Source organism: Mucilaginibacter phyllosphaerae, from assembly GCF_004378255.1.
In the GTDB taxonomy this organism is placed as follows: domain Bacteria; phylum Bacteroidota; class Bacteroidia; order Sphingobacteriales; family Sphingobacteriaceae; genus Mucilaginibacter; species Mucilaginibacter phyllosphaerae.
This window is the reverse complement of the sequence record NZ_SNQG01000006.1, coordinates 57,672-115,342: the sequence shown is the minus strand read 5'-3', so window position 1 is coordinate 115,342 and position 57,671 is coordinate 57,672. Positions and strand designations below refer to the sequence as shown.

At 44.3% G+C, this 57,671-nt stretch carries 48 protein-coding genes (2 of these 48 cut by a window edge); 20 read left to right on the top strand and 28 right to left on the bottom strand.

Translation table 11 applies throughout. The features are described 5' to 3' along the window. Positions 1 to 913 carry the 3' portion of a mandelate racemase/muconate lactonizing enzyme family protein gene (locus E2R65_RS16335; RefSeq protein WP_134337560.1) on the top strand. It extends 191 nt beyond the left edge of the window, so the window shows 913 of its 1,104 coding nt (coding positions 192-1,104); its start codon lies beyond the left edge, outside the window; it ends in the stop codon at positions 911 to 913. A gap of 97 nt (positions 914 to 1,010) precedes the next feature. Here E2R65_RS16335 and E2R65_RS16330 read toward each other — a convergent pair whose 3' ends face one another. Further along, positions 1,011 to 2,381 (bottom strand): dipeptidase, encoded by a 1,371-nt coding sequence (locus E2R65_RS16330; RefSeq protein ID WP_134337559.1) that lies wholly within the window; start codon positions 2,379 to 2,381, stop codon positions 1,011 to 1,013. Positions 2,382 to 2,499: 118 nt separating this feature from the next. Next, positions 2,500 to 2,835, bottom strand: a complete 336-nt coding sequence (locus tag E2R65_RS16325) for a YbjQ family protein (RefSeq protein WP_134337558.1) — start codon at positions 2,833 to 2,835, stop codon at positions 2,500 to 2,502. Between the two features lie 155 nt (positions 2,836 to 2,990). Here E2R65_RS16325 and E2R65_RS16320 point away from each other — a divergent pair, with 155 nt between their 5' ends. The 5 genes from E2R65_RS16320 (at position 2,991) to E2R65_RS16300 (ending at position 5,742) form a co-directional block, all read left to right on the top strand. Beyond that, positions 2,991 to 3,773, top strand: coding sequence for a Rossmann-like and DUF2520 domain-containing protein (locus E2R65_RS16320; RefSeq protein WP_134337557.1), 783 nt, complete (start codon positions 2,991 to 2,993; stop codon positions 3,771 to 3,773). A gap of 19 nt (positions 3,774 to 3,792) precedes the next feature. Continuing rightward, the gene (locus E2R65_RS16315) at positions 3,793 to 4,125 is read left to right on the top strand and encodes a 2Fe-2S iron-sulfur cluster-binding protein (RefSeq protein WP_134337556.1); all 333 of its coding nucleotides are present in this window, start codon (positions 3,793 to 3,795) and stop codon (positions 4,123 to 4,125) included. Positions 4,126 to 4,258: 133 nt separating this feature from the next. Further along, positions 4,259 to 4,501: a Fe-S cluster assembly protein IscX gene (gene iscX, locus E2R65_RS16310; RefSeq protein ID WP_134337555.1), complete on the top strand. Its 243-nt coding sequence runs from the start codon at positions 4,259 to 4,261 to the stop codon at positions 4,499 to 4,501. Positions 4,502 to 4,581: 80 nt separating this feature from the next. Further along, entirely contained in the window at positions 4,582 to 5,103 is a 522-nt protein-coding gene (locus tag E2R65_RS16305; protein WP_183500402.1) for a KdsC family phosphatase, read from the top strand. 51 nt (positions 5,104 to 5,154) lie between these two features. Then, the gene (locus E2R65_RS16300; RefSeq protein WP_229704683.1) at positions 5,155 to 5,742 is read left to right on the top strand and encodes a Maf family protein; all 588 of its coding nucleotides are present in this window, start codon (positions 5,155 to 5,157) and stop codon (positions 5,740 to 5,742) included. 238 nt (positions 5,743 to 5,980) lie between these two features. Here E2R65_RS16300 and E2R65_RS16295 read toward each other — a convergent pair whose 3' ends face one another. The 4 genes from E2R65_RS16295 to E2R65_RS16280 all read right to left on the bottom strand — a co-directional run bounded on the left by E2R65_RS16295 (position 5,981) and on the right by E2R65_RS16280 (position 11,284). Continuing rightward, a complete protein-coding gene (locus E2R65_RS16295) occupies positions 5,981 to 7,948 on the bottom strand; it encodes a M1 family metallopeptidase (RefSeq protein ID WP_134337553.1) in 1,968 nt (655 codons plus the stop codon). Between the two features lie 94 nt (positions 7,949 to 8,042). Further along, on the bottom strand, positions 8,043 to 8,972 hold the full coding sequence (locus E2R65_RS16290; RefSeq protein WP_134337552.1) for a Ppx/GppA phosphatase family protein: 930 nt from the start codon (positions 8,970 to 8,972) through the stop codon (positions 8,043 to 8,045). Between the two features lie 155 nt (positions 8,973 to 9,127). Next, entirely contained in the window at positions 9,128 to 10,372 is a 1,245-nt protein-coding gene (locus E2R65_RS16285) for an ABC transporter permease (RefSeq protein WP_134337551.1), read from the bottom strand. Positions 10,373 to 10,375: 3 nt separating this feature from the next. Beyond that, positions 10,376 to 11,284 (bottom strand): ABC transporter ATP-binding protein, encoded by a 909-nt coding sequence (locus E2R65_RS16280; RefSeq protein WP_134337550.1) that lies wholly within the window; start codon positions 11,282 to 11,284, stop codon positions 10,376 to 10,378. Positions 11,285 to 11,401: 117 nt separating this feature from the next. On the opposite strand from E2R65_RS16280, the gene E2R65_RS16275 reads away from it, so the two are divergent. After that, positions 11,402 to 12,763 carry a Fic family protein gene (locus E2R65_RS16275; RefSeq protein WP_134337549.1) on the top strand — a complete coding sequence of 454 codons (1,362 nt, stop codon included), beginning with the start codon at positions 11,402 to 11,404 and terminating at the stop codon, positions 12,761 to 12,763. Between the two features lie 77 nt (positions 12,764 to 12,840). Here the strand turns inward: E2R65_RS16275 and dnaJ are convergent, their stop codons facing one another. The 5 genes from dnaJ to E2R65_RS16250 form a co-directional block, all read right to left on the bottom strand. Beyond that, positions 12,841 to 14,007, bottom strand: coding sequence for a molecular chaperone DnaJ (dnaJ, locus tag E2R65_RS16270; protein ID WP_134337548.1), 1,167 nt, complete (start codon positions 14,005 to 14,007; stop codon positions 12,841 to 12,843). Positions 14,008 to 14,141: 134 nt separating this feature from the next. Beyond that, the gene (locus tag E2R65_RS16265; RefSeq protein ID WP_134337547.1) at positions 14,142 to 14,717 is read right to left on the bottom strand and encodes a nucleotide exchange factor GrpE; all 576 of its coding nucleotides are present in this window, start codon (positions 14,715 to 14,717) and stop codon (positions 14,142 to 14,144) included. Positions 14,718 to 14,883: 166 nt separating this feature from the next. Continuing rightward, positions 14,884 to 15,567, bottom strand: a complete 684-nt coding sequence (locus E2R65_RS16260; protein ID WP_134337546.1) for a cell division ATP-binding protein FtsE — start codon at positions 15,565 to 15,567, stop codon at positions 14,884 to 14,886. 5 nt (positions 15,568 to 15,572) lie between these two features. After that, complete coding sequence (locus E2R65_RS16255) at positions 15,573 to 15,776, bottom strand: fructose-6-phosphate aldolase (protein ID WP_134337545.1); 204 nt, start codon at positions 15,774 to 15,776, stop codon at positions 15,573 to 15,575. Positions 15,777 to 15,863: 87 nt separating this feature from the next. Next, positions 15,864 to 16,886: an acyl-CoA reductase gene (locus E2R65_RS16250; protein ID WP_134337544.1), complete on the bottom strand. Its 1,023-nt coding sequence runs from the start codon at positions 16,884 to 16,886 to the stop codon at positions 15,864 to 15,866. A gap of 100 nt (positions 16,887 to 16,986) precedes the next feature. Between E2R65_RS16250 and E2R65_RS16245 the strand changes: the two genes are divergently transcribed. Both E2R65_RS16245 and E2R65_RS16240 read left to right on the top strand, forming a co-directional pair. Next, positions 16,987 to 17,340, top strand: coding sequence for a 4Fe-4S dicluster domain-containing protein (locus tag E2R65_RS16245; RefSeq protein WP_134337543.1), 354 nt, complete (start codon positions 16,987 to 16,989; stop codon positions 17,338 to 17,340). A 103-nt stretch (positions 17,341 to 17,443) separates the two neighbouring features. Next, positions 17,444 to 18,205 carry a C40 family peptidase gene (locus tag E2R65_RS16240; RefSeq protein WP_134337542.1) on the top strand — a complete coding sequence of 254 codons (762 nt, stop codon included), beginning with the start codon at positions 17,444 to 17,446 and terminating at the stop codon, positions 18,203 to 18,205. 19 nt (positions 18,206 to 18,224) lie between these two features. On the opposite strand, the gene E2R65_RS16235 is transcribed toward E2R65_RS16240, so the two are convergent. The 13 genes from E2R65_RS16235 to E2R65_RS16175 form a co-directional block, all read right to left on the bottom strand. Next, positions 18,225 to 18,446 (bottom strand): hypothetical protein, encoded by a 222-nt coding sequence (locus E2R65_RS16235; RefSeq protein ID WP_134337541.1) that lies wholly within the window; start codon positions 18,444 to 18,446, stop codon positions 18,225 to 18,227. A 41-nt stretch (positions 18,447 to 18,487) separates the two neighbouring features. Beyond that, complete coding sequence (locus E2R65_RS16230) at positions 18,488 to 21,580, bottom strand: T9SS type A sorting domain-containing protein (protein WP_134337540.1); 3,093 nt, start codon at positions 21,578 to 21,580, stop codon at positions 18,488 to 18,490. A gap of 157 nt (positions 21,581 to 21,737) precedes the next feature. After that, complete coding sequence (locus tag E2R65_RS16225; protein WP_134337539.1) at positions 21,738 to 22,643, bottom strand: WD40 repeat domain-containing protein; 906 nt, start codon at positions 22,641 to 22,643, stop codon at positions 21,738 to 21,740. 75 nt (positions 22,644 to 22,718) lie between these two features. After that, positions 22,719 to 23,306 carry a bifunctional phosphoribosyl-AMP cyclohydrolase/phosphoribosyl-ATP diphosphatase HisIE gene (hisIE, locus tag E2R65_RS16220; RefSeq protein ID WP_134337538.1) on the bottom strand — a complete coding sequence of 196 codons (588 nt, stop codon included), beginning with the start codon at positions 23,304 to 23,306 and terminating at the stop codon, positions 22,719 to 22,721. Between the two features lie 101 nt (positions 23,307 to 23,407). Next, entirely contained in the window at positions 23,408 to 24,538 is a 1,131-nt protein-coding gene (hisF, locus tag E2R65_RS16215) for an imidazole glycerol phosphate synthase subunit HisF (RefSeq protein WP_134337711.1), read from the bottom strand. Between the two features lie 50 nt (positions 24,539 to 24,588). Further along, the gene (locus tag E2R65_RS16210; protein WP_134337537.1) at positions 24,589 to 25,338 is read right to left on the bottom strand and encodes a 1-(5-phosphoribosyl)-5-[(5-phosphoribosylamino)methylideneamino]imidazole-4-carboxamide isomerase; all 750 of its coding nucleotides are present in this window, start codon (positions 25,336 to 25,338) and stop codon (positions 24,589 to 24,591) included. A 3-nt stretch (positions 25,339 to 25,341) separates the two neighbouring features. Then, positions 25,342 to 25,986 (bottom strand): imidazole glycerol phosphate synthase subunit HisH, encoded by a 645-nt coding sequence (gene hisH, locus E2R65_RS16205; protein WP_134337536.1) that lies wholly within the window; start codon positions 25,984 to 25,986, stop codon positions 25,342 to 25,344. A 36-nt stretch (positions 25,987 to 26,022) separates the two neighbouring features. After that, positions 26,023 to 27,165, bottom strand: coding sequence for a bifunctional histidinol-phosphatase/imidazoleglycerol-phosphate dehydratase HisB (gene hisB, locus E2R65_RS16200; RefSeq protein ID WP_204986324.1), 1,143 nt, complete (start codon positions 27,163 to 27,165; stop codon positions 26,023 to 26,025). Positions 27,166 to 27,167: 2 nt separating this feature from the next. Further along, on the bottom strand, positions 27,168 to 28,214 hold the full coding sequence (gene hisC / locus E2R65_RS16195) for a histidinol-phosphate transaminase (protein ID WP_134337535.1): 1,047 nt from the start codon (positions 28,212 to 28,214) through the stop codon (positions 27,168 to 27,170). Positions 28,215 to 28,324: 110 nt separating this feature from the next. Then, positions 28,325 to 29,611: a histidinol dehydrogenase gene (hisD, locus tag E2R65_RS16190; protein ID WP_134337534.1), complete on the bottom strand. Its 1,287-nt coding sequence runs from the start codon at positions 29,609 to 29,611 to the stop codon at positions 28,325 to 28,327. 94 nt (positions 29,612 to 29,705) lie between these two features. Beyond that, positions 29,706 to 30,557 (bottom strand): ATP phosphoribosyltransferase, encoded by an 852-nt coding sequence (hisG, locus tag E2R65_RS16185; protein ID WP_134337533.1) that lies wholly within the window; start codon positions 30,555 to 30,557, stop codon positions 29,706 to 29,708. A 353-nt stretch (positions 30,558 to 30,910) separates the two neighbouring features. Next, the gene (locus E2R65_RS16180; protein WP_134337532.1) at positions 30,911 to 32,437 is read right to left on the bottom strand and encodes a hypothetical protein; all 1,527 of its coding nucleotides are present in this window, start codon (positions 32,435 to 32,437) and stop codon (positions 30,911 to 30,913) included. 58 nt (positions 32,438 to 32,495) lie between these two features. Beyond that, positions 32,496 to 32,987 (bottom strand): D-glycero-alpha-D-manno-heptose-1,7-bisphosphate 7-phosphatase, encoded by a 492-nt coding sequence (locus tag E2R65_RS16175; protein ID WP_134337531.1) that lies wholly within the window; start codon positions 32,985 to 32,987, stop codon positions 32,496 to 32,498. A gap of 259 nt (positions 32,988 to 33,246) precedes the next feature. Here E2R65_RS16175 and gltB point away from each other — a divergent pair, with 259 nt between their 5' ends. Together gltB and E2R65_RS16165 are read left to right on the top strand one after the other, a co-directional pair. Next, positions 33,247 to 37,770, top strand: coding sequence for a glutamate synthase large subunit (gene gltB / locus E2R65_RS16170; protein ID WP_134337530.1), 4,524 nt, complete (start codon positions 33,247 to 33,249; stop codon positions 37,768 to 37,770). 9 nt (positions 37,771 to 37,779) lie between these two features. Further along, a complete protein-coding gene (locus tag E2R65_RS16165; RefSeq protein ID WP_134337529.1) occupies positions 37,780 to 39,261 on the top strand; it encodes a glutamate synthase subunit beta in 1,482 nt (493 codons plus the stop codon). 82 nt (positions 39,262 to 39,343) lie between these two features. Here E2R65_RS16165 and E2R65_RS16160 read toward each other — a convergent pair whose 3' ends face one another. The 3 genes from E2R65_RS16160 to tyrS are packed head-to-tail and all read right to left on the bottom strand — an operon-like array spanning position 39,344 to position 41,614. Next, complete coding sequence (locus E2R65_RS16160; RefSeq protein ID WP_134337528.1) at positions 39,344 to 39,799, bottom strand: RES family NAD+ phosphorylase; 456 nt, start codon at positions 39,797 to 39,799, stop codon at positions 39,344 to 39,346. Further along, entirely contained in the window at positions 39,799 to 40,293 is a 495-nt protein-coding gene (gene parS / locus E2R65_RS16155) for a type II RES/Xre toxin-antitoxin system antitoxin (RefSeq protein WP_229704682.1), read from the bottom strand. Before parS ends, E2R65_RS16160 begins: the two co-directional genes overlap by 1 nt. Positions 40,294 to 40,330: 37 nt before the next feature. Beyond that, positions 40,331 to 41,614 (bottom strand): tyrosine--tRNA ligase, encoded by a 1,284-nt coding sequence (gene tyrS, locus E2R65_RS16150; protein WP_134337527.1) that lies wholly within the window; start codon positions 41,612 to 41,614, stop codon positions 40,331 to 40,333. A gap of 187 nt (positions 41,615 to 41,801) precedes the next feature. On the opposite strand from tyrS, the gene E2R65_RS16145 reads away from it, so the two are divergent. From E2R65_RS16145 to E2R65_RS16125, 5 genes are all read left to right on the top strand, one after another. Next, a complete protein-coding gene (locus E2R65_RS16145) occupies positions 41,802 to 42,479 on the top strand; it encodes a hypothetical protein (RefSeq protein WP_134337526.1) in 678 nt (225 codons plus the stop codon). A 201-nt stretch (positions 42,480 to 42,680) separates the two neighbouring features. Then, positions 42,681 to 44,690, top strand: a complete 2,010-nt coding sequence (gene rpsA / locus E2R65_RS16140; protein ID WP_134337525.1) for a 30S ribosomal protein S1 — start codon at positions 42,681 to 42,683, stop codon at positions 44,688 to 44,690. Between the two features lie 115 nt (positions 44,691 to 44,805). After that, positions 44,806 to 45,327 (top strand): transposase, encoded by a 522-nt coding sequence (locus E2R65_RS16135; protein WP_134337524.1) that lies wholly within the window; start codon positions 44,806 to 44,808, stop codon positions 45,325 to 45,327. 569 nt (positions 45,328 to 45,896) lie between these two features. Then, positions 45,897 to 46,445 (top strand): bifunctional pyr operon transcriptional regulator/uracil phosphoribosyltransferase PyrR, encoded by a 549-nt coding sequence (pyrR, locus tag E2R65_RS16130; protein WP_134337523.1) that lies wholly within the window; start codon positions 45,897 to 45,899, stop codon positions 46,443 to 46,445. 135 nt (positions 46,446 to 46,580) lie between these two features. After that, the gene (locus E2R65_RS16125) at positions 46,581 to 47,504 is read left to right on the top strand and encodes an aspartate carbamoyltransferase catalytic subunit (protein ID WP_134337522.1); all 924 of its coding nucleotides are present in this window, start codon (positions 46,581 to 46,583) and stop codon (positions 47,502 to 47,504) included. Positions 47,505 to 47,760: 256 nt separating this feature from the next. Here the strand turns inward: E2R65_RS16125 and E2R65_RS16120 are convergent, their stop codons facing one another. Continuing rightward, positions 47,761 to 49,062, bottom strand: coding sequence for a flavin monoamine oxidase family protein (locus E2R65_RS16120; RefSeq protein WP_134337521.1), 1,302 nt, complete (start codon positions 49,060 to 49,062; stop codon positions 47,761 to 47,763). A 200-nt stretch (positions 49,063 to 49,262) separates the two neighbouring features. Between E2R65_RS16120 and E2R65_RS16115 the strand changes: the two genes are divergently transcribed. From E2R65_RS16115 to glgB, 4 genes are all read left to right on the top strand, one after another. After that, positions 49,263 to 51,590 (top strand): glycoside hydrolase family 65 protein, encoded by a 2,328-nt coding sequence (locus tag E2R65_RS16115; RefSeq protein ID WP_134337520.1) that lies wholly within the window; start codon positions 49,263 to 49,265, stop codon positions 51,588 to 51,590. 113 nt (positions 51,591 to 51,703) lie between these two features. Then, positions 51,704 to 53,413: an alpha-amylase family protein gene (locus tag E2R65_RS16110; RefSeq protein WP_134337519.1), complete on the top strand. Its 1,710-nt coding sequence runs from the start codon at positions 51,704 to 51,706 to the stop codon at positions 53,411 to 53,413. Between the two features lie 220 nt (positions 53,414 to 53,633). Further along, positions 53,634 to 56,048, top strand: coding sequence for a glycoside hydrolase family 31 protein (locus tag E2R65_RS16105; RefSeq protein WP_134337708.1), 2,415 nt, complete (start codon positions 53,634 to 53,636; stop codon positions 56,046 to 56,048). Positions 56,049 to 56,191: 143 nt separating this feature from the next. Next, positions 56,192 to 57,671, top strand: the 5' portion of a protein-coding gene (glgB, locus tag E2R65_RS16100; RefSeq protein ID WP_134337518.1) for a 1,4-alpha-glucan branching protein GlgB. It continues 683 nt past the right edge of the window; the window shows 1,480 of its 2,163 coding nt (coding positions 1-1,480); it begins with the start codon at positions 56,192 to 56,194; the stop codon falls past the right edge of the window.

Below are 57,671 nucleotides of genomic sequence, written 5' to 3'. Positions count from 1 at the left end.
GGTGATGGCCAAATATTTTGGAGGATTATGGATAGGGCAGGATGCGTTGGATATCCCTTCGCGGATGCAGCAGCTGCATGATGCCGCGGCAGGTAACACCACTATTAAAAGTGCCTTTGATATAGCCTTGTATGATATTGCAGCCAAGAACGCTGGCCTGCCGCTTTATCAATTTTTAGGCGGAGAAAAGCGTGTGGTAGAAAGCGATATTACCATCGGTATCAGCTCGCCCGAAGCTATGGCACAAAAGGGGGTAGCGTTTAAAGCATCTGGTGCCAATATCCTGAAGGTAAAGCTGGGCAAGGGTGCCGAAACAGATGCTGAACGCATCAGGCAGATCCGCGAGGCAGTAGGTCCGGAAATGAAGATAAGGGTAGATGCCAACCAGGGATGGAACTTTGAAGAAGCAGCTTTTGCACTGCAGGCCATTGGCCCATATGATATTGAATTTTGTGAGCAACCCATGCGCACTTGGTATAACGATAAGCTACCCGAACTGATGAAGGTATCACCCGTAAAGATTATGGCTGATGAAAGCGTTTACAATCATCATGATGCACGGATACAAATAGAGAGCGGCTCCTGCCATTCGATGAATATTAAAATGGCCAAATCCGGTGGGATCCTGGAGGCCAAGAAGATCCATGATGTTGGTGCCGAGCGGGGCATACCCTGCATGATGGGCGGTATGCTGGAAAGCCGCATAGCCCTAAGCGCCAAACTACATTTTGTGTACGCCAGCCCCAACATTCATTTTTATGATATGGATACCTGCATGCTGGGCCACCTGGCCGACCCATGCGTGGGCGGTGTAACTTATGACGGCTATAAGCTTAATATCAGCGATGCTACAGGCATAGGGGCAGATGCTGATGAGGGGTTTTTGAGTGGGTGTGAGAAGTGGAGTATTTAATATTGTAGAGACGCAATACTTTGCGTCTCCATTACGCAAATGCCGAAAACAAAAGAGGCGCGAAGTATCGCGCCTCTACGGTAAATATTCTTTGATCCTACTTACTCAATTCCGCAAAATATTTGTGGAACAATGGGATGGTTTCTATCCCTTTGTAATAATTAAAAATGTCGTATTTCTCGTTTGGTGAGTGCAGGGCATCACTATCTAAACCAAAGCCCATTAAAACCGTTTTAAGGCCTAATTCTGCCTCAAAAAGGGCTACAATAGGTATGCTGCCGCCGCCACGTGTCGGGATAGGCTGTTTACCAAACGATTCGGCAATGGCCTTTTGGGCTGCCTGGTAAGCAATGCTATCGGTAGGGGTAACCACCGGTTCGCCGCCGTGGTGCGGGGTAACTTGTACCTTTACGTATTTAGGTGCTATCTTCAGCAAATGATCTGTAAACAGTTTGGTTATTTGCGCTGATGTTTGGTTAGGTACTAATCGCATCGAAATTTTAGCGTGTGCCTTAGATGGTAACACAGTTTTAGCACCTTCGCCAATGTAACCACCCCAAATGCCGTTCACTTCTAAAGTAGGGCGGGTGCCGGTACGCTCAAAGGTGCTGTAACCTTTTTCGCCCCAAAGCTCTTCTACATCCAGGTCTTGTTTATATTCGGCCTCATCATAAGGTGCTGAATTTAAGGTATCTTTTTCGGCCTGGGTAAGTTCGGTAACATCATCATAAAAACCGGGGATAGTGATATGGTTGTCCTCGTCATGCAGGGATGCGATCATTTTTGCCAGGATGGTAGCCGGGTTGGCCACCGCACCACCATAAACACCCGAATGCAGATCGCGGTTGGGGCCGGTAACCTCTACCTCCAAGTATGACAGGCCACGCAAACCTGTTTCCAGCGAAGGGTGTTCCATACTGATCATCGAGGTATCAGATATCAATACTACATCAGCCTTTAAGCGCTCTTTATTTGCTTTAACGAATATACTTAGGTTATTAGAGCCTACTTCTTCCTCGCCCTCTATCATAAATTTGATATTGCAGGGCAGGCCATCGGTTTGCATCATCAGCTCAAAAGCTTTTATATGCATGTAAAACTGGCCTTTATCGTCGCAGGCGCCGCGGGCGTAAATTTTGCCTTCGCGAATGGTAGGTTCAAAAGGCGGAGTTTTCCAAAGCTCCAGAGGGTCGGCCGGCTGCACATCGTAATGGCCGTAAACCAATACGGTTGGCAGCGAGGCATCAATTATTTTTTCGCCGTAAACAATAGGGTAGCCTGCTGTTTGGCAAACCTCTACCTTATCGGCACCGGCATCCGTCAGTTTTTTAGCTACGTAATCAGCAGCGTTTAATACATCAGGTGCATATTTAGGGTCGGCACTAACGGATGGGAAGCGCAGCAGCTCAAATAGTTCGTCGAGCAGGCGCTGCTTGTTTTCTTCTATATATTGCTTTATTACTTGCATAGGAAGCTATAATTTAAAGCAAAGATAGAAGATTATTATGTTTTGTCCATCTGGGCCTGTCGAAGACTTAGCAAAAGCAGCTAATGATTCGACAGGCTCACCAGGACAATAAAAAATATTATTCTGCCACCTTCTCCACCACTACAGCAGTACCGTAGGCCAATACCTCGGTAATGCCCTGCATCACTTCGTTGGCATCATAGCGCATACCGATGATGGCGTTGGCGCCTATGGCTTGTGCATGCTGTATCAATAAGTGGAAAGCCTCTTCACGGGCATTCTCGCAAAGTTCTACATAAACAGATAGCCTGCCGCCAAACAATGATTGTATCCCGCCGGCAAAGTTGCCTACCACACTACGGCTGCGCACGGTAATACCGCGTACCACGCCTAAGTGTTTAACAATTTTATAGCCATCTAAACCGGTACCTGTAGTTATTAATGAAGTATCCATTTTGTTTTTGTGATTAGTGTTTGTTTAGAATAAGACATTATTTGTTTAAAAATGTTACCAATGGGCGTTAGTTATTCTATGGATTTGATAAGATAGTTTTAAACAGCTGCATAGTTACCTTCTAAATCCTAAATTTGCGTAATAAGTTTAAGCATATGCGCATATCTATTATCGGCTCGGGCAATGTAGCCACACATCTGTCGGCGGCATTTAAAAATGCAGGCCACCGTATTGTACAGGTTTACAGCCGTAATATGCAAAGCGCCGCCTTGTTAGCCTACCATGTTGGTGCCGAAGCGGTTGATGATCCGGCTGTGATAAGCCCCGGTACCGATTTATTTATACTGGCTATAAAAGATGATGCCATTGCCAAATTTATACCGCATTTATGCGCCTTTAATATCCCTGTGGCCCACACATCCGGCGCTGTAAGCCTGCAGCAGCTATCAGATGCAATCCCGAATGCCGGCGTGTTTTATCCACTGCAAACCTTCAGCAAAACAAAAGAAGTTAATTTTAGAGATGTGCCTATGTGCATTGAAGGTGCAAATGAGGCTATTACCCAAGTTTTAGAAAACCTTGCACGAGATATCAGTAATCATGTTTACCAGGTAAGCTCCGCACAGCGTAAAGTATTGCATTTGGCTGCTGTATTTGCCTGTAACTTCACTAACCACTTATACAGCATTGGCGAACAGCTTTTGGCCGATAGCGACATGAGTTTTGAAATGCTGCGCCCGCTGATCGCCGAAACGGCTGATAAAATAAAAGGACACTCGCCGGCCACCGTACAAACCGGCCCTGCCGTACGTAACGATGAGCGAACTATGCAGGCTCATTTGCAAATGCTTCAACAACAGCCCCATTTACAAGATATTTATACGTTATTAAGTCAGGATATTATCAAAAACCACATCAAGCATAACGGGGATAAGTAATTTTGTTACTTTTGCCAAAATGAATATTTTTAAAGTAAAGATCAACTTTGAGGAAAAGGACCATGAAAGCGTGGAACTTGCTATTGCCGAAGGAGAATCTGTATTAGACGTTTGCCTGGAAAACGGCATTGACCTACAGCATAACTGTGGTGGTGTATGCGGTTGCAGTACCTGCCATATTTATGTTAACAAGGGTATGGATAACATCCAGGAAATATCTGACAAGGAAGAAGACTTTATTGACAGGGCTGTTAACCCACGCATTACATCGCGCCTGGGTTGCCAGTGTGTTATTATTGATGGCGATATAGAAGTTACCCTGCCAGACCAATCGGGCTTTATGGGCCACTAACATATAAGAGTCAAGATTTTTAGAATCAAGATCCGGAAATAAAACAATTAAGAATGAAGCTGATGAAAGTCTTGTTTCTTTAATTCCTGAATCGCGACGAAATTGATAATTATACATCACTCACAACCAAAAAATGAACGACGATAAATTCGCCCTACCCATACACTGGAACGATTACGAAGATATAGCCATGAGCCTTTACGAAAAGTTTGGCGATGATTTTGGCGAGCAAAAAATATACCGCATCCGCTTTACCGAACTGCTGGACTGGGTACTGAGCCTGCCCAACTTTAAAGGTACGCGCGAGGAATCTAACGAAGGGCACTTGGAGCAAATACAAACTGCCTGGGTGTACGAGTGGAGAGATAATCAGTAGATGTGCAGATGTGCAAATTTTAGGTGTGCAGATGCTTTGCGATCAGTGTAATCATAAATTAATCGGTGTAATCCCTAATCATGGAATCCTTTTTAACCAAGCTTAAAGATATTACCACGTTTATTTTTGATGTGGATGGTGTGTTGACCGATGGGTCGATATTTGTGACCGAAACCGGTGTGCAAAGCCGCGCATTTAATATTAAAGATGGTTATGCCCTGCAACTGGCTGTTAAATGTGGTTACAATGTGGCGGCCATATCCGGCAGCCGGTCTAAAAGTGCATTATTCCGTTTAAATAGCCTGGGTATTAATGATGTGTACCTGGGTGCGCATACCAAATCTGAAAGATTTAAGATCTATATTGAGGAGAAAAGCATCAACCCGTCTAATATCCTTTACATGGCTGATGATATCCCCGATCTGGCCGTGATGAAATTGGTTGGTTTGCCAGTTTGCCCTGCAGATGCCGCTGAAGAAATTAAAACCATCAGCGCTTATGTATCGCCTTATGCAGGCGGTAAAGGCTGTGCCCGCGACATCATAGAAAAGGTTATGAAGGTGCAGGGCAAATGGATGAGCGCCGAGGCATATAGCTGGTAGGTTGTTAGACCATGGTCGATAGTTAATAGACCATAGCAAATATTTATTACCATGGACTATGGACAAAATATGAGTAATTTCCCGCAAATCATTCTGGCATCAAAATCGCCGCGCAGACAGGAACTTTTAAAACTGATGGATATTGATTTCCGTGTGGTGTTAAAAGAGGTGGACGAATCTTATCCGGATGGGTTAACACCTGCCGAAATTGCCCTTTATATCGCTGCAAAAAAAGCGGAAGCATTTGATGAGGATATTACCGATGAAGTTGTGCTAACCGCTGATACTATTGTAGCTATTGACGGATTAATATTAGGTAAGCCTGAATCTACCGAACACGCCATAGAAATGCTGCAACGTTTATCCGGCAAGGTACACGAGGTTTATACGGGTGTATGTTTGCTTTACAAAGGCGAGTACAATAAATTTTACGACAGGAGCGAAGTGTTTTTCCGCAAGTTGACGGATGAAGAGATCCGCAGCTATGTAGAGGAATACCAGCCGATGGATAAAGCCGGATCCTATGGCATTCAGCAACGCATAGGGCTTATTGGCATAGAGCGTATCAACGGTTCTTATACCAATGTAGTAGGCCTGCCTACCGAAAAAGTTTATCAGCAGTTGAAGAGGTTGGTCTGAATCAGAATTAACTGAATTTTTAAATTTTCAGAATAATAAAAAATCACGTCATTGCGAGCGATAGCGTCGCGATCTTCGACATGCTTGTCGCTGACTTTTCAATCGAAGATTGCCACGTCACTACGTTTCTCGTAATGACGTGGTGGTAAAATGCATAATATAGGCGTAGAGACGCGATACTTTGCGTCTCCTTTATGCAATTCCAGCCCGGTTGGCAAAGGCGCGAAGTATCGCGTCTCTATAATTTCCTTGAATTATTCTTTCTGTTTACATCCGGTAGCGCGTTATCCGGGTCAATCGTTATGCTTTCCACTTCCCGGGTAGTTGGCAGGGTGTAAGTAGTAACCTTATTTTGTAACCAGGTTTCTACCGGGAAATAGGTGCGTTGTTTAGTACCATCCTTCATTTTTGCTTCTACCGTAAAAGGCATAGCCATCATCTCTCTATTTGCGATGGTCAGTTTTACACCTTTTGTGTGATTCTTATCTACGTATTTAGTATCTATCAGCGCTATATCCAGTTTGTAGTTGTTGTAGAACCAGCCTTTCCAAAACCAACTCAGGTCTTCACCTGCACCGTTTTCCATTGACCGGAAAAAGTCATCGGGTTGCGGGTGTTTGTAAGCCCACTTATCAATATAGTTTTTAAAGGCATAATCAAACCTGTCTTTCCCAAGGATCTGCTCACGCAGTAAAACCATACCAAAAGCCGGTTTAAAATAGGTTAGGGGGTGGCGGTATTTTTCAGGAATGGCATCGGGGGCGGTCATGATGCTTGGCGAATTTGGGTCGGTGATATGTTCAATGATCTCGTCGGCAGGGTTGCCGCCGCCGGGCGCGTATTCGCCATCACGCTTGGGTGCATATTCGCCTTTGTTAAAAGCATCTGATGCGTATATATCAATAAAAGTATTGAAGCCCTCGTCCATCCAGGCAAAGCGGCGTTCATCGCTGCCTACGATCATCGGGAACCAGTTGTGGCCTATCTCGTGTGCAGTTACCCAGTACAACTCTTTACCTTTATCATTAATGCCATCAAACACAATACCGGGGTATTCCATGCCACCTGCAATGCCGGCCTCGTTAATAGCGGTTGGCCAGGGGTAAACAAACCATTTTTCTGAAAAGTATTCCATGGATGCTTTGAGGTATTCGGTAGCACGGCCCCAGGCATCATTGCCCTGGCTCTCTACCGGGTAAACCGACATGGCCAATGATTTTTTACCATCCGGCAGGTTAACCCTTGCAGCATCCCAGATGTATGCCCGCGAAGCGCCAAAGGCCACATCACGGGTGTTTAACATTTTATAATGCCAGGTCAAGGTGCCTGCATTTACCGGGCGCGATGTTTTATCGTTGATCTCGGCAGCGGTACGGATCATAACGGTTTTATCACTGTTTCGTGCGGCATTTAAGCGGGCAATTTGTGTAGCGGTTAGTACTTCTTTTGGGTTCAGCAGGTCGCCGGGGCCGGCTACGATCATATCCCAGGGGGCATTAATGGTATAGTCGATATCACCGTACTCACAGTAAAATTCGCCGCTCCCTAAAAAAGGCGCGGTAGCCCAACCGCGGCTATCGTCATAAACGCACATCCTTGGGAAAAACTGGGCAACCTCGTAAATTTTGCCGTTTTTGGTGTCCACAAAATCGGTGCGGCCGCCAAAATTGCCCGGTATGGTATAATGATATTTGATGCGGAGGCTGATTGTGCCCTTGCCCAGCGCCTTAGCCAGGCGCACCTGCATGCGGGTATCGGTAATTTTGTAATTGGCTTTTGCGCTGCTGTTACCGCTTATAATCTCTACCGATTCGATCTCGTAACCGCTGGTATGTTGTGTGGCCTGGTAGCCGGTTACAAAATTAGAGCGGGCGTCTTTTTTATAAGTGTTTTGGTCCAGCTGCAGCCAAAGGTATTGTAAAGCATCGGGGCTGTTGTTGGTATAAGTGATGTTGGTAGTACCGCTTATAGTTTTACTAATGGTATCCAGCGTTACGGCCAACTTATAATCTGCACGGTTTTGCCAGTACTTTGGCCCCGGCTCACCATTGGCCGAGTGAAACTCGTTTCCCTTTTCGGTATAGGGCAGGGGCGAGAACAGTACCGATGGCTGGTAGTTAGTGGTAATGGTATCGTTAGGGTTTTTCTGTGCGTTTGCAAGAGCAGATGAGAGCAGCAATAAAGATGCGCCTATAAATTTTTTCATGTATGAAATGAATATAAGCTGGCAATATACAAAGGATGCCTTAAAATTTGATTTTGCATCAATAAAGTTATCATGCCAGTAAGTAAAACAATTTTTAACCCAGCATATCTGCCAGCACACCTTCTTTTAACGAATAGGTAGCCATACTTACATCCGGTATGCCCAGCTTTTGCATCAGGTAAATGGTGAGCAGGCTGGCTACCACAATCATATCTACCCGTACGGGGATGATACCCTTCATGCTGGCGCGTAGCGAGTGGGAGGATTTAATAAGCAACTCGATCAGATCCAGCAGGTCATCGGTATCAAATTCGTAAACTTTGGTTTGTTTAATATCAAAGGTTTTACCTTTTTTGATCTCTATCACCTCGGCAAAGCTTTCAAAGGCGCCCGATGAGCCTATGATATTAACCGGTTTATATTGAATGGCTGCCGCAAACAGATCTATCAACTGGCCATTCAGATAGTGGGTAAGTGCTTTAATGGAAGTAACCGGTATCGGGTCGGTTTGGTTGAATTTATCCATCAGCCGGGCAGCGCCTATCTCAAAACTTTGTTTCCAAAGCACCTTGTTTTTGTTGCCGATGATAAATTCTACGCTGCCGCCGCCAATGTCTATCACAAGCGAGTTTTGATCGCCAAGCGCGCCGCTGGCTTTGATGCCGCTGTAAATATAGGCTGCCTCCTGCGCGCCGTTTATTAATTCTATCCGGATGCCGGCCTGCTCTTTTACCTGCTGAATAAAATCGGGCCCGTTGGCTGCGCTGCGTATGGCGGATGTAGCAATCGCTTTAACTTGGGTAGCGCCATATTCATCTATACGCTTTTTAAAGGCTTGCATGGCAGTAATACCGCGGTTAAAAGGCTCTTGTTGTATAATACCCCGGTTGATGCCGCCCTCGCCGAGCTTTACCGCTTCCGTTTGGCGGAAGACCGCTTTGAACCCATCGGCAGTACCTTCGGCTATTAATAAATGAAAGGTATTAGTGCCCAAATCCATTACGGCTATACGTTTGCTATCCATCGTTGGCTAAATTAAAAAAATCCCTGCAAGAGTTTGGCTCAGGCAGGGATTTTTAATTAGCAATCATAGTGTTCATGTTCACTGTTTGTGAACACTATGAATTATAGCAAGTTGCTTATAGTCAGCTATTTAATTTTTAGGCTTATCTAAAAAACTTATTCTTTGTAAAAAAACCACTTGGATAATTCTTTAAAGCTGGCTTTTTTGCCATACATCAATACGCCCACACGGTAAATTCTTGCGGCCACATAAGTAGTGAACAGGAAGCCGATTACCATGCTGAACATAGAAAGACCTAATTGCCACCCCGGAACGCCCCCAAAAGGGATCCGCACCATCATGGCCACCGGGGCGGTTAACGGGATCATAGAGAGCCATACCGCCAGCGGACTATCAGGAGCCCTATATAATACGGTTACCGATAGCAGGTAGGTAAACAGCAAAGGCATGGTTATCGGGAACATAAACTGCTGGGTTTCTGTCTCGCTGTCTACCGCCGAGCCAACTGCGGCAAACAGGGCGCTATAAAGCAGGTATCCGGTTATAAAATAAAACAAAAAACAACCCAGCACATACCCGAAAGGGATATTTTGCAAAGTTTGTAATGCACCCATGATGCCGCCGGCATTGTTATTACCTATAATTTTGGTAGCAATAACCGATAGCACTATCCAGGCGGTAAATTGCGTTAGCCCAACCAGGCCTACACCAATAATTTTACCCAGCATCAGCTGAAAAGGCTTTACCGATGAGATGATCACCTCGATGATGCGGCTTGTTTTTTCTTCGATAACCCCGCGCATTACCTGCGCACCGTATATAAATAACGACATGTAGATGAGTATGGCACAAGCAATACCCACACCCATCGAAGTGCCTACATCGGCATCTTTAGTGCCCGCTTCGGTAACCTCCATGGCGTTTACGTTAACCCTGCTTTTTTTAGCCTGGTTAAGCAGGGCCGTATCAATATGGTTGGCCAGCATGGTATTGGTTAATGCAATTTCGTTCATCTGGTTTTCCACCTCGTTGGTAAGCGTATAGGATGGTTTCTTTTTCGACAGGAACTGCACCTGCCTGGTGGCGTAATCTTTGGGTATCAGCAGTACAGACAGGTCCTCGTTTTCTTTCAAACCTGCCTTTGCCTTATCCAGCGGCTCGTTAGCGGGAACAAACTGTATATTTTTAGCATTTTTTAATTTACCTTCAAATAAATGGCTTTCATCAATCACTTTAACCACCTGCGGTTTGCTCATCACCTGGCTGTCTTTCGCAACGTAAGCTATCAGGGCCGTCATCCCGGCTAATAATAAGGGCACTGCCAGCAGCATAATAATAAATGCCTTTTTGCGCACCCGTGTTACGTATTCGCGCTGTATAATCAATAATACTTTTTTCATGGCTTAGGCAATTAGGTTTACTTTTTCGATGAAGATCTCGTTCATACTCGGGATAACCTCCTGCAACATATTGATGCGTGTTTTGGGGAGAAGATACTGCAAAACATCATTAGCCGAGTTGCTGCTGTTCAGCTTTAGTTTTATAATGTGGCTTTCGTCCTCGCCCTCCATTTCAGTCACAATAGTAAAGGGTTGCGTACCATCAAAAACCAGCTTGTTGCCGGTATATTCTACCAGGTAGGTTTCGTTTTTGTAAGAGTTGCGGATGTGTTTTACCCGGCCATCCAGTATCTTGTGCGATTTATGGATGAGGGCAATAGCATCACAAAGTTCTTCTACCGATTCCATGCGGTGGGTAGAGAAGAGGATAGTAGCGCCATTGCGGTTCAATTCCAGTATCTCCTCTTTGATCAGTTCGGCGTTAACCGGGTCAAAACCGCTAAAGGGCTCATCCAGGATGATCAGATCAGGCTGATGCAATACCGTAGCCACAAACTGGGCTTTTTGCTGCATCCCCTTAGATAGTTCTTCTATTTTTTTATGCCACCAGCTTTCCATACCCAGCTTATCAAACCAAAATTTTAGTTTGGCGGTAGCGTCGGCACGGGTAAGGCCTTTTAAGCGGGCCAGGTAGATCATCTGCTCGCCTATTTCCATTTTTTTATAAAGGCCGCGTTCCTCTGGCAGGTAACCTATACGTTCGATATGCGATTGATTTAGCTTCTCGCCTTTAAAATATACTTCGCCGCTGTCGGGCGCTGTTATTTGGTTAATGATACGGATGAGCGAGGTTTTACCGGCGCCATTTGGCCCAAGCAGGCCGAATATCTTACCGCTTTCTACCTCAAGGCTCACATCATCTAACGCACGATGACCGGCGTATTGCTTAACAATGTTGCGAATGCTTAACATGATCAGAATTTAGTTTATGCTAAATTAGATATAATGCCTTAAGGATTGTTACAAAATTGTTAACAGCGTTGTTAATTGCCACCTTTTCAAACGAGTTTGAATTTGTATCTTTAAAACATGAACCTTGATCTGGAAATAGAGTTTAGCAAAGCACCGGTACTACAAGAAATAGATGCCTTAAAAAAGCAAATAGATAATATGCGCCCATTACCACCTGATATAGAGGGACGGGTAATGCAAAAGTTGCGTTTGGATTGGAACTATAATTCTAATGCGATAGAGGGTAATAAATTGAGTTATGGCGAAACCGTTGCTTTTTTGATGGAAGGTATCACTGCTAAAGGTAAACCATTAAAAGATCATTTGGATATCCGTGGGCATAACGAAGCAATCCACTTTCTTACAGAATTGGTAAAAGATGAGAGAGGTATTACCGAATCAGACATAAGAGCCTTACATAAGATGATATTGGTTGAGCGCTATAAAGTAGATGCTCAAACTGCGGATGGAAAGCCAACTACAAAGTGGGTGGAGATAGGAGAGTACAAAAGCATGTCTAACCATGTGCAGACCGCCACAGGTGAAACACATTATTACGCTACGCCTGAAGAGGTGAAGTTAAAAATGCCTGAGTTGATAGAATGGTATAATGAGTTGAAACAGAATAAGGAAATACATCCTGTTGTGGCTGCAGCTTTATTTCACCATAAATTTGTAGCCATACATCCTTTTGATGATGGTAATGGCCGCTTGTCAAGAATATTAATGAATTTGATTTTGATGCAAGATGGGTATCCTCCTGCTGTTGTAAGAATGGATGATCGGAAGAATTACTACTCATTATTAAGCCGAGCCGATAATAAAGATGCTTGGCCGTTTGTGGAATATATAGTAGAGCAATTGCAGCGATCATTAGAGTTTTATATTGAGGCTGCTAATGGAGATGATATTAATGATGATGAAGATATTGATAAAGAAATTGCTTTGTTTAAAATGGAACTTCAAAATGAAGTTATAACAGACGAAAAAAAATCCGAATCAGTTGTTAAGCGGGTATTCGAAAAAAACATTAAAGAAATTATTGAAAAAATTTTTAACAAGTCCAGTTCGTTTGATGAGTTTTTTGAATCACACCAAAGATTTTTGGATTATTTAACAACAGAAAATCAACAAAAAATAAGCAGGAGAGATAGCGGGAAAGAATCTAATTGGATTTTTACAGATTTAAATTTTGATGATTGTGAATCGATAACAATTTGCTGCTTCTTTAAAAAGTTTAAAAATAAAAAAGAGTTTGATGTACAAGTTAGGTGGTCGGTCAATTTCCTTTCCTATAATTATACAATTGTAAATGCATTACAAAATGAATTGTTAAGTAAGACTTATTACGAAAGTATTTCAAATCAAGAAAAACAAGATTTAATTAAATTATTTGTAAATGATATCAAAAACGGTATTACCGAAAAAAGAAATATTTAGTGTATAAAAAAGCCCCGCATTAAATGCAGGGCTTACTATCTTCCGGTCTTTCAGACTTTATCGACTTCCGGACTTTTTTACTCAAAATATTCCTTCATCCGTTCAAAAAAGCTTTTTTCGTTTTTGCCGGGGTTGGGTTTAAAGTTAGGGGATCCCTGTAGTTTCTCCAGCGCTTCGCGTTCTTCACGGCTCAGGGCTTTTGGTGTCCAGATGTTTACGTGGATCAGCTGGTCGCCGCGGTGGTAAGAGTTTACTTCCGGTACGCCCTTGCCTTTTAAGCGCAGTATTTTACCACCCTGTGTGCCCGGCTCAATTTTAATTTTGGCTTTGCCGTCAATGGTAGGCACTTCTATACTGGTACCTAAGGCAGCATCCACAAAGTTAATGTGCAGATCATATATCACGTTATTGCCATCGCGTTTTAGGGTTTCGTGCGGTATCTCCTCTATCAGGATAATGAGGTCGCCGGGTACACCGCCGCGCGGGGCCGCGTTACCTTTACCGCTCATGCTTAACTGCATCCCTTCGCTAACACCGGCCGGTACGTTTATGGTAATGGTTTCTTCGCCGCGGGTAACGCCCTCGCCGTGGCAAACCGTACATTTTGAGGTAATGGTAGATCCTTCGCCGTTACAGGTAGGGCAGGTGCTGGTGGTTTGCATCTGGCCCAGAATGGTGTTGGTTACCCTGCGTACCGAACCCTGCCCGCCGCATGTTTTACAGGTAGAAAAAGACGATTTGTCTTTAGCACCCGTGCCATCGCAGGTTTTACAAAGAATTTGTTTGTTTACCTTTATTTTCTTTTCGGCGCCGTTGGCAATTTCTTCTAAAGACAGGCGCACCTTTATCCGCAGATTGCTGCCGCGGGCAACCCTGCGGCCACCACCCTGGCGGCCACCGCCACCGCCCCCAAAGAAGCCCTCAAACGGGCTGCCACCGCCAAATATGTCGCCAAACTGGCTAAATATGTCGTCCATATTCATATTGCCGCCGCCGTAACTACCGCCACTGGCAGAGCCCGCGTTTGCAGCATGGCCAAACTGGTTATAGCGCTGGCGCTTTTCGGCGTTGCTTAAAACCTCGTATGCTTCGGCAGCTTCCTTAAATTTTTCTTCCGCTTCTTTATCGCCCTGGTTTTTATCCGGGTGATATTTAATAGCCATTTTACGATACGCCTTCTTTATTTCATCAGCATCCGCGCCTTTGCTAACCCCCAGCACATCGTAATAATCTCTCTTAGCCATCTTTTAATTTATTATTGATTGATTGAATTACTGATTTAGTGAATTAAAAATCAGCTAAATCAATTTACAATGAATTTTGAGTTAGTTATGGATACGCAATGGAAATCACTAACTCAATCATTCACTAAATGCCCTTACGCTCCTACAATTACTTTGGCAAAACGTACCACGCGCTCGTTAAGCTCATAGCCCTTTTCCATTTCATCAATCACTTTGCCTTTCATGTCATCGCCGGGGGCGGGCACGCTGGTGATCGCTTCATGCAGGTCGGGGTCAAAAGCATTGCCTATTGATTGCATTTCTTTTAAGCCTTTTTGCGCCAGGATATTTTTTAGTTTGCTTTGTATCAGGGTAACGCCTTCTTTAACAGATGTTACTTCGGTAGCGTTATCCATAGCGCGTAAAGCGCGCTCAAAATCGTCTAATACAGGCAGCAGGGCAACAATTATATCCTTGCCTTCTGTTTTACGGGCTTCCTCGCGTTCTTTTATGGTACGGCGGCGAAAGTTATCAAACTCGGCATACAGCCTTAAATACTTATCATTAGCCAATGATAGCTCTTCTTTATGTTTTTCTTCAGCAGAAGGGCCGTTATCAGCTGCAGGGGTTTCAGTAGTTTCTTCCTGTCCGTCAATCTGTCCGTTTTCGTTGTTTACTTCGGCAGCGTTTTCAGCAGTTTCTGAATTTCCTTTATTTTTTTTCTTTAGCATGTCATTAAAATTCATAGCAAGTAGTGCTAATCAAGTATCCTGCCATCGGGTTAAACCCGACAAGCTGACAGTAGTGGTATAAAATTTTTGTTATTTGTGACAGCAAGTACAACAGCAGGTTTAAGTTACTTTGGCAGCAACTTAAACCTGCTACTGCCACTTATGGTTATGCTATCTGCACATCCTCTAATACCTTACCGTTCTCGCATTTAATAATACGCGATGGGAAGGTGCGGATAATGTGATAATCGTGTGTGGCAACTACCACGGCGGTGCCGCCCTGGCTGATCTGTTTTAACAGGAGTACGATCTCTTCTGAGGTGTCCGGATCAAGGTTACCGGTTGGCTCATCTGCCAAAATGATCTCGGGGTTATTCAGCAGGGCGCGGGCAATTACCACGCGCTGCTGCTCGCCGCCGGATAGCTCATGCGGCATTTTTTTTAGTTTAGAGCGCAGGCCCACTTTTTCCAGTACATCTAATATGCGGTCGGCAATCTGGTTCTTCTCTGTCCAGCCGGTAGCGTGCATCACAAACTGCAGGTTTTGCTCAACAGAGCGATCGGTAAGTAACTGGAAATCCTGAAAAACGATGCCCAGCTTGCGGCGCAGGTAAGGTACATCTTTGCCTGCAAGTTTGCTTAATTCGTACCCGCAGGCGTGGCCGGTACCGGCAGCAATGTTAAGGTCGCCGTAAATAACCTTTAGCAAACTGCTTTTGCCGCTGCCCGTTTGGCCAATAAGCCATACAAAATCACCCTTATCTATATGCAGGTTTACGTTTGATAGTACCAGGTGCTTCTGCTGAAAAATATCAACATTATTCAGTTTTATAATAGAGTTACCAATCATCTTATTTACAGCTCTAATTTTAATATTTTACCAAAGGGCAGATCTTTAACCACGCCCATTATATATTCGTATTTATCGGCAAGGCCAATTTTATCCAGGGATTTTTCGGGCCTATCCACCCTAAAATAAGCCAGCAGCGTAAATTTATCGTCGCGCAGCTGTACGTAATCAGGTATTTTGGCAACGCCTTTTACTTTTATAATGTACATTTTGTTGAGTTTAAAGTTCAAGGTTTAAAGTTGAAAGTCATTTTGAACTTTAAATCTTAAGCTTTCATTCCCAAAGGTATCGTAATTTTAAAGATTTGACAAAAAATCCATCGTATCTACACCATCAGCATAATCCCATAATTGCGGATGCTGGCTTTGGCCAAATGCAACCACCTGGTTGTTGGTTTTTAAAGGAGTATTAGTAACTATACATTGCAGGTTTTCTGTTTGCTGTAATAAGTATGCTTCGGCTTGCTGCAGGCTGGTATAGGTATCATAAAATAACACGGCCAGGGGCGATGTTAGCCTTGTATCCTGCTTAAGCATTAAAAAGCCGTTATCCAGGTGCTCATCGCGGTTTACCAGGTAAATAGATTTATTGTAATCATAATTGTTATTGTATTTATGATGATGGATGATAGGCGCAAAGTGTTCTATCGATTCAAAAAAGAAGTTGAAAATATAACCATCGGGCACTAACAATTTAGAAACATTGCGGCATCCCAAACCAAAATAATCAAAAATATCGTTTCCTAAGGCGGCTAACTGGTCTGCTGTTTCATCACCGGTAAGCAAGGCAATGCTATTGCGGTTTTTACGAATGATGTTGGGCACTTTACCAAAATAGTATTCAAAATAGCGCGATGTATTGTTGCTGCCGGTAGCAATAATGGCATCAAAGTTCTCCAGCCGTTCTACAAAGCTAAATTTATCTGCGTAGGATGCGTCGATCTGTACCAGTTTGTTCAGCACATAAGTTATTAACCGCGAATCTTGCGAGGATGCCTTGATGAGTGCGTGGTTGCCGGTTGCCAGCACACAAAGCACATCATGAAAACCTACCAGGGGGATGTTGCCGGCAAGCACCAGGCCCACTTTTTTATGGCCATGCCCGGCAAGGTTATACCGGTTAAGCCAAAGCTGCAGATCGGGCTTGTTTAGCATGCCGCCAGTTGCTTTTACCGCATTCATCACGCTTTGTGGTGTAAACCAGGCGTTGTATTGCCGCTCGGTTTCAATTATTTGCATTAGCTGTGCATCCGGCGAAACCAATTGCTCCCCCAGTTCAGAAAACGCGTTTACAGTATCGTTAATATTAAATTTTGACATATATATGTAACAGGGTAAACCCTTAAAGCCTTTTTTTGTTATATTTGCAAGCCCAAACCAGGGGCAAAGGTAACTTAGAATACAAGAATTTTTAAACAATATGGCGATTATAATCACCGATGAATGCATTAACTGCGGGGCCTGCGAACCAGAATGCCCAAACAATGCTATTTATGATGCAGGAGCAGCCTGGCGTTTTAGCGATGGTACGGCTTTAAAAGGTGTTATTGATTTTGGCGATGGGAATACCCTGAATGCCGAAGAAACACAAGCTGCCCTGTCTGACGATATTTATTACATCGTACCCGATAAATGTACCGAGTGTGTTGGTTTTCATGACGAGCCGCAGTGTGCCGCCGTTTGCCCGGTGGATTGCTGTGTGGATGACGAGGACGTACGCGAAACCGAAGAGGAACTGCATGCCAAAAAAGATTGGCTGCATGCAAATGCATAATATTAAAATTAATTGATATTAAAGGGGAAAGCACATAATGCTTTCCCCTTTTTTGTTTAAAAGAACAATATTATCTATCTTTCGTATCAATCTGGTGATTTAAATGGAGTACGGAATTTGTAATTTAGCTGTAGTGCCCCTGCGTGCCGAACCAAGCGATCGCAGTGAAATGGTATCGCAGGTTTTATTTGGGGAAGCATTTGAGATATTGGAGTGGAAGGATAAATGGGTGCAAATCACTACGGCTTTAGATAATTACACCGGCTGGATAGACCGGCTGCAGTTTGTAATGCTTGGCCACCTGGCTTATAAACGCCTGCTGCAAAACCCAGCCCCGGTAACCTACCGTGCCATTACCCAGGCCTGGAAAATAACCGATAATACCATACTGTATCTGCCGGCAGGCTCTTCTTTGGTTTTTTTAGAAGGTACAACCAGTTATATAGGCAACCAGCGGTTTGAAATAATTGGCGAAATAGGCGAAACGGATGGAATAGCCAATATTGCACAGTCCTTTTTAAACTCGCCGTATTTATGGGGCGGCAAAACCCATATGGGGATAGATTGCTCGGGCTTTACGCAGGTTGTTTATAAATTAAAGGGCATTCAGCTTAAACGCGATGCATCGCTACAGGCGCAGGAGGGTACAACGGTAGATTCTGTATTGACAGCTAAAACAGGCGACCTTGCTTTTTTTAATAACGAGGAAGGCCGCATAACGCATGTAGGGATCATACTGGGCGGCGGGCAAATTATCCATGCATCGGGCAAAGTAAAAATTGATATGATTGATACACAGGGTATTTATTCAGAAGAGCTTAAACGCTATACACATCGCCTTAAAATTATAAAGCGTTACCTTTAGCGTATTGCCTGCAAACTTTTCATGACGTTTTTTTAGAGTGGTTTATAGAATAGATGCCTAAAATAATACCTAAGGCCACCAGGATCCATAGCCCGCTGTCTACAGGGCAATCGGTACCATAAGGGTCATCGCCACCGCACGGCGGGTCGTCTATTTGTGCCATGGCCAGTTGAGGCACTATCATCAGGCAAAAAATAACGGTATTTACAGTCAGTATTTTAATTGTTGTTTTCACGCTCATCTTCATCCTCCTTTTTTTCAATAGTACGGGCAGTGTGTATTTTACTTTTTTATAAACTTGGCCCGGCCAACATATTCGCCGCTGGTTTTGCTTAACTCAAAAATGTAAGTGCCCGGCCTTAGCTTCCCCACATATTGCGACCAGTCGCCGCTTTGCATGGTTTTTTGCATTACCATAATGCCGCTGTAATCGTAAATTTTTGCTTTATAGCTGGTTTGGGTATCGGCCGTGTTTAAATAAACCTGTATAGATTCGGCAGCGGGGTTGGGGTAGATGCTTAACAGCCTGCCGAATGCCGGGTCCTGCAGTTGTACACTGATGGGGTTGGATAGTGTGCTATGATTATCAATATCGTTTTGTTTTAAACGATAAGTATTGCTACCTGCCGATGGGTTGCGGTCTATATAACTATAAGTGTTGCTGCCATTACTTTGCACACTGTAAATGGTGGTGTATTGAGGCTGTGTTTTTTGCAGTTCGAAACCGGTAAAGTTACCCTCGTTGTATGTTTTCCAGCTTATTTTGATGCCTTCGTTAACTTTTTGGGCTGTAAAGTTTATCAGCTGATAAGGTGGCAGGGGCTGGCGGCGTATAACCAGTTTAAAGCGGTTTGCCCCAAATGATGAAGTATCGCTTTTAATCACATTAAAGCCATAGGTATTATACAGGCGCAGGTTTAGCGAATCTTTTTTATAATTATCCTTTAACCAGATATCATACAACGGGTCGATATTGCGGATGTCTTCTATTTTTAATTTGTATAACCCGTCCTTTGCAGCGTTTACGTATAATTTAATGCCGGGCCCTTTCCGGTAATCGGGCATGTGGTTAATGGCGGTACGTACACCATCGGCGCTATAGCTGGACATGTACACCTGTGATGAGGCGCCGTCAAGATCCTGCGCATCCTCCTCATCGTAATTGGCCGATGCACCAGTGTTAAAATAGATGCCGCAATAATCATCAATTAAACTGTCGCGCTCCATTTTAATGTAAAAGCCGGTTATAGCCTGTGCCTGCATTACCGGTATGCCCATTAACAGGGTGGGGATAATAACCTGCTGTGCAGGTACCTTTTCAGATTCGCGAAAGGTTAAAGAGCCATTAGTTGCTTTTGCCCTTACAATAAAGCCTTGCCCGCTAACTGCATAACGGCTCGCTTTCGGGTCAGACGAGCCACCTTTATTATAGGCCACATACTTTTGGCCGGGGTTTACATTGTACAACTCGTAAACGGTATTGCTTATACCGGCGGTGTTATCTGCAATTACCGCATCCAGATCAAGCGTAGAGGCATATGGGTTGCCCACCATATTATAACCGGCCAGCGTACCTAATGATGCTGTGTACGAGAGTTTATTGGTAGTTGGTGCCGTTGCCCCGCCCGGGTTATACCAGAGGTTTACAGGCACATCCCCCTGGTTAAGGCGGCCTACGGCAGTAATAGTAGTATTCTCCGGGGCGGCATATGGTGCTATGGTTTTGGTGGTGGGGTTAGCAGTATTACCTACAAAGTAAAATATAAAGCCATTGCCTACAGGTACCTGTAGATTACCCGCGCCGGATACGTTAACGATATTGCCGCTGTTAATACTTAATAACCCTTTATGCCTGCCGGCGTTAAAACCGGCGTTGCTTGGGGGTACATCTTCGCGGTAAAGGTAAATGGTGGGGTTATTATTGGTTACGGTAAAGCCGCTGCCCGGGCCGCCTGTTAAGGCGCTATTGCCTATATAATTTAGCGGCAGGTAGGCCGTGCCATTGTAATTTACCGGCGATGAAAGCATGCGGTAACCACGGGCGGTGTACACCCCTAAAACCTGTGCGGCACCACCAATCAGGTAGCGTTGCACGGCAACATCATTAATAATGCTGCTGCCTGTGGGTATAACCGCCACAGCTGCCGAAGAGCTGAGATCAGAAAAAAGGGTTAGCTTTCCGTTGGCATCCAGTACAGAGCTTGATGCCATGGTTAAAATACCGGTTGTAGCTATATTAAATTTACCCGACGACATGGTTTTTGTGCCGCCGCCGGTAAAAGTTACGTTTTTAAAAGTTACGCCATTGCCACCGTCAGATCCGGCATCGGTTAATGTTTGTGTAGTACCCTGAAAGCTTACCGTTGGGTTATTGGTTACGGCATCAACCTTGCCGCCTGCCGAGCTCCAGTTGCCTGCAACAGATAGGGTGGCACTTTGGATGTTTTTGGCACCGCTGCCTGCAAACTGTATATTTTGATAGGATGCCGGCGTTGCGCTAAACCTTGCCTGGCCAGAAGTATAAACTGTTTGTATGCCCACGCCTGTGTAATTATAAATCACGGTGCTTGGAAAAGTGCCCGGAGTGTAAAAATCGGCGCTGCCCGCGCCGATTGCATCAAGCGCCAATGGTGTGGCGCCGTTTAAGTATAAAGTAGATGCTGCGGTATTTGCAGTGATGCCAAATGCAGCCAGATTGGTTGTACTGCCAGAATTTACATAATTGTTATTTGCCGTAGCGATAGCGTTACCCACTGTCAGGGTTCCGCCATTTAAATAAAAATATGGGTTGGCTACATTGTATGAAACTATCGGTATAATAATAACCAGCAAGGCGCTTGAGCTGTTAGTATTAAGCGTTAAATTATTAGTGATATTGAGGTTAGCAACGGTTGACGTTAAAACGGTTGAAAAAGTTTGGGATGATAAACCCAAAAAAGGTGCCGCCAGCGTTGTGCCATCACCCACCGATAAATTATTACAGTTAATTGTGCCCGAGCCACTTAAAGCAGGGGCTATGCTACCCCCCGAGTTGTTATGCCTTTGTATAAAATTACCGGTAACGGTTAACTTACCGTTTACAGTGAGTGCCACAGTTTTAATAGCACCCAGGGTAACAGCGGCAACCGTAGGCTCATAGCCTGCATTTATTTGGGGCTGATTAGTAAACGCGACACCATTAACACCAATAAATACGTTATCTAAAGTACCTGGCGGGGTGGGTGGCGCTGTAACCGAGGACCCTATGCGCCAGTTGGCCGCATTACTCCAATCTGCACTTGTGCCCCCTTGCCAGTTATAATTAGATTGCGAGTAAGTTTTAAAACTTAAAAGCGTAAAAAGTATAATTATCCAACTAAATAAAATCCACTTCATCCTTACCTTAAAAAGCTTAACTGGTATCAGCTAATTTTTAAAGTTAAACGAAGGGAAATAAATTTAGTTATAGTTAATAATTAATGAACAAAATGAACAAATTGAATATTTGTGAACGGATAAATAACTAATGATTAATTGTGGCGTGTCGGGACTTTTAGAATGAAACAGCCCAGATCATAATGTTTTTATCATCCCCGGTAGATATCAGCTGATCGCCATTCCAGGCAATTTTGTTGACGGATAACGCATGGGAAGCGTAGCCCTTTTCACGGCTGATGATCTTACGAAGTTTAAAATCAATGGCATCCCAAATTTTAATGCTTTTATCCATACTTGCCGTTGCAAAATAAGGGCGGGTAGGATGAAAGGCAATGTGGTTTACCGCGAAGAGGTGGGCAGGTATGTTTTGCAGCAGGGAATAGGTTTTATTATCCCATATTTTTACCTGTGCATCGCGCGAGCCGGATATAAGATAATCTCCGGCAGGGGCATATTGGAGTGAAAACACGGCCATAGTATGGCCAATAAGTGCTTTAATGAGGCTGTAATCCTCCAGATCGTAAATTACGATACGGTTATCGCGGCAGCCAAATGCCACCCTGTTTTCTGCAGGGTTTATGGTAATGCAGCGTACGGTATCGTTAGATACAGGTATGCTGTGCAATAATTGTAGGGTTTTAAGGCTCCATACAGATACGGTACCGTCTTCGCAGGCTATCAACAACTCATCTTTTTGTGCAGATGATTTAATATCAAATATCGGTTTAATATGATGCCTTAACCGGTGCGTGATCTTTTGCCCGATAAAATCAAACACCAGTACTTCGCCGCTGCGCAGGCCGGCAAACATTAACGGATAACCAACCGGGCAATGAATAGCATAGATAGAAGCCATTACCGGGAACATCACCTTGATAAAAGAGTTATTTTCCAGGCTCCATTCCACCAGCCCTTTATCGTTACCGCCACTAAACAATACACCGGGCTTTTGAGAAAGCTCCAGGCTAAATATAGGGTTGCTGTGGCCGGTAAGTTCTGCTGCTTTGTGTACGGTGATCATATAGTAGATGGTCAATAGACTACAGGCTATAGCACCAATCCAATTACTCAGGATCAATGACTATCGACTATAGGCTTACTTATGTCTCTGTTCTAAATTCTTGGCTATACGCTCTAAATTTAACCCTTTTTCTTTTAGCAGCACCAACAGGTGAAACACCAGATCAGACGCTTCATCAACCAGTTCTTCCTCCGTTTCGTAAAGGGCGGCTATCACTACCTCAACACCTTCTTCGCCCACTTTTTGGGTGATTTTTTTAAGGCCTTTTTTGCGGAGTTTGTTGATGTAAGATTCCTCGGTAGGTTTTTCGTACCTATCGGCAATGATGTTCTCCAACTGCATTAAAAAGTTTTGGTTATACTCCGTTTGGAAACAACTGCGCGAGCCGGTATGGCAGGTCGGGCCGTCGGCTTTTGCTTTTATCAGCAGGGTATCGTTATCGCAATCTATATGCATGCTTTTTACATGCAGGTAATTCTGGCTGGTTTCGCCCTTGGTCCACAAACGGTTTTTGGAGCGGGAAAAAAAGGTTACTACGTTTTCCTGTACAGTTTTATCGTAAGCTTCCTGGTTCATGTATCCCAGCATCAGTACTTCAAGCGTTTGCTCGTCCTGTATAATTACGGGTATTAAACCGTCTGTTTTGTTAAAGTCGATGTTCATAAGCCCCCTCTAAATCTCCCCCGAAAGGGGAAACTTGATAATTGTTATTTATTAAATTTATTTATAAGCCCTCCCTTTCGGGGAGGGTTTGGGTAAGGCTCTTACACCCTCACCTCAATATTATTTTCTCTTAAAACCGATTTCAGATCGGGTATCAGGATCTCTCCATAATGAAACACCGAGGCTGCCAGCGCGGCATCAACATTTGTTTTTTGGAATACATCCACAAAATGCTGTACAGACCCTGCGCCACCCGAGGCTATCACCGGGATGTTTACCTTATCGTTAACTAACTTAAGCAGGCCGTTATCAAAACCTGCTTTGGTACCGTCGTGGTCCATAGAGGTGAGTAGTATTTCGCCTGCTCCGCGGCTTTCGGCTTCTATGATCCAGTCTAATGTTTGTTTTTCAGTCGGCAGCCTGCCGCCATTCAGGTGTACGATGTTTTTATCGCCTGTTACCCTGGTATCAACCGCTATCACTACAAATTGTACCCCAAAGGCTTTAGCCAGTTCATCTATCAGGGCCGGGTTGCGTACTGCAGCCGAATTGATGGAGATCTTATCTGCACCGGCATTCAGCAACGCGTCTGCATCGGCAATTTCGTTGATGCCGCCGCCAATGGTAAAAGGGATATTAATTTGCCTGGCCACAGCTTTTACCAGCTCTACCATGGTTTTGCGGCGCTCTACCGTAGCGGTAATATCCAAAAATACCAGTTCATCAGCGCCCTGCTGCGAATAGTTCCAGGCCAGTTCTACCGGGTCGCCGGCATCGCGCAGGTCAACAAAGTTTACACCTTTAACCGTGCGGCCGTCTTTAACATCAAGGCAGGGGATGATACGTTTAGCGAGCCCGGAGCCCCCTAACCCCCTAAAGGGGGAACCGAAATTTGATTTTATATTTTCCAATACTTGTTTTAAACGAGTAAATATATCCTGATTTGAAAACCTAATTACTTTGAGACCGTCCTTCTCCAGATTTTGCTGTCTGATGATGTCATTAGCAGCGACGTCTAATCGATCATGGATACTACCGTCAATTTCTATAATAATCTTATGCTCATGACAGTAGAAATCTGCAATGTAAATGCCGATTGGATGTTGTCGCCTGAATTTAGCCCCCAATTGTTTGCCTTTTAAAAAGTGCCACAATAAGTTTTCGGCGTCTGTTGCAACGTTTCGAAGGTGTGCAGCATTTCTAAAAATCAGATAATCTGCGCCCTGAGACATCTTATTTTTCATATTGAATTACCCCTTTAGGGGGGTAGGGGGCTTTGTATCTATATCGACATCAAACTTTCTAAGTTCCAGTTTTTTATTTCTTCTATGCTGATGTGGTTTTCGTAAATGGCTTTGCCAACCACGCAGGCCTCAACCTTTATTTTGCTCAATTCTTCAATATCTTTCATAGAGCTTACGCCGCCGGATGCGATGAGTTTTATAAATGGAGAATGATCCAGCAGTTTGCTGTACAGGTCTACACCGGCACCGCCCAGTTTACCATCTTTATTAATATCGGTACATAAAAAACGGAAAAAACCAAGCGCCAGGCACTTATCCACATAATCCATTAATTTGATGGGCGAGCTTTCCATCCATCCCGAGTATTTGATCACCTCGTCCAGCACATCTATGGCAATAACTACCTGGTCGCTGCATTTGTCGCGCCCGCAAATAGCCTGGCTCAGGTCATCTAAAAAGCCTGGGTTGGTAATAGCCTGGGTGCCTACAATAACGCGGTGTACGCCGGCATCTATCAGCTCTTTAACCTTATCAATACTGCGGATACCACCGCCGTACTGCACCTTCATATCTGTTTTGCGGATCACATCAAACAGGTACTGCTGGTTGCTGAAATCGTTTTTAGCGCCGTTAAGATCTATAATGTGGATGAAATTTGTACCGTTGCTTTGGTACCTTTCAATCATTTCCTCAAGTGTAACGTCGTACTCTGTTACCTGCTCGTAGTCGCCTTCGCGCAGGCGTACAACCTTTTTATTAAGAATATCAATTGCAGGAATAATATACATGATTTAAATATTTGAGAAGTTTTTTAACAATGTTTCGCCATAAGTGCCAGACTTTTCGGGGTGAAACTGTACCCCATAAAAGTTATCATGCCAAATTGATGCCGAAAATTTATTGATATAACTGGTTGATGATAAAGTAAATGATTGATCATACTCAATAAAGTATGAATGTACAAAGTAAAAGTGTGATCCGGCAGGTATATTTTTAAACAACGGGTTTTCTTTCTCTGTAAAAACCTGGTTCCAGCCGGTATGCGGTACCTTAAAATTGTCCTTATTCGGAAACTTAAGTGTTTTTATCGGGAACAGGTTCAGCAGGTTTGCATCACCCTCCTCGCTGTAGGAGGTTAGTAATTGCATACCTACGCAAATGCCTAATGTTGGTTTTTTTAATGATTTTATGGCAGATACTAAACCAGTTTGCTCCAGCTTGTGCATGGCTGCACCGGCGTGGCCTACGCCCGGTATAATATAACGGTCGTACTGCTGCAGGTCGGCCTCGGTATTTACCATGCCGTAGGCAATGCCCAACCTGTCTAAAGCAGACTTGAGCGAAAAGATATTCCCGGCACCGTAATTTATTATACCTATGCCCCCGGCCCCCTGAAGGGGGAGTTTTTGAAAAGCATCTTTATTAGTTTCAACCATATGAAAATTCTGTTCCCCCTTTAGGGGGTTAGGGGGCTAAAGCAATCCCTTTGTACTTGGTAAAACCATTTTATTAACGTCGCGCTTTACGGCCATTTTTATGGCTTTGGCAAAGGCCTTAAATATAGCTTCTATTTTGTGATGTTCGTTATGGCCTTCAGCTTTAATATTCAGGTTGCATTTAGAAGCATCGCTGAATGATTTAAAAAAGTGATAGAACATTTCTGTCGGTACATCGCCCACCTTCTCTCTGTTAAATACGGCATCCCACACAATCCAGTTTCGACCGCCAAAATCAATCGCCGCCTGTGCCAGGCAATCATCCATTGGCAGGCAAAAACCATAACGTTCTATACCCATTTTATTGCCTAAAGCAGTAGCAAAAACTTCGCCTAAAGCAATGCCCGTATCTTCAATGGTATGATGTTCATCAATATGCAAATCGCCTTTAGCGGTTACTTCCAGATCGATACCGCCATGGCGGGCAATCTGGTCCAGCATGTGGTCGAAAAAGTTAAGCCCGGTAGATACTTTGGCTTCGCCGGTACCATCCAGGTTTAGCTTAATGTATATATCTGTTTCTTTAGTGGTGCGGCGATGTTCTATCACCCGTTCGCCCAGTTTTAAAAACTCGTAAATTTTCTTCCATTCGGTGGTTTGCAGGGCAACTACATGGGTAATATCATCATCCTGCTTAAATTCCTGATCGCCCAGGCCCGATTGATTATTTATCCAGATGGCTTTTGCGCCCAGGTTTTTAGCCAGCAGCACATCATTCCTACGGTCGCCAATAGTAAAGGAGTTTTTAAGGTCGTATTTGGTTTTGTCCAGATATTTGGTGAGTAAGCCTGTTGCCGGTTTGCGGGTAGGGGCGTTATCTTTAGGAAAGGTACGGTCAATAGCCTGGTCGGTAAAAACCACACCCTCGTTCTCAAAAGTTTTCAGGATGAAGTTATGCACCGGGTAAAAGGTATCTTCGGGATACACTGCTGTCCCTAAACCATCCTGATTAGTCACCATTACCAGTTCAAAATCAAGCTCGGCAGCAATTTTTGGCAGGTATTGTAATGCGCCGGGATAAAACGTCAGTTTCGCGAACGAATCTATCTGTTCATCAGGTGTTTCTTCAATCAGCGTACCGTCGCGGTCAATAAAAAGTACTTTTTGCAGCTTGCTCATTATTATTTGTATTGCTGTAGGGTTGTTATCAATGTTTCATTTTCGGCAGGTGTGCCTATGGTAATACGCAGGCAACCCTCGCAAAGTTCTACTTTAGAGCGGTCGCGGATGATGATGCCGTGCTGCACCAAAAAGTCGTAAATGCCACGTGCGCTGGTGGTTTTTACCAGGATAAAGTTGGCATCCGACGGATAAATATCCAGTACAAAATCAAGCTTTTTCAGGGTTAATACCAAGCTGTCGCGTTCCTGCAAAGTCTGTTTGATCCATTCATTTACCTGAGCAACATTCCCCAATGCTTCCAGCGCTAATAGCTGTGATGCCTCGTTAATATTGTAAGGAGGTTTTACCTTATTCATCACCTCAATGATCTCTTCGCTGGCAAAGGCCATCCCTACACGTAAGCCTGCCAAACCCCAAGCTTTGGATAGCGTTTGCAGCACTACCAGGTTAGCGTATTCTGTTAACTCCTGTATAAAAGTTTTTTGACGGCTGTAGTTGATATAAGCTTCATCGATCACTACAATGCCGCTAAAGTTAGCCAGCAGGGTTTCAATATCGTCTCGGTTGATAGAGTTGCCCGTCGGGTTGTTGGGCGAGCAGATAAAGATCAATTTGGTGTTTTTGTCGATAGCTTCGGCAATACCTTCCAGGTTAAGCTGGTAATCATCAGTAAGTAATACTTTTTTGGCCTCTACATCATTAATATTGGCCGATACCTGATACATGCCGTAGGTAGGAGGTACAATGATCACATTATCAACGCCGGGATTGCAAAAGCTGCGGAACAAAATATCTATAGCCTCATCGCTACCGTTACCCAAAAAGATGTTGCGCGCAGGTACACCTTTAACACTGCTTAGGCGCAACTTTAACTGGTGCTGCATCGGGTCGGGGTAGCGGTTGTAGGCATTGCTTAACGGCGACCCAAACGCATTTTCGTTCGCATCCAGAAATACGCTGGCCTCGCCCGTGTACTCATCCCTTGCAGAAGAGTAGGGGGTTAGGTTTTTAATGTTTTGGCGTAATATGTTATTTAACTCGAACATGATATTCTTTATTCAATATGTCATTGCGAGGAGCGTAGCGACGCGGCAATCTCATAGGACAAGCGGACATGCTAAGATTGCCACGCTACCGTTCGCAATGACATGGTTACTTATTTATTCATCCTCACACTCACAGCATTTTTGTGCGCATGTAACCCTTCCATTTCGGCCAGTATCTCTACAGAGGGGCCTATATTTTGTATGCCTTCTTCCGTTAAGTACTGAAAGGTTATTTTCTTTACAAACGAATCTACCGATACCCCCGAATAGGCCCTGGCATAACTGCTGGTAGGCAGCGTATGATTGGTGCCCGATGCATAGTCGCCGGCGCTCTCCGGGGTTAAATTCCCCAGGAAAACAGAACCTGCGTTAATGATCTTGCCGGTTATCTCTTTCCAGCTTTCGGTTGCTAAAATTAAGTGCTCGGGTGCATATTGGTTGCTAAAATCCATGGCCTCATTCAAATCACCTGTGATGATGATGTAAGAGTTATCCAAAGCTTGTTTAGCTATTTCAGCACGTGGCAAAACGATAAGCTGTTTTGTCACCTCACCCAGCGTTTTATCAGCAATTTCTTGTGAAGTACAAACCAAAACCGACTGGCTGTCTATCCCATGCTCGGCTTGTGCCAGCAGGTCGGCAGCTACATAAGCAGGGTTGGCTGTTTTATCGGCAATAACCAAAACTTCAGACGGGCCTGCCGGCATATCAATAGCAGTACTTGTGGTAGATTGAATGATGGTTTTAGCCTTGGTTACAAACTGGTTGCCGGGGCCAAAGATCTTGTCAACCCTGCTAATGGTTTCGGTACCGTAAGCCATGGCTGCAATAGCCTGCGAACCGCCAACTAAATACACCCTGTTTACACCCAGCATCAAAGCTACGTAAGCTATAAATGCATTTACCTTGCCATTTTTTTGGGGTGGAGAGCACACTACGATCTCGCTGCAGCCCGCTATTCTTGCCGGGATGCCCAGCATTAAAAAGGTAGATGGCAAAACCGCCGTACCGCCGGGAATATACAGGCCTACTTTTTCAATCGCCCTTAATTCACGCCAGCAGGTTACACCTGGCATGGTTTCTACCTTGTCCTCAGTTTTTAACTGTGCCTTATGAAATTTATAAATGTTGGCATAAGCCGTTTGCAAAGCTTCCTGCTGATCTTCTGATACGGCACTCGCAATTTCTTCCAGTTCGGCTTTATCCAGGTATAGTCTGGTCAGTTCAACCTTGTCAAATTTGTGCGTATAATCATAAAGTGCACGGTCGCCATGTTGCTTAACATGTGCTATCACATCCTCTACCAACGCACGGATCTCATTCGCCGGGTCAACATTACGCTGAACCAGGCGGGCGATATCTGTTTTGCTTAAATCTGAATAATTGAATGTTTCCATAGGCCCCCTCTAAATCTTCCCCAATAGGGGAGACTTTTTATTTATTTACACCACCATATTAAGCCCTCCCTTTCGGGAAGGGTTTGGGTGGGGCTTACAATATTATCTTCTCTATCGGCATTACTACAATGCCTTGTGCGCCTGCTTGTTTTAGCTGGCTGATGCGGTCCCAAAAATCGCGCTCGGGGATAACGGTGTGTACAGCCACCCAATCGCCCTCTGCCAATGGCACTACCGATGGGCTTTTTACACCCGGCAGCAATGCGGTAACGGCATTCAGGTTTTTACGTTCTACATTCAGCACCACATATTTGGTTTCCTTAGCGCGCAATACCGACTGGATACGCTGTATCAATTCCTGCACCAAATCGTCGTTCTCGCTGCCTTTTTGGCCAATTAATACCGCCTCGCTGCTCATTACATCTGCAAACGGAACAAGCCCGTTACTTTTTAAAGTGCCGCCGGTTGATACCAGATCGCAAATGGCATCGCTTAAACCAAGGCCGGGAGAGATCTCTACCGATCCTGAAATAGTGCGGATATCTGACGTAATGTTTTTTTCTGCCAGGTATTTGCCCAGTATAACCGGGTAGGTAGTAGCAATAGCTTTGCCGTTAAGCTGCTCTAAAGCGGTTATGCTATTATTGTTTGGCACAGCAATTTTTAAAGAGCATTTTCCAAAGCCAAGTTTTTGCAGGTAGCTAACTTCTACCTCAGTTTCCTGTATAACGTTTTCGCCAACTATGCCCAGGTCGGCAATGCCATCCTGTACATATTCGGGTATATCGTCGTCACGAAGAAAAAGAATTTCTAATGGGAAGTTTGATACGGGGGAGATAAGCGAGCTTTTATAATTTTCGAAATTAAGGCCGCAATTTTTTAATAATTCAACGGATTTTTCGTTGAGCCGACCCGATTTTTGGATCGCTATTTTTAATGTTTTCACAAGTTGATTTTAAGGGTGTACTATAAAGTAAAAAAACGGGGGCTGTTATTTCGCGTAGAAACATACATTATCTATTCATCACCGGACGGTGATGGTGCAGATGAAGATGATGTTGTTTGTACAATTCCATTTTTTATATAGTAAACTATAGATGAGCGCTGCAAATATAGGTATCGAATTATTAAATCAAAATTTTATATGAAATTGATTATTAAAAATATAAAATAAGCAATCATTTTTTATAAAAATGGTAATATGTATAAGTGCTTATGTAAATATTTGAACTTGAATTTTCGGAATTAATGAATTTTTAGAATAGGAATTATTACCGTTCCGGAAATCCTAAAATTCTGTCAATTCTGACTCAGACTATCCTCTCCGTCATACTCATATATCGCACCATCTTCAAACTGTTTGATCACCTTTAATTTTTTTATCTTTTTAATTTCCTTAAGATCGATCAGTTCCGGATTTTCCAGATTATTGAACCAAATGAGGTAAAAGCGTTTGATCTTGTAAAATTTTTCTACATCCTTTTTGAAAAATTTATGCGGAACCAGGTAGGATGACATGCCCGAAAAGAAATATACCGCTTCATGCGCATCCGAGTAAATACCAACTTTAGGTGCAAAGATCCCCTTATCCATGTGTTTAAGGTAATTGGCAAATTCCGATTCCATCCAGTCGTTATCGGTGTAGCCGGGATTGCCGTAATCGTCGGCTATCTGGTCGGTATAGCGTTGTTTATCTATCAAAAATATCTGGGTGATGTAGCCCAGCATCAGAATGATAAACAAAGCTGCTGCAGCCGTGCGCAAATTTTTAGCTGCAAATTTTTTTATAAACAGTAAACCTAAGCTGGTATAGCCCCACAACGCAGGGATATACATGGGCGATAACAGCCGCGGGTTGATCCGTTCGTATCGCGAAAAGGTGGCCGATAACACAATAAATAACCCATAAACCAGCGCAAAGGTGATGGCCAGGTTTTCGAAGGTATTTAGTTTACGGCGTATAAAGTTATATGCCAATGCAGCTACAAAGCCAAGTAAAATTATAATGGCAAGGGGCATTGCAAACATGGGGTACATGCCTGGTGGTATCCCTATCCACTCGCAGAATACCGAGCCGAAGTAGAACAGGTTTTTGCCAAACGATGTTATAGATGGTTCGCGGGGGCCGGTAACCGTGCCGGTATGTAAAGCATTAAAGGTAAGATTAGCAACCAGCAGCGAAATACTAACAAAACCATATATCAGTATATGGCCTGTTTTTTTGCGGATAGGCAGGGTTCTGTCCAGCAATAATAATAAACCGCCTGTGCCTACAATGGTTACGGCCGCGTAGCGTGTTATACAGGCTATGGCGGCTATGCCGGCAGCAAATACAAGCCATTTACCGGCATGGGTAAGCAGATACATCCGGAAAACGATCAAAAAAAGCAATACCTCCAGGATAAACAACGTTTCTGACCATAGGTAGGAGTACACCTGCAGCAAGCCCGGGTTTAAAATAATGGCAGCCAACACCAGCCACTTATAAATGTGTGATGACGGCACAAAGCGCGACATGATCCACCCGCTGGCAAATATCAGCGTGGCAAACATAAACATGTTTAATACCGCGCCAAAGGCAACCGGGTCTGTTTGGCTCACAAAGCTGATGATGCCCAGAAAAAGAGGATAAAATACCGGGAAATCAACTATAGGTATATGATTGAAGGTATGCAGGTTGCCGTTTGCAACAAAGTTACGGGCGGCGCTGGTGTACATGATAGAGTCGGGCGAGATACCTGCACCATTGTAACTGGTAAACAGGTATATGGCATAAAATGCCATCGCCGAAAACAGCAGCGTATCGTAGTTTTTTAATTTGTCCAAATTGCGGCAGTGCTTAAAACATATAAAAGGATGTATGCTTTAAAATGTTTTATTTCCTTTAATCTATCAGATCCAATACGGTGCTTATCGGCTGGTCGCTGTTGATCAGGATGCCTTTTACACCGGCAGCAGTACCGGCTTCCACATCGCGTTCGCGGTCGCCTATAAAGTATGATTTAGATGGGTCAACATTGTATTTCTCTATCCCCTGTAAAAGCAATCCCGGTTTTGGTTTGCGGCAATCGCAGTCGCCGCTAAAGTTGGGGTGGTGGGGGCAATAAAAAAAGTCGGTAATTTCTACACCATGTTCCTGGTAAACCTGTTTCAGGTGGGCGTGCATCTTGTTTAGTTCTGTTTCGTTATACCAGCCTTTGGCCAGGCCGCCCTGGTTGGTTGCCACTAAAAGCAGGTAGCCACGATTTTGTAATTCTTTTAGCGCGTCAAAATTATCCAGCACATGAAAGTCCTCCAGTTTACAAACGTAATCGCCCATTTCGCGGTTTAAAACGCCATCTCTGTCTAAAAATACCGCTTTAGTTTTTTCGGTCATATATTGTAATATTATAGATAGAATTCAATTTTCAGCAAAATTATAGTTAATAAGTTATTTACTATGTGTGCATATTAAATAAACATTAATAATTATTAAATTCATATATAATGTAGATGATTATTGTCGACTTAATAATTAAATTGTAAAAAAACCTTGTTGTTTTAATAAATTTAAAAAAATTAACGTCGATTTTATAAAAATATGAAAATTTGGTAATTTCGTTATTACCCGCGTCTTAAATAAGCGGATAAATAAAATGGATCAAACTGATTGTAACCAGCAGGGCCTATACAGGTCGGAATTTGAGCACGATTCCTGCGGAACAGGATTTATTACCAATATAAACGGCCATAAATCGCACAGTATTGTTAGCGATGCGCTTACCATGTTAGAGAATATGGAGCACCGCGGTGCATGCGGCTGCGACCCCGAAAGCGGCGACGGCGCGGGTATTTTGATTCAGTTGCCACATGAATTTTTGATGGAAGAATGCTCTGATCTGGAAATTAGTTTACCCGAGCCCGGCGAGTACGGCGTAGGTATGTTATTTTTTCCTAAAGAGCCAGCTTTGAAAAAGGCAAGCCGCAAAATTATTGCTGCTGCTGTAGATAAACTGGGTTTTGAACTGTTGGGCTACCGCAAGCTGAATGTAGATTCATCTGTAATTGGCGAAACTGCCCGCCAGGCCGAGCCGGACTGCGAACAGCTTTTTGTTGCCCGCCCGCGCGCCGTTACCAATGCCGATGATTTTGAACGTAAACTGTATGTTTTACGCCGCTATATCAACAAAACCGTTACCGAAACTATACCGGCAGCGGCCGAGCATTTTTACTTTACATCTTTCTCTTGCCGTACCATTATTTATAAAGGGCAGGTAACTACCTACCAGTTGCGTAAGTATTTTTCTGACCTGGCCGATCCGCGGGTTACATCTGGCCTGGCTTTGATCCACTCGCGTTTTTCAACCAACACTTTCCCGTCGTGGAAACTGGCCCAGCCGTTCCGCTTAATTGCGCATAACGGCGAGATCAACACGCTTACCGGTAACCTTAACTGGTTTTACTCGGGCGTAAAATCCTTTGCATCGGCCTATTTCACTAACGAAGAGATGGAAATGCTTTTACCGGTGATAGATAACAACCAGTCGGATTCGGCCTGTTTGGATAATATTATCGAGATCCTGCTGCATACCGGCCGCTCGTTACCACACGTAATGATGATGCTGATACCCGAAGCATGGGACGGCAATGAGCAAATGGATCCGGTTAAAAAAGCGTTTTACGAATACCATGCTACCTTAATGGAGCCATGGGATGGCCCGGCTGCCATCAGCTTTACCGATGGTAAACTGGTAGGCGCCCTGCTTGACCGTAACGGCCTGCGCCCGCTGCGTTTTGTAATTACCAATGATAACCGTGTTATAGCTGCATCAGAGGCAGGCACGTTGAAAATTGATGAGAGCACGGTTATCCGCAAAGGCCGCCTGCAACCGGGCAAAATGTTACTGATCGATACCGAAAAAGGTAAGATCATAACCGATGAAGAAATTAAAAAGGAAATAACCGGCCAGCAGCCATACGGTACCTGGCTGGATAATTACAAGATCCGTTTGGGCGAATTGCCAGAGCCGCGTTTGTCATTCGCCAGTCTTAGTGCCGATGCTGTTTACCGCTACCAGCAGGTATTTGGTTACAGCCGCGAGGATATCGATACCATTATCAAACCAATGGCTTTGGATGGCAAGGAGCCGATAGGATCTATGGGTACCGATGTGCCTCTGGCTATATTATCTGATAAACCGCAGCATCTGTCCAGCTATTTTAAACAGTTTTTTGCCCAGGTTACCAACCCGCCGATAGACCCTATCCGCGAGCGTTTAGTGATGAGCCTGGCTACCTTTATCGGTAACAATGGTAATTTGCTGGATGAAGATAAAATGCACTGCCATTGTGTGGTGCTTAACCACCCGATATTAAAAAACCATCAGTTAGAAAAACTACGTTCGATAGATACCGGGTTATTCCATGCCAAAACACTGCAAACGTATTATAATGCAGACGGTAATGCGGGTTCGATGCAAAAAGGTATTGCCAGGCTTTGCCGCTATGCCGAAGATGCTGTTGATGATGGCTTTGAGGTTTTGATCTTAAGCGATCGTGCAATCGATTCTGAGCATGCGCCTATCCCCATGCTGCTGGCCGTATCTGCCGTGCATCACCACCTGATCAAGAAAGGCCGCCGTGGTGCAGTAGGTATTGTTGCCGAAACCGGCGACGTTTGGGAAGTACACCACTTTGCTACTTTGCTGGCGTTTGGTGCTACCGCTATCAACCCGTACCTGGCGCTTTCTACTATCGAAACTTTAAAGAACAACGGCCAGTTAGAAACCAGCCTTGATCTTAAAACACTATTTAAAAATTACGTAAAATCAGTTAATGACGGCTTGCTGAAGATCTTCTCCAAAATGGGGATCTCTACTTTGCAATCATACCATGGCTCGCAGGTGTTTGAAATATTGGGCTTGAATAAAGAAGTGGTAGACCATTACTTTACCGGTGCGGTTACCCGAATTGAAGGTTTAGGGCTTGACGAGATCGCTAAAGAATCTTTGTGCAAACACAAAATAGGCTTTAACAGCCCTAAAACAGAGAACCATTTACTGCCGGAGGGTGGTATTTACCAGTGGAAACGCCGCGGCGAAGCCCATTTGTTTAACCCAACCACCGTACACTTATTACAGCATGCTACACGTAGCAACAGCTACAGTGTATATAAAAATTATGCTGCCGCAATAAACGAGCAGGCAGATAAGCATTACACCATCCGTGGTTTGCTTGATTTTGCCCACCACCGCGAATCTATCAGCATTGATGAGGTGGAGCCGATAGAAAACATCATGACCCGTTTTGCAACAGGTGCGATGTCTTTCGGTTCTATCTCTCACGAGGCGCACAGCACCATGGCCATTGCCATGAACCGCATTGGCGGCAAAAGCAATACCGGCGAAGGTGGTGAAGATGAAATGCGGTACGAGAAAATGGCCAACGGCGATTCGATGCGCTCGGCTATTAAACAGGTGGCTTCCGCACGTTTTGGGGTAACCTCCAACTACCTCAGCAATGCCGATGAATTACAGATAAAAATGGCGCAGGGCGCAAAACCTGGCGAAGGCGGGCAGCTGCCGGGCCACAAGGTTGATGATTGGATAGCCAAAACGCGCCACTCTACACCGGGTGTAGGTTTAATATCGCCGCCGCCACACCACGATATTTATTCTATTGAGGATCTGGCGCAGCTGATCTTCGATCTGAAGAATGCCAACCGCGCCGCACGTATCAACGTAAAGCTGGTATCAAAAGCAGGGGTAGGTACTATAGCAGCCGGTGTGGCCAAAGCACATGCAGATGTTATCCTGATTGCCGGCTATGATGGCGGTACAGGTGCATCACCCATAAGTTCGGTAAAACATGCCGGTTTACCTTGGGAGCTTGGCCTGGCCGAAGCACACCAGACGCTGGTACGTAACAAACTACGCAGCCGTGTAGTATTGCAAACAGACGGACAATTAAAAACCGGCCGCGATTTGGCTATAGCTACCCTGATGGGTGCCGAGGAGTGGGGCGTTGCCACTGCAGCCCTTGTTGCCGGTGGCTGTATCATGATGCGTAAATGCCATTTAAACACTTGCCCTGTAGGTGTTGCCACACAAGATCCTGAATTAAGAAAATTATTTAGCGGCAGCCCGGATCACGTAGTAAATCTGTTCCGCTTTATGGCGGAAGAGTTGCGCGAGATCATGGCAGAGCTGGGTTTCCGTACCATTAACGAGATGGTAGGCCGCGTACAATTCCTGAAGGTTAAAGAAGGTTTAAAAAGCTGGAAGGCAAAAACCATCAATCTTTCTGCCATATTGCACCCGGTTACTACTGCCAAGGGCAGTACGCTTTACAACAGCGAAAAACAGGATCATGGTATGGATGAGATCATCGACTGGGAATTGTTAAAAGCTGCAAAAGCGGCCCTGGAAGATAAAACCCCGGTTTTTGCAACTTTTGATGTGATCAACGTTAATCGTACTATCGGTACCCTGCTATCAAACGAGATCTCAAAGATCTACGGTTCTGCAGGTTTGCCTGATAATACCATCAATTATAAATTTAAAGGCTCGGCTGGTCAAAGCTTTGGCGCATTTACCACAAAGGGCATTTCTTTTGAATTGGAAGGCGAAGCGAATGATTATGTAGGCAAGGGCCTTTCTGGTGCGCAATTAGCCATTTATCCGGCTGCAAACGCCACATTTAAGCCCGAAGACAACATCCTGATAGGTAATGTGGCCTTGTATGGCGCAACCAGCGGCGAGTTGTTTGTAAGGGGTATGGCAGGCGAAAGGTTTGCGGTGCGCAACTCGGGCGCTACCACCGTTGTAGAAGGTATTGGCGACCACGGTTGCGAGTATATGACCGGTGGCCGTGCACTTATCCTGGGCGAAACAGGTAGAAACTTTGCGGCAGGTATGAGTGGCGGTATCGCCTGGATCTATAACCCCAACGGTACCTTTGCAGAAAACTGCAATACCGAAATGGTTGACCTGGACCCGCTATCGTTAAAAGACGAAGAGCAGATTACCCTATTGCTGAAAAAGCATGTTAGCTTAACCGGCAGTAAGCTGGCGCAAAGCATCTTAAAAAACTGGGGCAAGGCTTCATCGCAATTTGTAAAAGTATTCCCCAAAGAGTACAAAAAAGTGTTAGAAAAATTAGAATATCAAACCGTAAGCTAAATATCATCAATGGGAAAAGTTACAGGATTTCAGGAATTTAACAGGGAACTCCCCGCAAAAACGCCTGTTGCCGAAAGGGTAAAAAACTATAATGAATTTGTTGGTTTATATTCTGACGAAAAGCTAAACCAGCAATCGGCCCGCTGCATGAACTGCGGCATACCATTCTGCCACTCGGGTTGCCCGCTTGGCAATGTTATCCCCGAGTTTAATGATGCCGTGTACCGCAAAAACTGGGACGAAGCCTACCAGATACTATCATCAACCAATAACTTTCCGGAGTTTACCGGGCGTATTTGCCCCGCACCATGCGAATCTGCCTGTGTGTTGGGCATTAATAAACCGGCGGTGGCTATAGAAGAAATTGAAAAACATATTATTGAGATAGCCTATTCTAAAAATATGGTTAAACCTGTTGCCCCGTTAATTAAAACAGGCAAAAAGGTAGCCGTAATTGGTTCTGGTCCGGCTGGTTTGGCTGCTGCTGCGCAACTAAGCAAAGCAGGCCACAGCGTTACTGTATTTGAGCGCGACGACCGCCCCGGTGGCTTACTGCGTTACGGTATCCCTGATTTTAAGCTGGAAAAATGGGTGATAGACCGCCGCATCCAGATAATGGAAGAAGATGGTATTGAATTTAAATGCAATGCAGAAGTTGGCAAAAATATTCCTGCCGACGAGGTGTTACGTAACCACCATGCGGTAGTACTGGCAGGTGGTTCAACCATTCCGCGTAATTTGCCTATCCCGGGCCGGGAGTTTAAGGGGGTTTACTTTGCGATGGATTTTTTGAAACAGCAAAATAAGCGTGTAGGCAGCATTGCTGTAGAGGGAGAGGATATTTTAACTACAGATAAAGATGTAGTTGTGATTGGTGGCGGTGATACCGGCAGTGACTGCGTGGGCACCTCAAACCGCCAGGGCGCACGTTCTGTAAAACAATTTGAGGTAATGGTGCAGCCGCCAGAGCAGCGCACACCGCACATGCCATGGCCAACCTATCCAATGGTGTTAAAAACCACCAGTTCGCACGAGGAAGGTGTTGAGCGTTTTTGGGGTATCAATACCAAAGAATTTTTAGGCGATGCCGATGGTAACCTGAGGGCGCTTAAAGTGACCGATGTAAGCTGGGAGATAGATGTGATGGGCCGCCCAATTAAATTTAACGAAGTTGAAGGCAGCGAGCGCGAGATACCTTGCCAGCGTGTATTCCTGGCTATGGGTTTTGTGAACCCGCAGTTTGAAGGTACGCTTCAGCAACTTGGCGTAGAGCTCGACGAGCGAAAGAATGTTAAAGCCAAAGAAGGCGTTTACCGCACCAACGTTGGTAAAGTGTTTGCAGCCGGCGATATGCGCCGCGGCCAATCTTTAGTAGTATGGGCGATATCAGAAGGCCGGGAGGCTGCCCGCAAGGTAGATGAATTTTTAATGGGCCACTCTAACCTGGAGAGCAAAGACGCCGTAAACCAGTTTGAGCAGGTATTTTACTAAGTATAATAAATCAGTCAGTTATAAACCCGGGCCCTTGTCAGTTAATGCTGCAAGGGCTTTTTTATGGCGCTGCAAACTGTGTTTAATAAACCAGCCTGTCATCAAAGGTAAAAGGGTGAGTATTTAAAATGCTCACCTTTTTTATGTCTGCATGCCAGGGGTTAAGCAGATAATTATATTCATCGGGCACTACAGCCGAAGGTACTTTCATCATCAGGTGTTGGGTTTCCTGTATAAATTGGTTACCCAAAGTTTTTAATTCTGCCGGTGGCGATGCATCCCGCCAGTTATCCGGTAAGGTTTTTACATCAAGCGTAAGGATGCTGTTATCGGGCACCTCAATTTGCGCAATACAAAAATTTGGTGGAGTAATTAATGGCTGTAAGTGTACCAAAACTTCTAAGACAGCTAAAGATCTGGATGAAGCAAGATATACAGCTGCATTACCTTTGCTGTTCCACCGGGCACCATATAAACGTGCGCCGGCTCCGTCAAGATTATTAATGTAATTGCAGTTAGCAATACGGTAAAGTATCATTACACAAAAATACCGTGCTCTATACGGCCCAATTCATTAAAAATCATATCAAAACCTGCAGATGTATCTAATATGGTAACAGGTGCTTCGCCATTAAATATCAGGCTTGGGGTTTTTACCCAAAGCTTAAATTTATCCATCGAGCCAAACACTTCTTCGCCACGAGTGTACAGGCGGGCAAGTTCTACGGCCTTTTCGGCATACTCTGTTTTGATGATGGCATCATCATCGTAACGCTGCAAGGTGCGTTCTGATATGTGCAGGATGTTGGCTAACTCCTGGATGTTTAGGGATATTTTTTTAGCCAAAGCTAACAGTGCCTTTTTAGGAAAGCCCTGGCGCGCCAGTTTAATGATATCAAAATCAGAGGAAGTAGCAGCAGCTTTGGCGCCTCCTAATAAATTATAAAACGGTGTTGATGAAGCCTGGGTAATATACATTGCCATAGGTTCATTAACCTCGTTTTTTACAGTGTGTTTTATTTTATACGACATTTACACAAATATAATTACCAAATGTCGTATTGTCAAATTATTCTGCAACAATTAAAAAATAATTTCTTTTGCCTTTTTGCGCTACTAAGTATTTGTTGTTGATCAGGTTATATGTATTATAAACATCATCGGGCGTGTTAACCTTTTCTTTGTTGATAGCAACACCACCGCCTTGTATCATTTTTTTGGCCTCGCCTTTTGAGGGGAATACGGCAGTTTTTGCAGCCAACAGATCAGATACGTTTATACCTGCTTCAATTTCGGCTTTGGCAACCGCAAAGTTAGGCACCCCGCTAAATATCGCCAGGATCTCTTCGTCATTAAGTTCGCTCAAAAACTCGATGCCGGTATTCCCGAATAAAAATTCGGTAGATTTTATAGCCTTTTCAAAGCCGGCCTCGCCATGCACACGCAAGGTAATATCTTTCGCCAGTGCTTTCTGCAGTACGCGGGTATGTGGGGCTGCGTCGTGCTCTGTCTCCATCGCCTCGATGATATCACGTTCAAACAAGGTAAAGATGCGAATATAGGCCTTGGCATCAACATCGGTAGTGTTTAACCAAAACTGGTAAAACTGGTAGGGCGATGTACGGGCGGGGTCCAGCCAAACCGCACCGCTTTCGGTTTTGCCGAATTTGGTGCCGTCTGCTTTTTTGATCAGTTGGGTGGTTAAGGCATAAGCCTCGCCCTGGTCTTTACGGCGGATCAGCTCGGTACCGGTAACAATGTTACCCCATTGGTCGCTTCCGCCCATTTGTAAAACGCAGTTATGATGTTTCCACAAGTAGTAAAAATCGTAACCCTGCACCAGCTGGTAGGTAAACTCGGTAAACGACATGCCGGTATCACCCTCCAGTCGCTTTTTAACCGAATCTTTAGCCATCATATAATTAACGGTAAGGTGCTTACCTACATCGCGGATAAAATCCAGAAAAGTAAAATTCTTAAACCAATCGTAATTGTTAACCATTTGTGCACTGTTAGCACCTGTATTAAAATCCAGAAACTTTTCCAGTTGGGCCTGTACAGATCTTAGGTTGTGGTTCAGTACGTCTTCGCTCAGTAAATTACGCTCGGCAGATTTGCCCGATGGATCGCCCACCATGCCGGTGGCGCCGCCGACCAAAGCATAAGGCTTGTGGCCTGCACGCTGAAAGTGGATCAGCGTCATAATCTGGGTTAAATGGCCCACGTGCAGCGAATCGGCAGTAGGGTCAAAACCAATATATCCCGAAGCCATACCTTTATTCAACAGTTCTTCGGTGCCGGGCATAATATCGTGCAGCATGCCTCTCCAGCGTAATTCTTCAACAAAGTTCATATTATATAATGTGCTAATGTGCAAATATGCAAATTAACAAGGATGTGGCAATCTGTAAATTCAACATCCATACACATTGATATGGTTATTTAAACGGTCATTATATTAAAATATAAGTTGCACGGCTTTTATATTTAGCCCTATTTTTGTAATTTGTTCGCAACACATACATGTTTCAGCTGCTCCTATGAATTTTCTTTCGCATTACTATTTTGACCGGGATACTACCAATTGCTACTTTATATTAGGTACTGTACTGCCCGATCTTTTAAAAAATGCGGATAAAACCATTATACTCCATCCCGAACACCTGGTGCACAGCAACCCCAATATAAACGGCATTATACAAGGCTGGAATAAACACTTACTGGTAGACAAGTATTTCCACTCGGCAGAATTTTTTCTCACCCATTCGCACACGCTGAAAAATTTACTGGCCCCGGTAATAACAGAATCGCCGGTTAAACCTTTCTTTTTGGGCCATATAGCTATTGAACTGATACTGGACAACCTGCTTATCACCACCAATGCAATAAGCGTAAGCCAATTTTACGATCATCTGGATGATTGCGAGCCGGATGTTATCCGCGATTTTTTGGTTTTTGCCGGATTGAAAAACTCTGACGTGTTTTTTAAGTTTTATGAAGAATTTAAGCGCAGCCGCTATTTAAACACCTATATTAATATAGAGCAGATTACCTATGCGCTTAAACGCATCTGCATGCGGGTATGGCGCAATCCCTTTACCCCGCAACAAGAAGCCGGCATGACGGGTATCCTGCTTAACTATCGCCTGGGATTAATTAACAGCTTTATGGATATTTATGATGAGATAGGGCAGCAGCTTGATACTTCTGCCAAGTAATCGCTCAAATTTCAACAGCTATTCTGCAACAGATGAGTGTATTTAGCATTTATGTATGTTAAATTCTGTCCTGGTTATTGTTTTTTTATAAAAGTGCTTAAAACTCAATAATTAACAATAAAATTATTTTTAACTGTAAAAAATATATCCGTACCTTTGCAGTCCCAAACGAGTGTTGGGAAAAAGGAGTAAAATTATTTAATGGCAAAAAAACAAGAAGCAGAAAAAGAATTAAAAGCAAAGCAAGCCGAACTGGATACAGTTACGGCAACTGCTGAGAAAGAAACAATTGAATCAGAAGCTGATTCAATATCAATTGAGGACATCAAGTCACAGATTGCAGCAACACCAGATCAGGATTTTGACTGGGATGCTGATGACAAAAAATTTGGTAACTACAGCGATAGCGACCGTGAGCAATTAGAGAAACTTTATGACGGAACATTCAGTTCAATCACTAAAGGCGAGATCATCACCGGTACTGTTGTAAATATCAATAACAAAGATGTGGTATTAAACATTGGCTTTAAATCTGATGGTTTAGTATCTGTTTCTGAGTTCCGTGATACACCAGACCTTAAGGTTGGTGACACAGTTGAAGTATTTGTAGAATCGCAGGAAGATGCTAACGGACAGTTGGTATTATCCCGTAAACGTGCAAAAACTCAAAAATCATGGGAGCGCATTAATTCTGCACTGGATAACGATGAGATCATCACAGGTTTTGTTAAGAGCAGAACTAAAGGTGGTTTAATTGTAGATATTATGGGCGTTGAAGCCTTTTTACCGGGTTCACAGATCGATATCAAACCGATACGCGATTACGATGTGTACGTTGGTAAAACAATGGAATTTAAAGTTGTTAAGATAAACCACGAGTTTAAAAACGTTGTGGTATCGCATAAAGTGCTTATCGAAGACGATTTGGAAAACCAAAAAACCGAGATCGTGGCCAAATTGGAAAAAGGCCAGGTATTGGAAGGTACCGTTAAAAACATTACCGACTTTGGTGTATTTATTGACCTTGGTGGTGTTGATGGTTTACTGCACATTACAGATATATCTTGGGGCCGTATTGAGCATCCGAGAGAAGTTTTGGCATTGGATCAGAAGATCAACGTTGTTGTTCTGGATTTTGATGACGAGAAAAAACGTATCGCTTTAGGCTTAAAACAATTAACGCCTCACCCTTGGCAGTCATTAGATGAAAATCTAACTATCGGCTCTAAAGTAAAAGGTAAAATTGTAACTGTTGCTGATTACGGCGCATTCTTAGAAATTATCCCCGGTGTTGAAGGTTTGATCCACGTGTCAGAAATGTCATGGTCTCAAAACCTGCGTAATCCTCAGGAATTCCTGAAAGTTGGCGACGAAGTTGAAGCTCAGGTATTAACCTTAGATCGCGACGAGCGCAAAATGAGCTTAGGTATTAAGCAATTAACGCCTGATCCATGGCAAAACGCCGGCGAGAAATACGCCATTGGCACACAGCATGTTGCCGCAGTTAAAAACATGACCAACTTTGGTGTGTTTGTTGAACTGGAAGACGGAATTGACGGCTTGATCCACATCTCTGACCTATCATGGTCTAAAAAAGTAAACCACCCTAATGAATTTACTAAGGTTGGCGAAAAATTAGACGTAGTAGTTTTAGAGCTTGATATCGATAACCGTAAATTAAGCTTAGGCCACAAACAGCTGGAAGAAAACCCTTGGGATACTTTTGAAACTATCTTCACTATAGATTCTATACATGAAGGTACGGTATTAAAAGTAACTGATAAAGGTGCTATCGTAGCTTTACCTTATGGTGTTGAAGGCTTCTGCCCAACCAAACACCTGGTTAAAGAAGATGGTAAATCTGTAAAAGCTGAAGAAACAGCTGAATTCAAGATCATCGAGTTTAACAAAGAGAACAAACGTATCGTGATTTCACACTCACGTATATGGGAAGAAGCTCGTGCTGATGCTCGTGTTCAGGATTTCGAAAACCGTAAAAAAGAAGCAAAATCTGCTAACAACGCGGTTAAGAAAGTTAAAGATTCAGTAGAAAAATCAACTTTAGGTGATCTTAGCGTTCTTGCTCAGTTAAAAGAGCAGATGGAAGGTGCAGAAAGCAAAGCGGCTAAAAAGCCTGCTGCCCCTGCTGCCGCTAAAGCAGAACCGGAAGCTCCTGCAGCTGCTGAAGAAGAAGAAACTGAAGAAGTTTAATCTTTAAGTTAACATATTAAAAAGCCTCTCCGAGTAAATCGGAGGGGCTTTTTTTGTGATTTCCCTACCGTTAATATGCCGGGCGCTATTATTGTCCAAATCCTTATATTAGTTTATGGAATTAGGTGTTGTTTATTTTTACACGGTAGCTATAGTCGATTGGATACACCTGCTCAAAACCGATAAGTTTAAATTCCTTATATTAGATATCCTCATCTATCTTTCAGAAAAACAAAAATTAAAAATTTACAGCTTTGTAATAATGCATAACCACATCCATATCATTTGGGAAAATGTTGCAATGAATGGAAAAGAAATGCCTTACGTGAGTTTTATGAAATTTACAGGGCATCAATTTTTGCACGAGCTAAGAAATACAAATGATCCGTTACTTGCAAAATTTAAGATGCATGGGAATGACCGTGACCACAAATTTTGGCAAAGCGACGGGATGCCTAAAATCATGGAAAGCAGAAAGGTGTTAGAACAAAAGTTGGATTATATCCATCTTAACCCCCTCCAGGAACATTGGAATTTAACTAACGACCCTAATGATTACTTTTTTTCGTCATGCTCATTTTATGAGTTAGAGGATAGAAAATTTAGCTGGTTAACTCATTATATGGACGTGTTTTAGAATAAAAAGTGGCGGTGAGGACACCGCCACAAGGGGAAGCGTTTTAGATTGAAAAGTGGCCATCATCTCCCTAATAGTGGTGTCCCCACCGCCAATATATCAAAGGGGCGGTGAGGACACCGCCACAAGGAAAAATAGTTTAGATTGAAAAGTGCCACCATCTACCTAATGGCGGTGTCCCCACCGCCATTATATCAAAGCCGCATTGAGGACAGCGTCAAAAAGTGAAGAGTTTTATATTTGAAAAGCGGCGGTGTCCCCACCGCCATAGGGGAGAAGGTTATCTTTTAAATTTCAGATGAAAGATACTTCTGAGTAACTATATACACCATCTCCCTATTGGCGGTGTCCCCACCGCCAATATATCAAAGCGGCATTGAGGACAGCATCAAATAGGGAAGTTTTAGATTGAAAAGTGGCGGTGAGGACACCGCCACAAGGAGAAAGAGGTTATCTTTATTGGCGGTATCTTCACCGCCAATATATACCTGACCGTTTTTTTAACTAATCACAATTCACTATTCTCTACTCACCATTTTTTTTTAACTTTGCCCAAATCCACCCAAACGATGCAAAACTTAACGCTGCTCGACGGTCAAAAATTTCAAATTACAATTCAGCGTTTATGTCGTCAGTTAATTGAAAATCACAACGATTTCTCCGGCTCTGTTTTAATTGGCATACAACCACGCGGCATATATCTGGCTAAACGGGTAGCCGAAGAATTAAGAAAAATATTACCGGATAGTAAAATAGAACAAGGCGACCTGGATATTACGTTTTACCGCGATGATTTCCGCAGGCAGGGCTCGCCACTGGTGCCTAATCAAACCAAAATAGATTTCATCATCGAAGGCAAAAAGGTGATCATGATGGATGACGTACTATGGACAGGCCGTACCATCCGTGCCGCCATGGATGCCATGCAGGCTTTTGGCAGGCCCGAAAAAGTGGAACTGCTGGCACTGGTAGACAGAAGATACTCGCGCCATATCCCCGTTTCGGCAGATTACGTGGGCATCGAAGTAGATTCCATTGCCTCACAAAAAGTAGTAGTAAGTTGGAAGGAAACCGACGGAGAAGACCGGATAGTTTTGGTATCTGACAGCCTCACCTAAATCCTCTCTAAAGGAGAGGACTTTAATAAAAGTTAAAGCGTCATTGCGAGGAACGAAGCAATCTCACGATAGCAGCTAATAAACAGACAAAAAAATAATAAATTCGAAATTGAACATTCGAAATTCAAAATAAAGATGGCATTAAGCACAAGGCATTTATTAGGAATTAAAGATTTGAACCGCTCAGATATCGAACTGATATTTGAAACAGCAGATAATTTTAAAACCGTGCTGAACAGGCCGATCAAAAAAGTGCCTTCACTGCGTGATGTGACCATAGCCAATATCTTTTTTGAAAATTCTACCCGTACCCGCCTTTCTTTTGAACTGGCCGAAAAAAGGCTATCTGCCGATGTGGTAAACTTCGCTGCATCATCCTCATCGGTAAGTAAAGGCGAAACTTTGATAGATACGGTAAACAATATCCTGGCCATGAAAGTGGATATGGTGGTAATGCGCCATCCGTATGCCGGGGCAGGTATCTTTTTGTCTAAACACGTAAAGGCCCAGATAGTAAACGCCGGGGATGGGGCGCACGAGCACCCTACACAGGCCTTGCTGGATGCTTTTTCTATCCGCGAGCGATATGGCGATGTAGCCGGTAAAAAAGTAGTGATCGTAGGGGATATCCTGCATTCGCGTGTAGCGCTATCCAACATACTTTGCCTTAAACAATTAGGCGCCGAAGTGATGGTTTGCGGCCCTACAACGCTTATCCCTAAATACATTGGCTCGCTTGGTGTTAAGGTGGAGCATAACCTGATCAAAGCCCTCAACTGGTGCGATGTAGCCAACATGCTGCGTATTCAGATGGAGCGGCAGGATATTAAATACTTCCCATCCCTGCGTGAATACACGATGATGTTTGGCCTGAACAAACAGATATTGGATTCGCTGGACAAAGAGATTACCGTAATGCACCCGGGCCCCATCAACCGCGGTGTAGAAATTACAAGCGATGTGGCCGACAGTAAGCAGTCCATTATTTTAGATCAGGTAGAAAATGGCGTTGCCATCCGTATGGCAGTATTGTATTTATTGGCCGGGCAAACGCAATAATCAACGTAGAGGCGCGATACTTCGCGTCTCCATTACGCATCTTTGTCGGCAAAGACGCGAAGTACCGCGTCTTTACATTATATTAAACGTCGATCCGCTCCCGCAGGTTTAGCGTAGCGTAACTCGTAGTGGGCAAATTTCAAGCTTTCAACTTGCGTCAGCTGAAAGCTGACAGTATGCTATATCACGAGCTGAAAGCTCGCGATAGCGTTAAAAAAACAGCGTACTTTTGGTATTAGCGATAAAATTCACCGGTTTATACAATCATCCGCTTCGCCACATCCAAACCGCTTGTTAGCGCCGCCTCCACAGTTCCCATAGCTGTGCCTTCATACAGATATTCACCGGTAAAAAACAAGGTGTTATCTACCGGCGTATTCAATACCTTACGTGCTTCGGGTGCATCCACGGTATCGTAGGCATAAGAGCCGCGGGTATATGGGTCTGCCGTCCAATTCATGATGCGGTAGGCGATAAGTTTGCCTTTCAAGTCCTCAAAACCCATTTTAAAAATGTTGGCTAATGCTTGCAAGCCCTGTTGCAGTATATCGCTATCATTAGTATTGGCTTTGCCGGCCGCTGCCGGGCCGCCTATCCATCCTGTAAGTACGGTAGATGGGTCGGGCGCCTGTGTCCACCAGGTAGGGATCTCTTCATCGCTAAACAGGTAACCCATTTTATCGATGTTTTTGCCGGCCATTTTTTTAATGCTGTCATCCAGCCAAAAGGCAGTATCAAACTCAAATAAAAGCTTTATTACCGCGCCGAAACCCATTTGCTTTATAGCCGTGGTAAGCTTTGGTATAGGTGGATCAAAGGTGATGGCACCGCTTTCGCCCGCGGCTGCTTTTAGTACGCCTAAGGGCATGGCAATTATTAACTGCCCGGCTTCGTAAATAGTGTTATCGCCGGTAAATACCTTTACTTCGCCGTTGTTCCATTTAATCTCTTTAACAATAGCATTTAAAAATATTTCGCCGCCATTGCCTTTACATTGGGTTGCCAGATAGTTTATTATGGCGCAATAACCGCCTTTAACCCGGTGTTGGGCATCCTGCTCTTCGTGCTGCCATTCTTTGCGCAGGGCAAATGCGCTGGCATCGCGCGGGTTTGCAGTATCATAGCCGGATACAAAGGCCCATACCCCCGCACGTAGTTCCTCATATTTATCGCCTGGAAACGCTGTGTTTAAAAAGTCCCATACATGGGTATCTTGTTTCAGTTCGTTAAGCTTTTTCATCAGCAGGTCCCAGTCGGCTACTACCATGCTGTTCTCTTCAAACTTGCCGTTTTGGTATTGCCACATTTCGGCATTGGCGCTTTTGTAACGAATACCTGCTTGCTTTAACAGGTGGAGTGTAACAGGCAAATCGCCATGAATGAATTCGGCGCCCAGTTCGGTATCTTTAAAAAAATATTCATTGCTTAAGCTATGGATCCGGCCGCCTGTGCGGTTACGCGCTTCTAATACGGTAACCTTTTTGCCTGCTTTACTAAGCGTATAGGCGGCCATTAAGCCGGCTGCACCGGCACCAATTATTAAAATATTGTTTTTCATAACGATAGTGCGGGCAAGGTAAAAGTAATGGACGGAAGATGCAAGTGGCAACTCTCCAGTGCTCTCCGAAAGGAGTCCCACCCCGGCCCTCTCCCTCGGAGAGGGCCGGGGTGGGGCTACGTGTTATTTATATACCTACTTATCCATGTTTCTGTTATTTTAGCAAAAACTATCACAGCCCAATACTGTACTTATATAGCATGAAAGAATATTTTAAGGTTGACGAGTGGAAGATCATCGAAGAAAGTTTCGATCCGCAATACAATAAGGTTACCGAAAGCGTTTTTAGCCTGGGCAACGGCCGTATGGGGCAGCGCGCCAACTTTGAGGAGGCTTACAGCGGCGAAACCCTGCAGGGTAACTATGTAGCCGGTGTTTATTATCCCGATAAAACCCGTGTAGGCTGGTGGAAGAATGGCTACCCCGAATACTTTGCCAAAGTGCTTAATGCCGCCAACTGGATAGGTATTGATATGAAGCTGGGCGATGAACAGCTTGACCTTGCCGAATGCGAGGTACTGAGTTTTCGCCGCGAATTAAATATGAAGGAGGGTTACCTGCAGCGTAACTTTAAAGCCAAAACCAAATTGGGCAAAGAATTGGAAGTGGAGGCTATCCGCTTTTGCAGCATGGCTGATGATGAGGCCGGCGCCATCAAATACACCATCACCCCGCTGAATTTTGAGGAGGAGATTTCGATCACACCTTTTATTGATGGCGATATTGTTAACAAAGATTCTAATTACGATGAGAAATTTTGGGACGAGGTAGGCAAAGCTGTTGAAGGGGATAACGGTTATGTGCATCTACGCACTAAAAAAACAGGATTTGAGGTGGTTACAGCCATGATGTTTGCTGTTGTGCAGGATGGCAAAAATATAGATGCTCAATCAACCCCTATCCAGAAAGAAAAATATATAGCTGCGGAAATAAAGCTGCAGGCTAAAAAGGGGCAAAGCATTACGCTCATTAAATATGCGGTAAATGTATCTTCGCAAAACTACGCTGCTGCCGAATTGGTAACACGATCTGCCGGAGTGCTTAAAACTATCAGTGCCAAAGGTTTTGATACCATGCTGGCCGAACAGGCTGCTGCCTGGGCCGAAAAATGGAAGCATAACGATATTATGATTGAAGGCGATGCTGCGGCGCAGCAGGGTATTCGCTTTAATATTTTCCAGCTTAACCAAACCTATACCGGCGAGGATGACCGTTTAAACATCGGCCCCAAAGGTTTTACAGGCGAAAAATACGGCGGCTCTACCTATTGGGATACCGAGGCTTATTGTGTGCCGTTCTATCTGGCAACAGCCGAACAAAAAGTGGCCCGCAACCTTTTGTTATACCGTTACAAGCAATTGGGCAAGGCTATAGATAATGCCAAACTGTTAGGCTTTAAAGATGGTGCGGCGCTATACCCCATGGTTACCATGGATGGCACCGAATGCCATAACGAATGGGAGATCACCTTCGAGGAGATCCACCGGAACGGCGCTATTGCTTTTGCCATTTTTAACTATATACGTTATACCGGCGATGAAGCTTACTTAACTGATTATGGGCTGGAAGTATTGATAGCCATTTCGCGTTTTTGGGTGCAGCGCATTACTTGGTCGGCAGATAAGCAGCAGTACGTGATGCTGGGTGTTACCGGGCCAAATGAATATGAAAATAACGTAAACAATAACTGGTACACCAGCACTATTGCCGTTTGGTGTTTAAAATATACTATCGAAGCTATTGGCAAGGTAAAAGAGGCGAGTCAGCCAAAATATAACGATCTGGTGGCTAAAACCGGTTTCCGCGAAGAGCAGGAGTGCGAGAAATTTGCGGATATCATCCGTAACATGTATTTCGCACATGATGATAAACTGGGCATATTTCTACAGCAGGATGGTTACCTGGATAAAGAACAGATCCTGGTGAAAGATCTGCCTGCATCCGAACAGCCGTTAGTGAAAAAATGGAGCTGGGACAGGATCCTGCGCTCGGTTTATATTAAGCAGGCCGATGTGTTGCAAGGCTTGTATTTCTTCGAGGATAATTACGATTTAGATACCATCCGCCGGAACTATGATTTTTATGAACCCAGGACAGTGCACGAGTCGTCGCTATCGCCCTGCGTACACGCCATTTTAGCCGCCAGGCTGGGCGATATTGACCGCGCCTACCAGTTTTACCTGCGCACCTCCAGGTTGGATATAGACGATTATAACAGCGATACGGATGACGGCTGCCACATCACTTCTATGGCCGGAACTTGGATGAGTGTAGTGGAAGGCTTTGGCGGGATGAGGGTAAAGGATGGCAAATTGTCTTTTAATCCGTTGCTGCCGCATCAATGGCAGGCTTTCTCCTTCCGGGTAGGGTTTAGGGGCGCTTCGCTGAATATTAAAATAAGTAAGGAGGGCGTATTGATCAAAAATCTGTCCGACGCAGAGATTGTTATAAAGATCTATGGAAGCGATATAGCTATTAAATCAAATTCAGAAAAACTAACGCCCGTTCAAGCGTCCACGCTTGAATGATGGACAATATAAGCGTCTACGCTCACGCAAACACGGCAGCGTGGACGCTGCAAAAGTAAAAGTTAAGCGTAGACGCTTGACTCGGCGAATGATAAATACTTTAAATCGACTAAATGCCCAATCATAAGTTAACTATCTATCAGTTGCTGCCGCGTTTATTCGGCAATAAAAATACCACCAACAAGTTTTACGGTTCTGTGGAAGAAAATGGTACCGGCAAGTTGAACGATATTACCGATAAGGCCCTTGCCGAGATCAGTGCAATGGGTTTTAGTCACGTTTGGTACACCGGCGTAATTGAGCACGCCACCATGACGGATTATTCTGTCCACGGTATCAAAAGGGACGATCCGGATGTGGTTAAAGGTCGTGCAGGGTCGCCTTATGCCATCAAAGATTACTACGATATCGCTACCGATCTGGCGGTTGATGTAGAATTCCGCATCTCCGAGTTTAAAGAGCTGGTAGGCCGTACCCACAAAAACGGGATGAAGGTGATCATTGATTTTGTGCCCAACCATGTGGCGCGTACCTATGCATCGGATGTAAAGCCGGATGATGTGCGCGATTTTGGCGAGGATGACGACAATACCCTGCATTTTGCGCCCGATAACGATTTTTACTATATCCCCGGTTATCCGTTTGTTGTACCGGGAGGGTATAATCCGGGTGGGGATGATTTTACTTCGCCCCTAAAAGATGGTAAGTTTGATGAGTTCCCGGCAAAGGCAACGGGCAACGATGTGTTTAACCCGTCCCCGTCCATAAACGATTGGTTTGAAACCATTAAACTCAATTACGGCGTTTACTATCTGGATGGCAAGAAATCGTACTTTGATCACATCCCGCCGCTTTGGCATAAAATGCGCCATATTTTAAGCTACTGGGCACAAATGGGGGTGGATGGTTTCCGCTGCGATATGATAGAGATGGTACCGGTTGAATTTTGGTCCTGGCTTATTCCACAGCTTAAAACCGCTTATCCCGGTTTGGTTTTCATCGGCGAAGCTTACGATAAGGATCAGTATAACAATTATATTAAAAACGGTTGTTTTGATTACCTGTACGATAAGGTTGGTTTATACGAAGCCATCCGCAGGCTAACCTGTAACGAGCCGGGTGCAAGTACCTGGGAGATCAACGCCGTATGGAACAATCATTGCAAGGGGATAGACCAGCACATGCTGCGCTTTATGGAAAACCACGACGAGCAGCGTATTGCCAGCAAGTATTTTGCCGGTGATGCGGCATTGGCCGTTCCGGGTATGATCGTGAGCGCTACGCTGGCTACAGGGCCGGTAATGGTTTATTTGGGCCAGGAGGTAGGCGAGCCTGCATGGGGTGCATGCGGTTTTAGCACAGATGACGGGCGTACCACCATTTTTGATTACTGGGGAGTGCCCGCACATCAGCAGTGGATGAACGACGGCGCTTTTGACGGCGGTAAACTATCTGCCGGGCAGCAAAACCTGCGCAATTTTTACAGCAAGCTATTAAATGTTGTAAAAGGTAACTATGCCCTGAGTAACGGGGCATTTTATGAATTAATGATAGCTAACGAGCATCAGCAGGGCTTTAATACCCTGCTGTATATTTATATGCGGTACACTGTAGGGCAAAAAGTATTGGTGATAGCTAATTTTAACCGTGCGCAATGTGCCATCAACATTAAAATACCTGTGGAATTGCTTACACAGTTTGGATGGGCCGGTGAGGCTGTTTTTACAGATCTGTTAAGCGGCGCAAACTTTGCCACGGCGGATGTGGCAGCGGGCATACCTGTAGTTATTAATGGCAGCAGCGGCTTGTTGCTAAATTTGTAAAACTGCCTCAAAATTTATACCTGCACATACTTTGGCGTAATTATAGCTGGAAGTTTCAGGAAATAATCGTTTATTAGCTGTTACCAAATTAATTAGCTGATATTAATCGTGCTTTAAAGTACTTAAGCTTAAAGCATATTGAATAAAATTTAACATGGCAGAAAATATACCAGATCCCAACCCTGAACTGATAACGGCAAAATTGCTGCAGGTGGAGGAAATGATTGTTGAGGACGAAGAGTTTCACCACTTAAATAACCCCGCCGATGGCATTAAACCCATCGTAAAGAAATACCTGGGCATCCCTACCCATGCAGAACAAGCAGGCAATAAAATATTTTTTACCGACGGCGATGCTAAAGTAGAAGTGCTGCTGGTAACTAACGAGATCATTCGTGTAAGGTTGGCCCCGCATAGCGTCTTTTTGGAAGAGTTTTCGTACGCTGTGCCAGAACTTCCGCAAAAGGCAGTTGAGTTTACTTTGTTAGAGAATGAGGAGGAATTCCGCGTATCTACAGCCGCTGTGAATTGCCACATCCGCAAGCAGGATTTTTTTATCTCATTTTCGGATAAGAACGACCATGTAACCAGCGCAGATGCCGTGCCGATGCACTGGGAAGAAAACACGCAGTTTGGCGGTTATTATGTTTTTTGTACCAAAACATGCCAGCAGGAGGAAAGCTTTTTTGGACTTGGCGATAAAGCTACAGAGTTTAACCTGCGCGGTAAACGCTTAAAAAACTGGAACACCGATGCCTATTCTTTCGGCTTTAACCAGGATCCGCTTTACCGCTCTATCCCGTTTTATATCAGCGTAAGCGATAATATTGCACACGGTATTTTCTTTGATAATACCTTTAAGGCCCATTTTGATTTTGGCGCCGAAGACCCTACCAAAACCAGCTTTTGGGCAGATGGGGGCGAACTGCAATACTATTATATCCATGGCCCTCATATGATGGATGTGGTAAAAAACTACCATCTGTTAACCGGCACGCACCCAATGCCGCCGCTTTGGGCGCTGGGTTATCACCAATGCCGCTGGAGCTATTACCCCGAAAATAAAGTAAGGGTTATAGCTAATGGTTTCCGCCAGAACAGGATCCCGTGCGATGGTATTTACCTGGATATTGATTATATGGATGGCTACCGTTGTTTCACCTGGAGCCCCAAATACTTCCCTAACCCTAAAAAAATGATTGCCGACCTGGCGTCATCCGGGTTTAAAACCGTTGTAATTATCGATCCTGGTATCCGGGTAGACGATAACTATTCGGTTTTTAAAGAGGGGAAAGAAAAAAAATATTTCTGCCGCCGCTGCGATGATTACTTTATGGAGGGCCACGTTTGGCCGGGCCGCTGCCAGTTTCCGGATTTTACCAATCCGGAGGTACGCGCCTGGTGGGGCGATTTGTTTGACGAACTGGTAGAAACAGGCGTTGCCGGTGTTTGGAACGATATGAACGAACCTGCCGTATTTGGCTCGGGCACCTTCCCGGATGATGTGCGCCATCAGTACGATGGTTACCGTGGTTCGCATCGCAAGGCACACAATGTTTACGGGATGCAAATGGTACGCGCTACTTATGAGGGCTTACGTAAACAAATGAAAAATAAGCGCCCGTTCACCATTACCCGTGCGGGTTATTCGGGCGTGCAGCGCTACTCATCCGTTTGGACGGGTGATAACGTAGCATCGTGGGAGCATTTAAAATTGGGTAACATTCAGCTGCAAAGGCTTTCCGTATCGGGTATCTCGTTCTGCGGAACGGATATCGGCGGTTTTAGCGGCGAGCCGGACGGCGAACTGTTTACCCGCTGGATCCAGATGGGTACCTTCTCGCCATTTATGCGCGCACACTCTGCCGGTGATACCAAAGAGCGCGAACCATGGAGCTTTGGCGAGCCTTATACATCCATCAACCGTAAATTTATAGAATTACGTTACCGCTTGTTGCCTTACCTGTATTCGGCATTTTGGGAGCATCACCGTTACGGTTTCCCTATCCTTAGGCCGGTTGTAATGCAGGAGCAGGACGTAGCATCTAACCATTTCCGCCAGGACGAATTTACTTATGGTGATAAGATAATGATATGCCCGGTATTAGAACCAGGCCAGAAAAGCCGTAAAGTGTACTTGCCAAAAGGCAAATGGTACGATTTCTGGAGCCTGGAGATGGTTGACGGCGGCCGGGAGGTTAGCGTACCAACCCCGCTGGATCTGATCCCGATATTTGTGAAAGCAGGGTCGGTAATTCCCGAGTATCCGGTAATGCAGTTTACAGGCGAAAAAGAGATAGAAGAGGTTAAACTAAACATCTATTACAGCGATTACGAAGTGAATTCGTTTTTGTTTGAAGATTACGGCGAAACCTTTGCCTACGAGCAGGATATTTACCTCGAAAAGAAATTTGTGGTTAAAGGTGATACGGAAAAACTCACCATTAAACAAAGCATGGAAGGTTTATACACCCCACGCTACGAAGGTTACCATGTTAAGGTGAACGGCTTACCTTTTAAACCATCAAAAATTATTGCCGATGGTAAAGAGATAAGCACCATCAGTGCTAACCCAGACAAAACTTACGAGTTTAAGTTTACCAAAAACTTTAAACAGATAGAGATATTTAAATAGCAAAGAGGCCCCGTTAAGGGGCCTTTTTTAGTTTATATAAACATCTGCCTTTATTGTATGTTCAATAATGATATATTTGATACATCAGTAGTACAAGCCCTGTAAACCAATTAACCTAAGCGCAACAGCGCTAACCCCTAAATATGGCAAAGCAAACAAAGAAACCCGATACTGAGCTAAAGGAATCGAAACCTGTAAAAGCAAAAAAAGAAACCAAGCCAAAAGCCGCTGCTAAAGCAAGCTGGCCGGAAGCTGAAGAGGTAACGGTTTCTAAAAAAGCTGCGCCAAAAAAAGCAACAGAAAAAAAGCCTGCTGCCGCTAAAAAGACCAATACACTACAAATTATAGAAAATACAGAACTTAAAGCGGTTGAGCCCTATAGCCGTTTTACCGATTTTGATATCGACCTGTTTAAATCTGGCAAGCATTTTAAGCTTTACGAAAAATTTGGGTCGCATGTGGTAGAACACAAAGGGGTTGTTGGTACTTACTTTGCCGTATGGGCCCCCAACGCACAATACGTAGCTGTTATAGGTAATTTTAACGGGTGGAACAAAGGTTCGCATTCGCTAAATTATCGTTGGGATGCATCCGGTATCTGGGAAGGGTTTATCCCGAATATTGGGGTGGGCGAAACTTATAAATATTATATCAAATCATCTACCGGCGAAGATCTGGAAAAGAGCGACCCGTTTGCCTTACGCTGGGAATTGCCCCCGCGTACCGCATCAATCGTAGCCGATACGTTTTACGAATGGAAAGACCAGGACTGGATGGCCACACGCTACCAGCATACAGCATTAGATAAGCCTCACTCGGTTTATGAAATGCACCTGGGCTCGTGGGCGCGCAGCCCGGAGAGCCCTGAAGAGTTTTTAAGTTACCGCCAACTGGCCGAAACGCTGGTGCCTTATGTAAAGGATATGGGCTTTACACATGTAGAGTTTATGCCTTTGATGGAGCACCCTTATTACCCAAGCTGGGGGTACCAGATCACGGGTTTCTTTGCGGCATCCTGCCGTTACGGAACCCCGCAGGACCTGATGTACCTGATCGAAGAATTTCATAAAGCGGGCATCGGTGTTATTTTAGATTGGGTGCCTTCGCATTTCCCCGGGGATGCGCACGGTTTGTATAATTTTGACGGTACGCACCTTTATGAGCATGCCGATCTTAAAAAAGGCTTTCATCCCGATTGGAAATCATACATTTTTAATTATGGCCGAAACGAAGTGCGTGCATTTTTAATCAGCAACGCACTGTTTTGGCTGGAACGCTTCCATATCGACGGCTTACGTGTAGATGCTGTAGCATCAATGCTCTACTTAGATTATTCGCGCAATCATGGCGAGTGGGACCCCAACGAGTTTGGCGGCAACGAAAACCTGGAGGCTATTTCCTTCCTGAAAGAGTTTAACACCACAGTGTACAGCAACTTTCCGGATGTGCAAACTATTGCCGAAGAGTCTACCTCGTTTGCCGGGGTTAGCCGCCCGGTTTACACAGGCGGGCTGGGCTTTGGCATGAAATGGATGATGGGGTGGATGCACGATACGCTCGACTATTTTAAGCAGGACCCTATCTATCGCAAATACCACCAAAACCAGCTTACCTTTAGCATGG

Bases quoted from the DNA above. Each gene is read 5' to 3' on its own strand.
- tyrS (WP_134337527.1), bottom strand. From the start codon at position 41,614: ATGAACTTTGTTGAAGAATTACGCTGGAGAGGCATGCTGCACGATATT.
- E2R65_RS16275 (WP_134337549.1), top strand. From the start codon at position 11,402: ATGAACCTTGATCTGGAAATAGAGTTTAGCAAAGCACCGGTACTACAA.
- E2R65_RS16210 (WP_134337537.1), bottom strand. From the start codon at position 25,338: ATGTATATTATTCCTGCAATTGATATTCTTAATAAAAAGGTTGTACGC.
- E2R65_RS16265 (WP_134337547.1), bottom strand. From the start codon at position 14,717: ATGCTAAAGAAAAAAAATAAAGGAAATTCAGAAACTGCTGAAAACGCT.
- hisIE (WP_134337538.1), bottom strand. From the start codon at position 23,306: ATGAACATCGACTTTAACAAAACAGACGGTTTAATACCCGTAATTATA.
- E2R65_RS16325 (WP_134337558.1), bottom strand. From the start codon at position 2,835: ATGGATACTTCATTAATAACTACAGGTACCGGTTTAGATGGCTATAAA.
- E2R65_RS16285 (WP_134337551.1), bottom strand. From the start codon at position 10,372: ATGAAAAAAGTATTATTGATTATACAGCGCGAATACGTAACACGGGTG.
- E2R65_RS16320 (WP_134337557.1), top strand. From the start codon at position 2,991: ATGCGCATATCTATTATCGGCTCGGGCAATGTAGCCACACATCTGTCG.
- E2R65_RS16230 (WP_134337540.1), bottom strand. From the start codon at position 21,580: ATGAAGTGGATTTTATTTAGTTGGATAATTATACTTTTTACGCTTTTA.
- E2R65_RS16115 (WP_134337520.1), top strand. From the start codon at position 49,263: ATGAAAGAATATTTTAAGGTTGACGAGTGGAAGATCATCGAAGAAAGT.
- hisC (WP_134337535.1), bottom strand. From the start codon at position 28,214: ATGTTCGAGTTAAATAACATATTACGCCAAAACATTAAAAACCTAACC.
- E2R65_RS16315 (WP_134337556.1), top strand. From the start codon at position 3,793: ATGAATATTTTTAAAGTAAAGATCAACTTTGAGGAAAAGGACCATGAA.
- E2R65_RS16290 (WP_134337552.1), bottom strand. From the start codon at position 8,972: ATGGATAGCAAACGTATAGCCGTAATGGATTTGGGCACTAATACCTTT.
- E2R65_RS16300 (WP_229704683.1), top strand. From the start codon at position 5,155: ATGGACTATGGACAAAATATGAGTAATTTCCCGCAAATCATTCTGGCA.
- E2R65_RS16175 (WP_134337531.1), bottom strand. From the start codon at position 32,987: ATGACCGAAAAAACTAAAGCGGTATTTTTAGACAGAGATGGCGTTTTA.
- gltB (WP_134337530.1), top strand. From the start codon at position 33,247: ATGGATCAAACTGATTGTAACCAGCAGGGCCTATACAGGTCGGAATTT.
- hisF (WP_134337711.1), bottom strand. From the start codon at position 24,538: ATGTCTCAGGGCGCAGATTATCTGATTTTTAGAAATGCTGCACACCTT.
- E2R65_RS16245 (WP_134337543.1), top strand. From the start codon at position 16,987: ATGGCGATTATAATCACCGATGAATGCATTAACTGCGGGGCCTGCGAA.
- E2R65_RS16330 (WP_134337559.1), bottom strand. From the start codon at position 2,381: ATGCAAGTAATAAAGCAATATATAGAAGAAAACAAGCAGCGCCTGCTC.
- E2R65_RS16165 (WP_134337529.1), top strand. From the start codon at position 37,780: ATGGGAAAAGTTACAGGATTTCAGGAATTTAACAGGGAACTCCCCGCA.
- E2R65_RS16240 (WP_134337542.1), top strand. From the start codon at position 17,444: ATGGAGTACGGAATTTGTAATTTAGCTGTAGTGCCCCTGCGTGCCGAA.
- E2R65_RS16235 (WP_134337541.1), bottom strand. From the start codon at position 18,446: ATGAGCGTGAAAACAACAATTAAAATACTGACTGTAAATACCGTTATT.
- E2R65_RS16225 (WP_134337539.1), bottom strand. From the start codon at position 22,643: ATGATCACCGTACACAAAGCAGCAGAACTTACCGGCCACAGCAACCCT.
- hisB (WP_204986324.1), bottom strand. From the start codon at position 27,165: ATGAGCAAGCTGCAAAAAGTACTTTTTATTGACCGCGACGGTACGCTG.
- rpsA (WP_134337525.1), top strand. From the start codon at position 42,681: ATGGCAAAAAAACAAGAAGCAGAAAAAGAATTAAAAGCAAAGCAAGCC.
- dnaJ (WP_134337548.1), bottom strand. From the start codon at position 14,007: ATGGCTAAGAGAGATTATTACGATGTGCTGGGGGTTAGCAAAGGCGCG.
- parS (WP_229704682.1), bottom strand. From the start codon at position 40,293: ATGTCGTATAAAATAAAACACACTGTAAAAAACGAGGTTAATGAACCT.
- E2R65_RS16255 (WP_134337545.1), bottom strand. From the start codon at position 15,776: ATGTACATTATAAAAGTAAAAGGCGTTGCCAAAATACCTGATTACGTA.
- pyrR (WP_134337523.1), top strand. From the start codon at position 45,897: ATGCAAAACTTAACGCTGCTCGACGGTCAAAAATTTCAAATTACAATT.
- E2R65_RS16135 (WP_134337524.1), top strand. From the start codon at position 44,806: ATGGAATTAGGTGTTGTTTATTTTTACACGGTAGCTATAGTCGATTGG.
- E2R65_RS16125 (WP_134337522.1), top strand. From the start codon at position 46,581: ATGGCATTAAGCACAAGGCATTTATTAGGAATTAAAGATTTGAACCGC.
- E2R65_RS16295 (WP_134337553.1), bottom strand. From the start codon at position 7,948: ATGAAAAAATTTATAGGCGCATCTTTATTGCTGCTCTCATCTGCTCTT.
- iscX (WP_134337555.1), top strand. From the start codon at position 4,259: ATGAACGACGATAAATTCGCCCTACCCATACACTGGAACGATTACGAA.
- E2R65_RS16250 (WP_134337544.1), bottom strand. From the start codon at position 16,886: ATGTCAAAATTTAATATTAACGATACTGTAAACGCGTTTTCTGAACTG.
- E2R65_RS16160 (WP_134337528.1), bottom strand. From the start codon at position 39,799: ATGATACTTTACCGTATTGCTAACTGCAATTACATTAATAATCTTGAC.
- E2R65_RS16145 (WP_134337526.1), top strand. From the start codon at position 41,802: ATGAATTTTCTTTCGCATTACTATTTTGACCGGGATACTACCAATTGC.
- hisH (WP_134337536.1), bottom strand. From the start codon at position 25,986: ATGGTTGAAACTAATAAAGATGCTTTTCAAAAACTCCCCCTTCAGGGG.
- hisD (WP_134337534.1), bottom strand. From the start codon at position 29,611: ATGGAAACATTCAATTATTCAGATTTAAGCAAAACAGATATCGCCCGC.
- E2R65_RS16120 (WP_134337521.1), bottom strand. From the start codon at position 49,062: ATGAAAAACAATATTTTAATAATTGGTGCCGGTGCAGCCGGCTTAATG.
- E2R65_RS16305 (WP_183500402.1), top strand. From the start codon at position 4,582: ATGGAATCCTTTTTAACCAAGCTTAAAGATATTACCACGTTTATTTTT.
- E2R65_RS16260 (WP_134337546.1), bottom strand. From the start codon at position 15,567: ATGATTGGTAACTCTATTATAAAACTGAATAATGTTGATATTTTTCAG.
- E2R65_RS16110 (WP_134337519.1), top strand. From the start codon at position 51,704: ATGCCCAATCATAAGTTAACTATCTATCAGTTGCTGCCGCGTTTATTC.
- E2R65_RS16105 (WP_134337708.1), top strand. From the start codon at position 53,634: ATGATTGTTGAGGACGAAGAGTTTCACCACTTAAATAACCCCGCCGAT.
- E2R65_RS16280 (WP_134337550.1), bottom strand. From the start codon at position 11,284: ATGTTAAGCATTCGCAACATTGTTAAGCAATACGCCGGTCATCGTGCG.